This window comes from Microbulbifer sp. A4B17 (genome assembly GCF_003076275.1).
Taxonomy (GTDB): Bacteria; Pseudomonadota; Gammaproteobacteria; order Pseudomonadales; family Cellvibrionaceae; genus Microbulbifer.
On record NZ_CP029064.1, the window covers coordinates 3,113,156 to 3,170,826 of the forward strand.

47 protein-coding genes (2 of these 47 running past the window's edge) are annotated in these 57,671 nt (G+C 52.0%); 16 read left to right on the forward strand and 31 right to left on the reverse strand.

Translation table 11 applies throughout. The features are described 5' to 3' along the window. From sthA to BTJ40_RS13900, 10 genes are all read right to left on the reverse strand, one after another. Positions 1-299, reverse strand: partial view of a Si-specific NAD(P)(+) transhydrogenase gene (gene sthA, locus BTJ40_RS13855; RefSeq protein WP_108733649.1) — the beginning only. The gene continues 1,099 nt to the left of window position 1, outside the view; 299 of the gene's 1,398 nt are visible here — the first part of the coding sequence; its start codon is at positions 297-299; its stop codon lies off the left edge, out of view. 147 nt (positions 300-446) lie between these two features. Beyond that, on the reverse strand, positions 447-689 hold the full coding sequence (gene nqrM / locus BTJ40_RS13860; RefSeq protein ID WP_108733650.1) for a (Na+)-NQR maturation NqrM: 243 nt from the start codon (positions 687-689) through the stop codon (positions 447-449). Continuing rightward, a complete protein-coding gene (locus tag BTJ40_RS13865; RefSeq protein ID WP_108733651.1) occupies positions 686-1,747 on the reverse strand; it encodes an FAD:protein FMN transferase in 1,062 nt (353 codons plus the stop codon). Before BTJ40_RS13865 ends, nqrM begins: the two co-directional genes overlap by 4 nt. 14 nt (positions 1,748-1,761) lie before the next feature. Then, the gene (nqrF, locus tag BTJ40_RS13870) at positions 1,762-2,985 is read right to left on the reverse strand and encodes an NADH:ubiquinone reductase (Na(+)-transporting) subunit F (protein ID WP_108733652.1); all 1,224 of its coding nucleotides are present in this window, start codon (positions 2,983-2,985) and stop codon (positions 1,762-1,764) included. Between the two features lie 17 nt (positions 2,986-3,002). After that, complete coding sequence (gene nqrE / locus BTJ40_RS13875; RefSeq protein ID WP_020413086.1) at positions 3,003-3,611, reverse strand: NADH:ubiquinone reductase (Na(+)-transporting) subunit E; 609 nt, start codon at positions 3,609-3,611, stop codon at positions 3,003-3,005. Between the two features lie 3 nt (positions 3,612-3,614). Then, positions 3,615-4,271 carry an NADH:ubiquinone reductase (Na(+)-transporting) subunit D gene (locus BTJ40_RS13880; protein WP_108733653.1) on the reverse strand — a complete coding sequence of 219 codons (657 nt, stop codon included), beginning with the start codon at positions 4,269-4,271 and terminating at the stop codon, positions 3,615-3,617. Positions 4,272-4,273: 2 nt separating this feature from the next. Further along, positions 4,274-5,056 (reverse strand): Na(+)-translocating NADH-quinone reductase subunit C, encoded by a 783-nt coding sequence (locus BTJ40_RS13885; RefSeq protein ID WP_108733654.1) that lies wholly within the window; start codon positions 5,054-5,056, stop codon positions 4,274-4,276. Next, positions 5,049-6,260, reverse strand: coding sequence for an NADH:ubiquinone reductase (Na(+)-transporting) subunit B (locus BTJ40_RS13890; protein WP_108733655.1), 1,212 nt, complete (start codon positions 6,258-6,260; stop codon positions 5,049-5,051). Before BTJ40_RS13890 ends, BTJ40_RS13885 begins: the two co-directional genes overlap by 8 nt. A 2-nt stretch (positions 6,261-6,262) precedes the next feature. Next, positions 6,263-7,603: a Na(+)-translocating NADH-quinone reductase subunit A gene (locus BTJ40_RS13895; protein WP_108733656.1), complete on the reverse strand. Its 1,341-nt coding sequence runs from the start codon at positions 7,601-7,603 to the stop codon at positions 6,263-6,265. A gap of 374 nt (positions 7,604-7,977) precedes the next feature. Next, positions 7,978-9,453, reverse strand: coding sequence for a glyceraldehyde-3-phosphate dehydrogenase (locus BTJ40_RS13900; protein WP_108733657.1), 1,476 nt, complete (start codon positions 9,451-9,453; stop codon positions 7,978-7,980). 288 nt (positions 9,454-9,741) lie between these two features. Here BTJ40_RS13900 and mfd point away from each other — a divergent pair, with 288 nt between their 5' ends. Together mfd and BTJ40_RS13910 are read left to right on the forward strand one after the other, a co-directional pair. Then, complete coding sequence (mfd, locus tag BTJ40_RS13905) at positions 9,742-13,221, forward strand: transcription-repair coupling factor (RefSeq protein ID WP_108733658.1); 3,480 nt, start codon at positions 9,742-9,744, stop codon at positions 13,219-13,221. 122 nt (positions 13,222-13,343) lie between these two features. After that, positions 13,344-14,339 carry a CsiV family protein gene (locus tag BTJ40_RS13910; RefSeq protein WP_108733659.1) on the forward strand — a complete coding sequence of 332 codons (996 nt, stop codon included), beginning with the start codon at positions 13,344-13,346 and terminating at the stop codon, positions 14,337-14,339. Positions 14,340-14,835: 496 nt separating this feature from the next. On the opposite strand, the gene BTJ40_RS13920 is transcribed toward BTJ40_RS13910, so the two are convergent. From BTJ40_RS13920 to BTJ40_RS13940, 5 genes are all read right to left on the reverse strand, one after another. Beyond that, positions 14,836-15,051 (reverse strand): cold-shock protein, encoded by a 216-nt coding sequence (locus BTJ40_RS13920; RefSeq protein WP_020413094.1) that lies wholly within the window; start codon positions 15,049-15,051, stop codon positions 14,836-14,838. Between the two features lie 299 nt (positions 15,052-15,350). Continuing rightward, the gene (locus BTJ40_RS13925) at positions 15,351-16,439 is read right to left on the reverse strand and encodes a mechanosensitive ion channel family protein (RefSeq protein ID WP_108735274.1); all 1,089 of its coding nucleotides are present in this window, start codon (positions 16,437-16,439) and stop codon (positions 15,351-15,353) included. 101 nt (positions 16,440-16,540) lie between these two features. After that, positions 16,541-17,557, reverse strand: a complete 1,017-nt coding sequence (gene nagZ / locus BTJ40_RS13930; RefSeq protein ID WP_108733661.1) for a beta-N-acetylhexosaminidase — start codon at positions 17,555-17,557, stop codon at positions 16,541-16,543. Between the two features lie 30 nt (positions 17,558-17,587). Continuing rightward, positions 17,588-18,220, reverse strand: coding sequence for a TetR/AcrR family transcriptional regulator (locus BTJ40_RS13935; protein WP_108733662.1), 633 nt, complete (start codon positions 18,218-18,220; stop codon positions 17,588-17,590). Positions 18,221-18,505: 285 nt separating this feature from the next. Beyond that, positions 18,506-19,144, reverse strand: coding sequence for a TIGR00730 family Rossman fold protein (locus tag BTJ40_RS13940; protein ID WP_108733663.1), 639 nt, complete (start codon positions 19,142-19,144; stop codon positions 18,506-18,508). Between the two features lie 160 nt (positions 19,145-19,304). Between BTJ40_RS13940 and lexA the strand changes: the two genes are divergently transcribed. Continuing rightward, positions 19,305-19,910: a transcriptional repressor LexA gene (gene lexA, locus BTJ40_RS13945; protein WP_108733664.1), complete on the forward strand. Its 606-nt coding sequence runs from the start codon at positions 19,305-19,307 to the stop codon at positions 19,908-19,910. Positions 19,911-19,976: 66 nt separating this feature from the next. Here the strand turns inward: lexA and BTJ40_RS13950 are convergent, their stop codons facing one another. The 4 genes from BTJ40_RS13950 to BTJ40_RS13965 all read right to left on the reverse strand — a co-directional run bounded on the left by BTJ40_RS13950 (position 19,977) and on the right by BTJ40_RS13965 (position 24,242). Then, positions 19,977-20,234 carry a hypothetical protein gene (locus tag BTJ40_RS13950; RefSeq protein WP_108733665.1) on the reverse strand — a complete coding sequence of 86 codons (258 nt, stop codon included), beginning with the start codon at positions 20,232-20,234 and terminating at the stop codon, positions 19,977-19,979. 87 nt (positions 20,235-20,321) lie between these two features. Then, the gene (locus BTJ40_RS13955) at positions 20,322-20,813 is read right to left on the reverse strand and encodes a DUF6586 family protein (protein ID WP_108733666.1); all 492 of its coding nucleotides are present in this window, start codon (positions 20,811-20,813) and stop codon (positions 20,322-20,324) included. Positions 20,814-20,816: 3 nt separating this feature from the next. Continuing rightward, complete coding sequence (topA, locus tag BTJ40_RS13960; RefSeq protein ID WP_108733667.1) at positions 20,817-23,504, reverse strand: type I DNA topoisomerase; 2,688 nt, start codon at positions 23,502-23,504, stop codon at positions 20,817-20,819. 207 nt (positions 23,505-23,711) lie between these two features. Beyond that, positions 23,712-24,242, reverse strand: a complete 531-nt coding sequence (locus BTJ40_RS13965) for a hypothetical protein (RefSeq protein WP_108733668.1) — start codon at positions 24,240-24,242, stop codon at positions 23,712-23,714. 145 nt (positions 24,243-24,387) lie between these two features. On the opposite strand from BTJ40_RS13965, the gene BTJ40_RS13970 reads away from it, so the two are divergent. After that, a complete protein-coding gene (locus BTJ40_RS13970; protein ID WP_108733669.1) occupies positions 24,388-24,831 on the forward strand; it encodes a universal stress protein in 444 nt (147 codons plus the stop codon). Between the two features lie 51 nt (positions 24,832-24,882). Here BTJ40_RS13970 and BTJ40_RS13975 read toward each other — a convergent pair whose 3' ends face one another. After that, a complete protein-coding gene (locus BTJ40_RS13975) occupies positions 24,883-26,742 on the reverse strand; it encodes an ATP-binding cassette domain-containing protein (protein WP_108733670.1) in 1,860 nt (619 codons plus the stop codon). 156 nt (positions 26,743-26,898) lie between these two features. Between BTJ40_RS13975 and BTJ40_RS13980 the strand changes: the two genes are divergently transcribed. Further along, positions 26,899-28,905 (forward strand): transglycosylase SLT domain-containing protein, encoded by a 2,007-nt coding sequence (locus BTJ40_RS13980; RefSeq protein WP_108733671.1) that lies wholly within the window; start codon positions 26,899-26,901, stop codon positions 28,903-28,905. Between the two features lies 1 nt (position 28,906). On the opposite strand, the gene BTJ40_RS13985 is transcribed toward BTJ40_RS13980, so the two are convergent. Both BTJ40_RS13985 and BTJ40_RS13990 read right to left on the reverse strand, forming a co-directional pair. Beyond that, positions 28,907-29,152 carry a glutaredoxin family protein gene (locus BTJ40_RS13985; protein WP_108735275.1) on the reverse strand — a complete coding sequence of 82 codons (246 nt, stop codon included), beginning with the start codon at positions 29,150-29,152 and terminating at the stop codon, positions 28,907-28,909. A gap of 5 nt (positions 29,153-29,157) precedes the next feature. Then, complete coding sequence (locus BTJ40_RS13990) at positions 29,158-30,015, reverse strand: FHA domain-containing protein (protein WP_108733672.1); 858 nt, start codon at positions 30,013-30,015, stop codon at positions 29,158-29,160. Between the two features lie 328 nt (positions 30,016-30,343). Here BTJ40_RS13990 and BTJ40_RS13995 point away from each other — a divergent pair, with 328 nt between their 5' ends. Genes BTJ40_RS13995 through rcsF form a run of 3 tightly spaced genes read left to right on the forward strand, consistent with a single transcriptional unit; the run spans position 30,344 to position 34,118 of the window. Continuing rightward, positions 30,344-31,261, forward strand: coding sequence for a PP2C family serine/threonine-protein phosphatase (locus BTJ40_RS13995; RefSeq protein WP_108733673.1), 918 nt, complete (start codon positions 30,344-30,346; stop codon positions 31,259-31,261). Positions 31,262-31,277: 16 nt separating this feature from the next. Continuing rightward, positions 31,278-33,671, forward strand: coding sequence for a bifunctional serine/threonine-protein kinase/formylglycine-generating enzyme family protein (locus BTJ40_RS14000; RefSeq protein WP_108733674.1), 2,394 nt, complete (start codon positions 31,278-31,280; stop codon positions 33,669-33,671). A gap of 30 nt (positions 33,672-33,701) precedes the next feature. Next, positions 33,702-34,118: an Rcs stress response system protein RcsF gene (gene rcsF, locus BTJ40_RS14005; protein WP_108733675.1), complete on the forward strand. Its 417-nt coding sequence runs from the start codon at positions 33,702-33,704 to the stop codon at positions 34,116-34,118. A gap of 93 nt (positions 34,119-34,211) precedes the next feature. On the opposite strand, the gene rlmKL is transcribed toward rcsF, so the two are convergent. Next, positions 34,212-36,410, reverse strand: a complete 2,199-nt coding sequence (gene rlmKL / locus BTJ40_RS14010; protein WP_108733676.1) for a bifunctional 23S rRNA (guanine(2069)-N(7))-methyltransferase RlmK/23S rRNA (guanine(2445)-N(2))-methyltransferase RlmL — start codon at positions 36,408-36,410, stop codon at positions 34,212-34,214. Positions 36,411-36,862: 452 nt separating this feature from the next. On the opposite strand from rlmKL, the gene rmf reads away from it, so the two are divergent. Further along, positions 36,863-37,114: a ribosome modulation factor gene (gene rmf, locus BTJ40_RS14015; protein WP_108733677.1), complete on the forward strand. Its 252-nt coding sequence runs from the start codon at positions 36,863-36,865 to the stop codon at positions 37,112-37,114. A 49-nt stretch (positions 37,115-37,163) separates the two neighbouring features. On the opposite strand, the gene BTJ40_RS14020 is transcribed toward rmf, so the two are convergent. Both BTJ40_RS14020 and BTJ40_RS14025 read right to left on the reverse strand, forming a co-directional pair. After that, positions 37,164-38,213, reverse strand: a complete 1,050-nt coding sequence (locus BTJ40_RS14020) for a quinone-dependent dihydroorotate dehydrogenase (RefSeq protein ID WP_108733678.1) — start codon at positions 38,211-38,213, stop codon at positions 37,164-37,166. A 106-nt stretch (positions 38,214-38,319) separates the two neighbouring features. Then, complete coding sequence (locus BTJ40_RS14025) at positions 38,320-43,209, reverse strand: NAD-glutamate dehydrogenase (RefSeq protein WP_192879423.1); 4,890 nt, start codon at positions 43,207-43,209, stop codon at positions 38,320-38,322. Positions 43,210-43,523: 314 nt separating this feature from the next. Between BTJ40_RS14025 and BTJ40_RS14030 the strand changes: the two genes are divergently transcribed. From BTJ40_RS14030 to BTJ40_RS14055, 6 genes are all read left to right on the forward strand, one after another. Beyond that, complete coding sequence (locus BTJ40_RS14030; RefSeq protein WP_108733680.1) at positions 43,524-44,495, forward strand: MoxR family ATPase; 972 nt, start codon at positions 43,524-43,526, stop codon at positions 44,493-44,495. After that, a complete protein-coding gene (locus tag BTJ40_RS14035; protein WP_108733681.1) occupies positions 44,495-45,469 on the forward strand; it encodes a DUF58 domain-containing protein in 975 nt (324 codons plus the stop codon). The genes BTJ40_RS14030 and BTJ40_RS14035 overlap by 1 nt, the downstream gene beginning before the upstream one ends. Positions 45,470-45,566: 97 nt before the next feature. Beyond that, entirely contained in the window at positions 45,567-46,142 is a 576-nt protein-coding gene (locus BTJ40_RS14040; protein WP_157954074.1) for a DUF4381 domain-containing protein, read from the forward strand. Next, a complete protein-coding gene (locus BTJ40_RS14045) occupies positions 46,135-47,175 on the forward strand; it encodes a VWA domain-containing protein (protein WP_108733683.1) in 1,041 nt (346 codons plus the stop codon). Before BTJ40_RS14040 ends, BTJ40_RS14045 begins: the two co-directional genes overlap by 8 nt. A 2-nt stretch (positions 47,176-47,177) precedes the next feature. Further along, entirely contained in the window at positions 47,178-49,067 is a 1,890-nt protein-coding gene (locus tag BTJ40_RS14050) for a VWA domain-containing protein (protein ID WP_238152218.1), read from the forward strand. A 14-nt stretch (positions 49,068-49,081) separates the two neighbouring features. After that, positions 49,082-50,830, forward strand: coding sequence for a BatD family protein (locus BTJ40_RS14055; protein WP_238152008.1), 1,749 nt, complete (start codon positions 49,082-49,084; stop codon positions 50,828-50,830). A gap of 44 nt (positions 50,831-50,874) precedes the next feature. Here BTJ40_RS14055 and BTJ40_RS14060 read toward each other — a convergent pair whose 3' ends face one another. From BTJ40_RS14060 to BTJ40_RS14085, 6 genes are all read right to left on the reverse strand, one after another. Next, complete coding sequence (locus BTJ40_RS14060) at positions 50,875-51,645, reverse strand: glycosyltransferase family 2 protein (protein ID WP_202862813.1); 771 nt, start codon at positions 51,643-51,645, stop codon at positions 50,875-50,877. An 81-nt stretch (positions 51,646-51,726) separates the two neighbouring features. Further along, positions 51,727-52,683 carry a GDP-L-fucose synthase gene (locus BTJ40_RS14065; RefSeq protein WP_108733685.1) on the reverse strand — a complete coding sequence of 319 codons (957 nt, stop codon included), beginning with the start codon at positions 52,681-52,683 and terminating at the stop codon, positions 51,727-51,729. Positions 52,684-52,686: 3 nt separating this feature from the next. Continuing rightward, entirely contained in the window at positions 52,687-53,802 is a 1,116-nt protein-coding gene (gmd, locus tag BTJ40_RS14070) for a GDP-mannose 4,6-dehydratase (protein ID WP_108733686.1), read from the reverse strand. A gap of 77 nt (positions 53,803-53,879) precedes the next feature. Beyond that, positions 53,880-54,749 (reverse strand): glycosyltransferase family 2 protein, encoded by an 870-nt coding sequence (locus BTJ40_RS14075; protein WP_108733687.1) that lies wholly within the window; start codon positions 54,747-54,749, stop codon positions 53,880-53,882. Positions 54,750-55,106: 357 nt separating this feature from the next. After that, a complete protein-coding gene (locus BTJ40_RS14080) occupies positions 55,107-56,198 on the reverse strand; it encodes a glycosyltransferase family 1 protein (protein ID WP_108733688.1) in 1,092 nt (363 codons plus the stop codon). Next, positions 56,191-57,249, reverse strand: coding sequence for a glycosyltransferase (locus tag BTJ40_RS14085; RefSeq protein ID WP_108733689.1), 1,059 nt, complete (start codon positions 57,247-57,249; stop codon positions 56,191-56,193). Before BTJ40_RS14085 ends, BTJ40_RS14080 begins: the two co-directional genes overlap by 8 nt. 214 nt (positions 57,250-57,463) lie before the next feature. Between BTJ40_RS14085 and BTJ40_RS14090 the strand changes: the two genes are divergently transcribed. Next, positions 57,464-57,671, forward strand: the 5' portion of a protein-coding gene (locus BTJ40_RS14090; protein ID WP_108733690.1) for an ABC transporter permease. It continues 560 nt past the right edge of the window; 208 of the gene's 768 nt are visible here — the first part of the coding sequence; it begins with the start codon at positions 57,464-57,466; its stop codon lies beyond the right edge, outside the window.

The window sequence follows — 57,671 nt, forward strand, 5'->3', positions numbered from 1 at the left end:
TGCATTTCCACCTGATAGGAAATGACTTTATTCACCGTCTGCATTACCTGGGGGAAAGTAAGGCGGCGGGGTTCACCCAATGCGCGAAAAACGCTCTGGGTGTTATAACGCATCAACTGTTTGACAGAGTGGCGCAGCGCCTTGGAGGGAATGGTACCTTTGTGAGTACAATTACCACCAACCACTTGGCGCTTTTCAATAACCGCAACGCGCATGCCCTTTTTTGCTGCACTCATTGCGGCGGCCTCTCCAGCCGGGCCAGAACCAATTACTACCAGGTCAAACTTTTGCTCTGCCATTAAATGCTCTAATTCTATTTTCCAAACGGAGTCCACAGCGCGCTAACGCCATTTACTCAATACTAAATATACGGTTATCGGCACCAGCTGTGCCAATGACATAAAACAACAAGCCCGTTGATCACGGGCTTGTTGGAGAAGGAAAGCTTACTTGCGTTTAGATGCGTCGTAAGCGAGATCTTCGGCAGTCATCTGCTGCTGTTTTTGCCTCTCCTGTTCCTTTTCACACTCATCGTCATCGCCACCGCAGACTGTGCAATCCTGCTTCATGCCGATATTATTGAGCCCACCACAAGTTCCCTTTAACGGTTTGTTCTGAACCATGGCCCCGATCGCCATACCGGCAACAACGAGCAACATGGCCACAAAGGCAAATATGAAAATTGTCACTTCTCAGACCTCTCTACATAAGGTTTAAAGCCAGAGCTAGAACGCTCTTCGAAACCTGAATCAGTTTTCACCACCATAAAGACGGCTAGATTATCTCTTTCTGCCAACGCCATGCCGGCATCAGCACCGAGGACATTGATCGCGGTAGCCAGACCATCGGCTTCAGCACAGGTGTCGGCAATAACGGTTACCGATGCCAATTTGTGCCTGATGGACCGCCCGGAGCGTGGGTCAATGCTATGGGAGTAACGAACACCATCCCTTTCGTAGTAGTTGCGATAGTCTCCACTCGTAGCGACTGCCTTCCCACTCACCGCGATTGGCTCCTGCACCATCTGCCCTGCTGCGCTGGGTACTTCAATGCCAATTACCCAGGTCTTACCCTTTGGATTCACACCCTTAGTTCGCAGTTCACCGCCAATCTCGACCAAGTAGTTACGAATACCCAGGTCTTCCAATAGCTCGGCAACCCGATCAACTCCATGGCCCTTGGCAATCGCTGAAAGATCCACCTCAACCGGGCGGCTCTTGATAACAGTGTCTGGCTTACGGGTCAGGGTTAACGCATCGGAACCGACGACGGTTAGCAGATCGGCAATGTCTTTATCTGAGGGGATATGCTCCGGTTCGGGCTGGGGACCAAAACCCCACAAGTTGACCAGTGGGCCAACCGTCACCTCAAAAGCGCCCTCACTGCGGCGATAAATATCCAGGGACATTTCCAGTACATCTGCCAAGTGCTGGCTAACCGGGATCGCCTGCCCTACCGGGCTTTGGTTAAAGCGCATTAACTCAGAGTCGTCGATATAGGTCGACATCTCCTGGTTGACCTGCTGCAACTCATCGTCGATCAACTGCTGCAACTCACCCTGCTCCAGCCCAGAGGGCACCTGAACGACGGTGATGTGATAGCTGGTTCCCATGGTGCGGCCAGCCAACTGCCAGGACTCCGGCGAAGGAGCACAAGCCGATAAAATTACAGCCGCCCAAAGCAAAAACAGGGCCGTAAAGACGGGCCCTGTTTTTGAGTTTGTCGGGCCTGTGATTGCTTTTAGCAAGCTAAGCCCTCCAATTATCCGCCGAAGTCATCCAGCAGGATATTTTCATCTTCTACACCCAAGTCCTTGAGCATATTGATGACTGCCGCGTTCATCATGGGCGGCCCACACATGTAGTACTCACAATCTTCCGGAGCCGGGTGGTCCTTCAGGTAGTTTTCATATACCACGTTGTGGATGAATCCGGTGTAACCGGTCCAGTTGTCTTCCGGCTGCGGATCGGACAGAGCCACATGCCACTGGAAGTTATCGAACTCGGAAGCCAGACCGTTGTAGTCATCTTCGTAGAACATCTCGCGCAGGGAGCGCGCGCCGTACCAGAAGCTGATCTTACGGGTGGAGTTCAGGCGCTTGAGCTGATCAAAGATGTGTGAACGCATTGGCGCCATACCGGCACCACCGCCGATAAATACCATCTCGTTGTCAGTTTCCTTGGCGAAGAACTCACCGAAGGGACCGTACACCTTAATCTTGTCACCTGCCTTCAGGCTGAAAACGTAGGAAGACATCTGACCCGGCGGAATGCCCTCAGTGCGGGGCGGCGGAGTGGCGATACGGATGTTGAACTTAACGACACCTTTCTCTTCCGGGTAGTTAGCCATGGAGTAAGCGCGAACCACAGGCTCGGTCACTTTGGACTCCAGCTTGAAGAAGCCAAAGTGCTCCCAGTCGCCACGGTACTGCTCTTCGACATCGAAGTCAGCGAACTTAACATGGTGAGCCGGAGCTTCCAGCTGTACGTAACCGCCAGCACGGAAGTCAACGTTTTCACCTTCGGGCAGACGCAGGGTCAGCTCTTTAATAAAGGTGGCTACGTTCGGGTTGGATTCCACAGTGCACTCCCACTGCTTAACACCAAACACCTCTTCCGGCACTTCGATTTCCATGTCTTGCTTAACCGCAACCTGACAGGAAAGACGCTTGCCTTCTTTTGCATCGCGCGGGGTAAAGTGAGCCGCTTCAGTCGGCAGCATATCGCCACCACCGGAATTCACCTTACAGATACACTGCGCACAGCTGCCGCCGCCGCCACAGGCGGAGGCCAGGAACAGGTTGTTGGCAGCCAGGGTTTGCAGCAGCTTGCCGCCAGCCGGTACGGTGAGAGTCTTCTCACCGTTAACCAGGATGTTGACGTTGCCGGTGTTTACCAGGCGCGAGCGGGCCGCAAGGATCACCGCTACCAGCGCCAATACGATGACGGTAAACATCGCTACGCCGAGGATAATTTCAATACTCATTCTATTGTTTTCCCCGCTTAGATATCGATGCCGCCGAAGGACATGAAGCCCAGGGACATCAGACCAACAGTTACGAAGGTGATACCCAGGCCTTTCAGGCCATCCGGAACGTCACTGTACTTCAGCTTTTCACGAATACCGGCCAGAGCGGTAATCGCCAGTGCCCAGCCGAGGCCGGCACCGAAGCCGTAGGCAACACTCTCGCCAAACGCGTACTCGCGCTCAACCATGAACAAGGAGGCACCCATGATGGCGCAGTTCACGGTAATCAGCGGCAGGAATACACCCAGCGCGTTGTAGAGAGCCGGTACATATTTATCCAGGAACATCTCCAGGATCTGTACCAGTGCCGCAATTACGCCGATGTATGACAGCAGGCCGAGGAAGCTCAGGTCCACGTCGGGGTAACCGGCCCAGGCCAGTGCACCGTCTTTCAACAGGTAGGTGTAGATCAGGTTGTTCACCGGCACTGTCAGAGTCAGCACCACGATAACCGCAACACCCAGGCCAATAGCGGCCTCGATCTTCTTCGATACCGCCAGGAAGGTACACATACCGAGGAAGAAGGCCAGCGCCATGTTTTCAACGAAAACCGCGCGGATAATCAAAGAAATATAATGTTCCACGGATCAGGCCTCCTGCGCTGCGGAATTAGGCGCAATCTTGAACTCATCTTCTTCCACCTGCGCCGGTTTCCAGGCACGGATCGCCCAGATAAACAGGCCGATCAGGAAGAATGCACTCGGCGGCAACAGCAGCAGGCCGTTGGGGATATACCAACCGCCGTTGCTCACGGTAGTCAGGATATCTACACCGAACAGTTTGCCGGCACCGAAGAGTTCACGTACCACCGCCAGGCCGATCAGGATCACGCTGTATCCCAGACCGTTACCAAGACCGTCAAAGAAGCTGGGCAGCGGCGGGTTCTTCATAGCGAAGGCTTCCGCACGACCCATTACGATACAGTTGGTAATGATCAGACCAACGAATACAGACAACTGCTTGGAGATGTCATAAGCCAGGGCCTTGATCAGCTGGTCTACCAGAATTACCAGAGAGGCAATCACGGTCATCTGTACAATGATACGAATGCTGTTCGGGATCTGCTTGCGGATCAGGGATACCGCAACGTTGGAACAGGCCACAACCGAGGTCAGTGCGATACACATTACCAGGGTAACCTGCAGCGAGCTGGTAACAGCCAGTGCAGAACAAATGCCCAGGATCTGCAGCGCGATCGGGTTGTTGTTAAAAATCGGCTCTAGCAGAGTATCTTTAATTTTCATGCTTATGCCTCCCCTGCTTTCAGGTTTTTCAGGAAGGGACCATAACCCTGGTTACCCAACCAGAAGTTCACCAGGTTGCTAACGCCCTTACTGGTCAGAGTTGCACCAGACAGGCCATCTACTTCGTGAATCGCATTCGGGCTGTTGGGGTTAACCTGGCCTTTGATCACTGCAATATCCACGTCGCCTTGCTTGTTGAAGACTTGCTTACCAATCCACTGGGCTTTCCAGTTGGGATTGTCCACTTCGCCACCCAGTCCGGGAGTTTCCTTGTGCTCGTAGAAGCCGAGGCCCGCGACGGTGTCGAGGTTGCTCTCCAGAGCGAGGAAGCCGTACAGGGTGCCCCACAGGCCATAGCCGCGAATCGGCAGAATGATCTTGTCCAGCTTGCCGTCTTTCTCTACCAGGTATACCTCTTTGGTATTTTCCCGGCGGATAATTTTGGCAGTGTCCTCGTCAGCCGGCAGTTTTTCACTGTCAGACGGGATCTTGGCAGCAGCGCGACCACTGCCACCAGCCGGAGCCTGATCGGTAAACTTGCCGGTATTCAGGTCAACGTATTTGATCTTTACGTCGGCGAAGGCCTTTTCGACTTCCGCTTTATTAGCGTGAGAGTCTTTCAGCAGGCCGCCAGCCATCAGTACGTTGCGCTTCATGTCCAGCTCGGCATTCGCCTGCTGGGCAGGCTTCAGCATTACCGCAGCGGTGGATACCACTACGGAGCACACCAGGCACATTACCAGCGCGACAATCAGAGTACCGGTTACGGAATCTTTATTAGCCACGTGCCAACCTCCGTTTGATATTGGACTGCACCACAAAGTGGTCAAACAGCGGAGCGAACAGGTTGGCGAACAGGATCGCCAGCATCATGCCTTCCGGGAAGGCCGGGTTCACCACACGAATCAGGACAACCATCACCCCGATCAGGATGCCGTACCACCAGCGACCGGTGTTGGTCATCGCAGCAGATACAGGGTCCGTAGTCATAAAGATCAGACCGAAGGCAAAACCGCCCACTACCAGGTGCCAGTACCAGGGTACCTGGAACATCGGGTTGGTCTCGGAACCAATCATGTTAAACATGAAAGAGGTGGCCATCATGCCCAGCAGAGTGCCGGCTACGATGCGCCAGCTGGCGATCTTCATGCCCATCAGGATTACGCCGGCAATCAGGATAGCCAGGGTAGAAGTTTCACCAATGGAACCATGGATCTGACCGAAGAAAGCGTCGAACCAGGTTACCTGGCCAACAGCAGCATTGACGATACCGTTCTGGATACCTTCGCTGGCCATAACAGACAGCGCAGTAGCACCGGTATAACCGTCAACCGCAGTCCAAACCGCATCTCCAGACATTGCTGCCGGATAGGCAAAGAATACGAAGGCACGGCCGGTAAGAGCCGGGTTGAGGAAGTTCTTGCCGGTACCACCGAATACTTCCTTACCGATAACCACACCGAAGCTGATGCCCATAGCCACCATCCACAGAGGCAGATCCGGCGGACAGGTCAAGGCGAACAGGATGGAGGTTACAAAGAAGCCTTCGTTGACTTCGTGACCGCGCACCGCAGCAAACAGGACTTCCCAGATACCGCCCACAATAAAAGTGACCGCATAAATAGGCAGGAAGTACATAGCGCCGTAGACAAAGTTGTCCCACAGGCTAGCTGGGTTGTAGGAAGTCAGAGCGCCGATAATGGCGTGACGCCAGCCGGACAGATCCGGGTTGGTCATACCTTCCAGAATGGTGTTGGACTGGAAACCGATATTCCACATACCGTAGAACGCCGGGATCATGGCACAAGCCCAAACGGTGATCATAATACGCTTCAGGTCGATACCGTCGCGCACGTGAGCAGTGGTTTTGGTCTTGTCTGCCGGCTGGAACAGACCGGTGTCAATCGCTTCAAACAGGGCGTAGAACTTTTCGAACTTACCGCCTTTGTGAAACTTGGGTTCGATCGAATCGAGGAATTTACGCAACATACTTACCCCTCCTTCTCAATACGGGTCAGGTTGTCCCGCAAAATGGGGCCGTACTCGTACTTGCCCGGACACACAAAGGTGCACAACGCCAGATCTTCTTCGTCCAGCTCCAGTGCGCCCAGCTTCTGCGCCATCGCAGTATCGCCAACGATCAGGGAGCGCAGTAACTGAGTGGGCAGCACATCCAGGGGCATGACTTTCTCATAACTACCGACGGGTACCATGGCACGCTCAGAACCGTTGGTGCTGGTGGTGAAATTGAACAGCTTGTTCTTCACCAGGCGCGACAGGTAAATCGGGAATACAGAGAAACGTTTATTACCAGCACGCAGATAGTGCAGGAACGGACGCTCATCGCCCTCTTCCAGTACAGAAATCTGGTTGTGGTAGCGACCCAGGTAAGCCATCGGGCCAGCCGCGGTGCGGCCACCGAATACAGAGCCGGAGATGATGCGATCGTTATCGCCTTTCAGCTCATTAGAAGTCAGGGTTTCCAGACTGGCACCGAGGCGGGTGCGCAGCAGACGCGGCTGCTTGACCTGAGGGCCTGCCAGGGAAACGACGCGATCGGTAAACAGCTTACCGGTGGTAAACAGTTTGCCTACGGCGATCACATCCTGGTAATTAATGGTAAATACACTGCGGTTGCCAGAAACTGGCTTCAGGTAGTGGATGTGGGTACCGGACAGGCCTGCGGGATGGGGACCGGCAAAGGTTTCGCGGCGAATATTCGCTGCGCTCGGTACTGGAATATCCGCATCTGGAGCAGTACAGACGTAAGTGGTTTCTGCCAGCTTGGAAAGAATCTCAACGCCCTGAGAGAAGGCTTTGGGATTCTCAGCAATCACTACTTCTGGATTGGCTGCCAGAGGGTTGGTGTCCATCGCATTGATAAACACCGCTACCGGCTCAGCATCCAGGGCGGGAACGCGGCTGAACGGGCGGGTGCGCAGTGCGGTCCACATACCGGACTCAACCAGGTTTTCAACGACCTGTTCGCGAGTCAGACCAGACAGTTTATCTGCGCTGTAGCTTTGGAACTGTTCCGCTGCATCGCCGTCTATGCCAATCACGACGGATTGCAGAACACGACGAGCGCCACGGTTAATCGCAACAACACGACCGGCAGCAGGCGCTGTGTAGCGCACGCCTTCAGTTTTTTTGTCGCTAAACAACAGCTGACCAAGATTGACGCGATCCCCTACAGCCACTGCCATTGTCGGCTTCATCCCGTGATAATCGGGGCCGAGAACAGCAACGGTCTTGATCGCAGGTCCTTTTTGAATGACCTGCTCGGGCGCGCCGGATATGGGTAAGTCCAATCCCCGACGGATCTTTCTCATACGCCTATGCCTAAGTTTCTAGTTTAAAAAAATTGCAATAGGACCCACCGTCCCATGCCTGGGATGACGGGTCCTATTGTGGAATTCCGTGCTGCGAGGGCTTATGCCGTATCACCCGTGAACCGGGAGGAAGGAAGCTAACTAAAAAGGATGTGCGCGCTAACTTCTCGGCGCACGGCCGCCCCGCAAAATCGCGCGCATTATAAAGATGGGCCAGAGTCATTACCAGTCTGGAAAGTCTTTAAGTAGCACTAAGATTGGAAATTTCTGTTGAAAAAACAGGGATTTGGGGAGATATGGTGCGGCGACTGGAACAGTCGCCGAAACCCCGCAGTCGGCTCTGGGTACCGACTGCGGTGAGGAAGCGTGACGCCTTAGTCCTCTTTCGGGAACAGCTTGTAACGAACGCCAGCCATATCTTCCAGGCAGCGAACTACCTGGCAGCTATAACCGAACTCGTTGTCGTACCAGCAGTAGAGCACAGCGTTTTTACCATCCACGATAGTCGCAGTGGAATCGAATACGCAGGCAACACGAGAGCCAACAAAATCGCTGGACACCACTTCCGGAGAGTTGGTGAAATCGATCTGCTGACGCAGCGGCGAGTGCAGCGCCACATCGCGCATATATTCGTTCAGCTCTTCCTTGGTGGTCTCCTTACCCAGATTCAGGTTCAGGATCGCCATGGAAACATTTGGAGTCGGGACACGAATTGCATTGCCGGTGAGCTTACCTTTCAGCTCAGGCAGCGCTTTGGCAACCGCCTTGGCAGCACCGGTTTCGGTTAGAACCATGTTCAGCGCAGCTGCGCGACCGCGACGTTCACCTTTGTGGTAGTTGTCGATCAGGTTCTGGTCGTTGGTGTAAGCGTGTACAGTTTCTACGTGACCGTGCTCAACACCGTAGCCGTCCATCATCGCCTTCAGGACCGGCACGATGGCGTTAGTGGTGCAGGAAGCTGCGGACAGCACCTTGTCTTCCGGCTTAATATCGCTACTGTTGATACCGTAAACGATATTCTTGATATCGCCCTTGCCCGGAGCCGTCAGAAGCACCTTGGAGGCGCCTGGGCTCTGCAAGTGCTGGCTCAGGCCTTCTTCATCACGCCATACACCGGTGCTGTCAACGATAATCGCATCGTTGATACCGTGCTGGGTGTAATCCACTTCCTGCGGGGAGTTGGCGTAGATGATCTTGATTTCGTTACCGTTACAGATCAGGGAGTTAGTCTCCTCGTCCACACGGATAGTACCCTGGAAAGCGCCGTGTACGGAGTCGCGACGCAACAGAGAAGCACGCTTCACCAAATCGTTGGGCGCCTTGCCCTTGCGCAGTACGATAGCGCGCAGACGCAGAACGTCACCACTACCGGCCTTGTCGATCAACAGGCGGGCAACCAGACGGCCGATACGACCAAAACCGTAGATAACAACATCTTTGGATTCGGGCAGAGGCTTGCCGGCACCCGCTGCGTCGGACAGCTCTTCACGTACAAACTCGTCCACAGACAAGCCGCGATCGTCGCGCATGTACTTGTTAGTCATGGTTCCCAGGTCGATATGTACGGGACCCAGCTCCATCTTGCAGATGGCTTCCAACACAGGGAAAGTTTCAAACTCGGAGAGTTCATTTTCCTCAACCTGACGCACGAAACGGTGCGCTTTCATAATGCTCAGAACTGAGCGATTAACCAGGTTGCGGCCGTACATATAAATACCGACGTTGCTCTCACGGTTGAGCTTTCCAATCATCGGGATCATGGATTCAGCCAGCGCTTCACGCTGCTTCCAGTCCTTGAAAAAGTCCGCGGGCTTCGGTCGCTTCTGAGTCACTATCGGACACCTCTGCATTGTATTTAGTAGGCAAGAAATACAGTTCTGAAACCACTCAGAACCGCATGGCTGCGCATTATAGTGTTCGCTTTACACTGCGCAACTGAGCAAAAAAGAGCCAAAAAAATGTAGTAAAACTACCTTTTTGTAGCCCGCCCCGGCAGTAGTGCGCAATCCCCAAAAAGCGTAGTTGTTCCCGATTGGAAACACAGGCAGGGTTAAGATTCCCTGCAGCCAAAACCGTTCGCGGCTACAATAGCCGGCCTCGAAGACATCTCGAATGAATGCGCGGATATATAAGGAAAGATGACAGAAATACAGCCCCTGACCCCACCGAAGTTTCGCTCCTCCAGTGACCGTCAATTTTGGGGACAACTGCATGGCGCAGCTGCCGCGCTCGCCATCCTCAATACGGCACGCAATAACAAAGCGCCCACCCTGTTAATCACAAAGGACAGTCTCGAAGCGCACCGTTTAGAGGTGCAATTGAAATTTTTTAACAAAGCGCGGCGAGATAAGGGTGAAAACAGGGAGCTGGAAATCTTCCATTTTCCCGATTGGGAAATCCTCCCCTACGATACCTTCTCACCCCATCAGGATATTATCTCGGACCGCCTCGCCACCCTTTACCAGCTACCGAAGATGGGGGCGGGGATCGTCATTATCCCAGTCAGCACCCTGATGCACCGGCTACCGCCCTGCAACTATATTGCCGGCAATGCGCTGATATTGGAGGAAGGGCAGCAGTTTGATATCGATATCCAGCGGAGACTGCTGGAGCAGGCCGGCTACCACTGTGTAGACACCGTCTACGAGCATGGTGAATTCGCCGTGCGCGGTTCATTGATGGATATTTTCCCAATGGGCAGCCCCCTTCCCTACCGCATCGACCTGTTCGACGATGAAATCGAATCCCTGCGCACCTTTGACCCGGAAACCCAGCGCACTATCGACAAGGTAAAAACCATACACCTTTTACCTGCGCGGGAATTCCCTTTGCACAAGGCCGCTCTGTCAGGGTTCCTGCAAAACTGGCACGGCGAATTCGACAGCGATCCCAGCCAGGTACCAATTTACCAGGATATCAGTGCAGGAATTGCCCCGGCGGGTATCGAGTACTACCTACCACTGTTTTTCGATGGCAACTGCTCCAGTCTGTTCGATTACCTGCCCGAGGGCAGCCAAGCATTTCTGCAGGGGGATATTCAACAACCGCTGGATAACTTCTGGCGCGAAGTCAGCAACCGCTATGAAAGCCGTCGCGGCGACCTGACCCGCCCCATATTGCCACCGCGCCAGATATTACTGGAAATTGATGAGCTCAATGGTGCTCTGAAATCCATGCCCAGGGTAATCTTCTCCACAGAAAGCCTGCCAGAAGCCCAGGGAAATTTTAATTTTGCCACTGCCGCACCGCCCAAGCTGCCGGTAGACGGCAAGGCCGAACAACCTCTGGCCGCACTGGAAAGCTACCTGATGGAATATTCCGGCCGACTGCTCTTCTGCGCTGAAAGTAGCGGGCGGCGTGAAGCACTGTTGGAGCTTCTAAAGGGAATCCGCCTTACCCCACCCAGTTTTAAAAGCTGGCAGGACTTCCTCGCCGCAGAGGACTCTATCGGCATTACCGTCGCGCCGATAGACCAGGGGCTGTTGCTAAAGGACCCACAGATCAATCTAATTGCGGAACCACAGCTATTTGGCGAGAGAGTACTGCAGCAGCGACGCCGCAAAAAAGCTAAAGACGAAGCGGACAATGCAGTTAAAAACCTGGCTGAATTGCGTACCGGCACCCCCGTAGTCCATATTGATCACGGCGTGGGTCGCTACCGCGGGTTGCAGCACCTGGAAATTGATGGGCAACCGGCAGAGTTCCTGACCCTGGAATATGCCGACGAAGCCAAGCTCTACGTGCCGGTTGCCAGCCTGCATCTGATCAGCCGCTACTCCGGTGCCGATGAAGCCCTGGCCCCGCTACACAAAATGGGTAGCGAGCAGTGGCAAAAAGCCAAGCGCAAAGCTGCCGAGAAGGTGCGCGATGCCGCCGCAGAGCTACTGGATATCTACGCCCGCCGCGAAGCTCGCATTGGCCATGCGTTCGACAATCCGCAACTGGCCTATCGGGAATTCTCCGCAGGCTTCCCCTTCGAAGAAACCCCAGACCAACAGCAGGCTATTGAGGCAGTTTTGGGGGATATGCTCTCAAGCAAGCCCATGGACAGACTGGTGTGTGGCGATGTGGGCTTCGGTAAGACTGAGGTCGCCATGCGTGCTGCCTTTGTCGCCGCCCATGCGGGCAAGCAGGTTGCCATGCTGGTGCCGACTACCCTGCTGGCACAGCAACACTATCAATCTTTCCAGGATCGCTTTGCCGATTGGCCGATTAATATTGAAGTAATCTCCCGCTTCCGCTCCGGCAAGGAAGTGGACAGCGTGAAAGAGAAGGTGGCCAACGGCAAGGTGGATATCCTGGTCGGCACACACAAGCTGCTGCAAAGCGATCTGGACTTTAAAAATCTCGGTCTGCTGATTATCGACGAAGAACACCGCTTTGGCGTCCGACAGAAGGAGCGCCTCAAGAGCCTACGCTCCGAGGTGGATATCCTCAACCTTACCGCCACCCCCATTCCCCGCACCCTGAATATGGCCATGGCCGGTATTCGCGATCTATCGGTGATCGCCACCCCTCCGGCACGGCGTCTCTCTGTGAAAACCTTCGTGCGAGAGCGCGATGAAGCCTTGGTCAAAGAAGCTATCCTGCGGGAAATCCTGCGCGGTGGTCAGGTGTATTTCCTGCACAACGAAGTCAAAAGCATTGAGCGAATCGCGCGGGAATTACAGGAGATGATTCCCGAGGCCCGCATCGGCATAGGCCACGGCCAGATGCGCGAACGGGAGCTGGAACAGGTGATGAGCGACTTCTATCACAAGCGCTTCAATGTCCTGGTCTGTACCACCATTATCGAAACCGGTATCGACGTCCCCACTGCCAACACAATTTTGATCGAGCGCGCCGACAAGTTCGGCCTGGCTCAGCTTCACCAGTTACGCGGTCGCGTGGGTCGCTCGCACCACCAGGCCTATGCCTACCTGCTGACTCCCAACAAGCGCTCCATGACCAGTGATGCGGTGAAGCGCTTGGAAGCGATTAGCGAGGCCCAGGACTTAGGTGCAGGCTTTACCCTGGCAACTCACGACCTGGAAATTCGCGGCGCGGGCGAACTGCTGGGCGAAGAGCAAAGCGGGCAAATCCAGAGTGTAGGCTTCAACCTGTATATGGAAATGCTCGACAAAGCGGTGAAGGCCATTCGTGAGGGCCGGACACCAAATATTGACGACCCCCTCGAATCCCCAGCGATAGATGTCAATCTGCGGGTTGCTGCACTGATTCCCGAAGATTACCTGCCCGATGTCCACGGCCGCCTGATCATGTACAAGCGCATCGCCAATGCTCCCGACAAGCAGCAATTGAAGGAGCTTCAGGTGGAGATGATCGACCGCTTCGGCCTGCTACCGGAGCCGGTAAAACACCTTTTCCGTACTACTGAGATAAAGCTGACGGCTGAAAGCATGGGCATCCGTAAACTAGAGGCCTCAGCTGCGAGAGGGCGTATCGAGTTTGCGGAGAATACCCGTGTAGATCCGCTCACATTGGTTAAGATGGTGCAGACCCAGCCGGGACGCTACCAACTGGCCGGCGCCAACCAACTGAATTTCAGTCTTGATGAGGAAGGTACTGACCGCAAGCTCCAGGAAATTAACGAAGTTCTGGAAAAGCTTGCACAGTGATACCATCCGGCAGGCAGCGGCGGGAGTTGACGACAAAACTAATCAGTCTCCTACTCCTGCTGAACGGCCTATCGGCGATAACACCCTTGGCACCCAAATAGAATTGTTTAAGTGGTAAACCCATGAAAAGGATAATTAGCCTCTGCTCAACCCTGGCGCTCACGCTGGCAGCTACCAGTGCCCAGGCCGTCAACTACGCTGGCAATACTTTCGAAATAGAAATGATCGTATTCGAGCGCCCTCAGGGAATGGAAAAAACCGCAGAGACCTGGCCGACGACACCCCGCCTTCAGTATCCATCACAGTGGATCGACTTTGAAACTTTGCACACCCTACTCCCAAATGCTGAAGAGGAGGTGTTATCGCTTGATGAAATCATATCCTCACATGAAACGAGCAGCCCATCTGCTCCCGAATCAACCGACCTTGGAGAAGGCACTGGCGAAACCTTGCAAGTTGCTGAACCCGCCGCACCAAACCTACTATTAAGGCCAGTACCCAGGTTACTGGACAACAAAGCTGCGGCAATTACCCGCGCCGGGGACAGGGTGCTGTTTCACAAGGCCTGGCGACAGGTTTTAAAAACCAAGAGAAACTCCCCGGCCATTCTGATTGATGGCGGCAGCCAGCTCAGTGGACACAGCCAGCTTGAAGGATCTATCACTCTGAGCGTTGCCCGCTATTTACATATCAGTACTAATCTATGGCTAAATGACTTTTACACACAGCCCGGGGAGCAAAGTATTCTCCTTCCCCAGCGTCCGCAAAATAAAGTGGAAAAACCTCTGCAAATTATAACGGGCAACTACAGTGATATTGAAAGTTCGTATCCACAAAATAGCGGGCTTGATATCGAAAATAGTCAAGACGCAATTAATACCAAAGAACCACTCACATTGGGCGAGCCAGAATTTAAAAAAGAAGAACCTTTATATGTTGCCCACGTCGCGAGATTGCAACACGAGCGACGTTTACGCAGTGGCCAACTGCATTATATCGACCACCCAGCATTCGGTATTCTTATTGAAGTGCGAACTGTAGCCAAGCCCAAGGAAGGATTAAAAGATATAGAAATGCCTGAGAACAACCAAGTAAAAGACAAACAGTCGGAAAGTTAATTTATTTAAATAATTAACTTTCATTAATAGTCCCCGCAAAATTTGTGGGGATTATTATTTTCAACAATCCCCAAACCTTTAAACCCCAAACGAATTAATTTCACCAGTCGCGCAAACACACTGCACCCAACTCTATTTTTAATTGATTTATCTCCAATTAAAATACGGCCACCCAACAAGTAAATACCGCCAACCTCCAATAGCGAAAAAAGGCCATCAATAAGACTCGATCTCAAAACCATTGAAGCGACAAATTGCACAGCAATATTGGGCGCAATAAATATCAGAAAGGTACACACAGTTTTCGGAAAAGCAGGATATGACTAAATTCGCCAACTGGGACACAAACCCGCTTTTAAAAAACTGCCGCTATTGCAAAGCAGATAACAAAAAAGCGGATCATAAAGATCCGCTTTTCAGAGGCGCTGACAGGGCCGGCGTCAATGAGCCGCAGGACCCTACACGACAACAGTTCTTTCAACGAGTGATCTATAAATCACTCACAGGGAACAACATCTTCCGCCAGCAGTCCTTTGTCACCTTGTTGCATTTCGAACTCTACCGCCTGCCCCTCATTAAGGGTTTTGTAGCCCTCGCCGCGAATGCTGCGATAGTGAACGAAAATATCTTCAGTTCCTTCTCCACAGGTGATGAAGCCATAACCCCGTGCGTTATTAAACCACTTCACTGTACCTGTAACGCGATCACTCATTGAGAAAACCTCATTATTGTTATTGCGCCTACCTCTTTTACCTCACTGCTCAATTCGGCAAGAGGGGCAAACGCCACCCCATTGTTAACAAACTGCTCCATGCAGAATGCTATCTTGCTTAATCCGATGAGCATATACTCAAAGGACGTACCCTGATTCTTAGATAAAACAGCGCCAGTGTCTAGTTTTCTATGTGAAATAAATACTACGTTTTTCCCAATATGCGTAATTAACCGTCAAAATCTCCAAAGGCGCTCAATTATAAACTAATCATTTGTACCTTATTGCACTCCCATTCCTCAACTGTCTAACGCGGCCTCTCTCGTAAATGAAGGGATATCGGCGATATGTAATGTTGAAGTTGGGAATGCACAGGATGCTCCATATCCTTCGATTATCTTAAGAATCGTTAGCAGAACATCTTGTTTTACCTCGTGATAACGTACCCAGTCAGTAGTTCGCGTAAAGGTATATACAAAGAAGTCCAAAGATGAGGAAGCAAAACTATTAAAATTAACAATTAGCGTACGATTAGAATCGATTTCAGGATGTTCCTGTAACATATTTTTAACATCTGCCACTATTGCCGCCATATGATGGGCGTCTTCATATCGAATACCAATAGTTTCGAAAATTCTCCGGTTTAACATACGGGAAGGATTTTCTACTGCTATTTGGGTGAAGATCCCATTGGGGACATAAACCGGACGCATATCAAAAGTGCGGATTCTAGTCAGCCTCCAACCGATATCCTCAACGGTCCCTTCAATTTCCTTATCGGGGGAGCGAATCCAATCACCCACCGCAAAAGGCCGATCGAGGTAGATCATCAGGCCGCCGAAGAAATTTGCCAGCAGATCCTTGGCAGCAAAGCCCACAGCCAATCCGCCGATACCACCAAACGCCAAAACACCGCTGACGCTATAACCCAGGAATTGCATGACCACGATTCCCGCTGTGATCACAATTGAGGCCCGAACCAGCTTGCCGATGGCCCTGACCGTCGTGGCATCCATCGGCTTGCCCATATAGCGAGGGTCACACAAGTTGTGCTCCACGCTGTGGGAGAACCGCCAGGCGAACCACGCCATCACCAGAATCAGGCCAATTTCCCGTGCCGGTGCAGCCAAAGAGAATATCTCTGCTCCCGTTGCATCCCCGGCACGCTGTGCAGCAACGGTCAAACCCAGCAACCAGATTAAAACCTGCCCCGGGGGGGAGAGCGCTCCCACTAATGCATCATCCCAGGGGTTCACTGTCTTTTCGGCACGAACTGCCATTCGCTGCACAAACCGGCTAAAAAGCCAGGCTGCCAAGCCAGAGGCAAGCACGATTAGGAAAACTGAAACTATCCAGACCCGATTCTCACCGAGCCAGGACAACAGCATGCTCTCAACGGATTCCACTCGAACCCCTCCGTTTTAACCAACAGTCCGCAATATCCGCATGAAACACCTATGCCACAGGGAACGGATTACAGCAATTTATCTCAGCGCATTATTGAAGCTAACCAGTCCCGGGTTCTGTGCCAACGCGCACTCTTTTCAAGTTCCTCCCAGGAGCCAATCACCGGCCTGCCACTCATCGCCGACAACCGATGAGTAGATTCAGGCCTAGGCACAAAGGTATCCAGTGCCGCCAGAGCCTCAAATGTGCCTATCCGATTGTTACATACGATGCCCATATCGCAACCGGCCTCCAGAGCGGCGCGAATCCTATCGCCATAACCTCCGGCCGCCCCTGCCCCTTCCATCGACAGATCATCGCTGAAAATCACCCCGGCAAACCCCAGTTGTCGCCGCAATACATCCTGCAACCAATAGCGGGAAAAACCGACCGGTTGGCTATCGATATTGACGAACCGAATATGAGCCGGCATCACAGCAGTCAGTTCCTGGGTGCCGATGCAGTCAATAAAGGGGAGTGCATCAGTTTCCAAAACCTGCTCTAAAGAGCGCTTATCCTCTGGCAACTCAACATGGCTGTCTTCCAGTACATGGCCATGACCTGGAAAGTGCTTGCCAGTAGTAGCCATCCCTGCTTCGCGCATCCCCTGAATAAACGGGCGGGCCAGAGCGGTTAACCTGGCCGGATCGGGGCTAAAACTACGATCACCAATCACCCGGCTGTGACTGTCATCCGCATCCAGAACCGGGGCAAAACTAAAGTCCACCCCCACTGCAAGCAACTCCGACGCCAGCAGCCAGCCCACATCCTGCAATTGCTCACCACTGGCCACAGAGCCTAGGGCCTGCATGGATGGTATCCGCGTAAAATCATCGCGAAACCGCTGAACCCTGCCACCCTCCTGATCCGCAGCCAACAGGATTTCCGGGCGCACAGCACGGATCGACTTCACCAGTTGAATGAGCTGCTGGCGGTCACGGTAGTTGCGGGCAAAGAAGATAAGCCCTCCCACCAGCGGGTGCCTGAGCAGCTCGCAGTCTTCATCGGTAAGTTCAAGCCCCTCGATATCCACCATTACGGGTCCGAGTGGTAGAGACATATAAAATTCCTTATCGCTTTATGAGCACACTCAATGATTTTCCACCTTCAGCATGGCTGAAGCCGCCGGCACCAATCGCTCAAGGGTCTGGCTGAGCGTACTGTCGGCGCCAAAATCTTCCTGCAGGATAGCCTCAATGGCATCGTGGCTCGACAGTGTAAAAATGGTCGCACCCAGCATAAAATAAAGGCGCCAGTAGAAAGTTTCCGGGTCTAAGCCCGGCAGAGCTTCGGCCAGTAGTCCGGCAAATCGGCGATAGGTATCGCCATATCGGGATACGATGAATCGGCGCAGGTGCCCTTGAAACTGGGTATATGCTAACCCCAAGAGGCGCATAAATCGCTGCGGATCCTTCCCCTCCAGCCCCAGGCTTCCGAGCCCAACCCGATAGAGACATTCAATCAGCTCCTCCACCCCCAAGGGCTGCCCCAGGGCAAGGCGACGATCAAGCTCTGCTTCCAACGCACAGGTAAAAGGTGTTAAAAAGCGCTCAAATACCGCCTGTATCAATTCCTTTTTAGAACCGAAGTGATAGTTAACCGCTGCCAGATTGACGCCGGCTGTGCTGGTGATTGTTCTCAATGAGGTCTCAGTAAAACCCCGTTCAGCAAACAGCACTTCCGCTGCGTCGAGTATCCGGCTGACCGTATCTGCTTGGCTCATAAGTCTCAAACTACCATTTAAAACATACGTTTAATCGACGCCAGAGTAGCACATTCTCACCGTCGCAGAGTCAGCTCGGCAAGAGTCCAACAGACGAGACTCAAGAGCAAAAATAACAGGGAAAAGTATGAGTGGCGGTAAGATCAGTACCCAGGGAATTGATCTCCCGCCAACTTAGACAGGCATCCTACTCCCACCAGCCGTCTCAACCCTCTGCAGTGAAAGCGGCGCAAACAAGCATCATTCTGAAAAAATCTTTAGTACTTTAATTTTCTCCTGGAGCAATTAATCTTTCACCTGCATATATTTCATTATCAAAGCCGCAGCCTCATCTACACTATCAACAACATGAAAGAGATCGAGATCGCCGGCATCGATACAGTCGCGTTCCAAAACGGTATTCACCAACCAATCGTAAAGCCCGCTCCAGTAGTGCTTACCCACCAGCACAATAGGAAAACGCCGCACTTTCTGTGTTTGCACCAGGGTAAGCGCTTCAAACAGCTCATCCAGGGTGCCATATCCCCCGGGAAGCCCGACGAATCCGAGCGCGTGTTTTACAAACATAAATTTCCGCACAAAAAAGTAACGGAAATTCAAACTGATATCCTGATATGGATTTGCCGCCTGCTCAAAAGGCAGCTCTATATTTAATCCAATCGATGTGCCCGGCTGCCCAAAGGCCCCTCGGTTACAGGCCTCCATCAGTCCCGGCCCACCACCGGTGATCACGGGAATACCTTCCGCTGCAAGAAGCTCCCCCAGTTTAACGCCCTGCTTATACTCGGCGCTGTCTTCTGTGAACCTAGCCCCTCCAAATACTGTCACAGCGCCACCCAAGGCTATCAGTCGCTCAATTCCATCAACCAGTTCAGACTGAATACGAAGCACTCTCCAGGCTTCCTGCATTTTTGCATCCAACATTATTTTTCCCTCATTGTCAGTTCCTTCAACGTTTTCTTGTCTCCTTACTTTCTCCCTCAATGTAGCAGCTCACAAAGGCTAAAACCTGAGGATTGCACGAACAATAAATCTGTATATAATTCCAGCAACTGTATATAAATACAGAAAACTAGGTAAATCTATGACCAATCTCACCGCTCGTCAGTCCCAGGTTCTCGACCTGATCAAGTCCTACCTGGATGAAACAGGCTACCCACCAACACGGGCAGAAATTGCCCAGGAGCTCGGCTTCCGCTCGCCCAATGCCGCCGAGGAACACCTGAAAGCGCTCGCCAGAAAAGGCGCCATTGAGATGGTTGCCGGCGCCTCCCGAGGCATACGAATACCCGATCACCAATCCGGCCTGCCAATTGTAGGAAGGGTTGCTGCGGGGAACCCGATCCTCGCCAATGAACATATTGAAGATTATTGCGACTTGCCCGCGAGCTTCTTCCATCCACCCGCAGACTACTTGCTTAGAGTGCACGGCATGAGTATGCGAGATGCAGGTATTCTCGACGGAGATTTACTGGCGGTACAAAAGACCGAACAGGTGCGTAACGGCCAAATCGTAGTTGCCCGTATCGATGACGAAGTCACCGTGAAACGCTTTCGTCGCAAAGGGAACCAGGCAACCGTTCAGCTGCTTCCTGAAAATGATGACTTTGAATTAATTCAAGTCGATATGAGAGATAAGAACTTTGTTATTGAGGGATTGGCGGTAGGGGTGATCCGCCAGACACCTTGAGCATATCCTCAAAACAATAACAGCGGCCATTGGCCGCTGTTATTAAAACCCGTGGTAATGCTGGTATTAGTGGATAGTATGATTTACCGGCATCAACTCGTCTTCTTCTTCGAAGTAACCTGCTTCAAGATCGTCCAGATTTTGTACAGCTTCAATACCCGCTTCCAACATGGCTCGGGCCACAGCAACCTTATTCTTTCGCAGAAACTGAAGACTTTCTGCAGAAAAAGAAATGCTCACCAAAGGGTCCTCCTTATGGCCAGCACGACGCAAGGCTACATCGCCATTAGCCAGCTCGATAATTTCAAAAGTTTCGGAGGACATTCGCTTTTCCTTCACGGCACAACAGTTTGCGCCCAGTGTACCACAGGCTCGCGAAAAGTTTCATTCGCTCGTTTTATGGGGGGTTCTTCAGCACTCATCCAAATGAGCGCGCTGCCTCACCACCAACTCGTTCAAGCAGCGATGCCATTCGAACAGCAGCTCTTTGGACAAGGGTGCAAATTCCGGCTTGGCAACATCACTGTACAACGGGATTAAATTTGCCTGCTGTTTTTTATCACCCGCAACCACAGATATTTTCTGCTGTTCTTTCCAGGCGTGGAGCATATGAAACAGCCAGCTTTGTGGGTCGCTAACCAAGCCAGATAACTCATTAGCCTCCGCGCTGGCCCTTCCCTGCCCCCTTAGCGCATCAATAATTAACTGCGGGGACTCCGGCTCAAATTCGAGCTGAAGCTGAGTCGCCTGTTCCGCAAGAAAGGCCCGGTAGGCTTTGCACAGCTGCATCAAGGCAGCCTCCTCCAGCGCATCGCGCTGAAGGGGCATATCCCATGGCTGCTGCAGCAACAGCTGGCTCTTGCGCAGAGCCGAAGTGACATGAATCGTATAAGGGTTAGTCATTATCTACTTCTTTGCCGCCGTTTTTTTAGCCGCAGGCTTCTTGCGCTTGGCGGCAGTGCTCTTGGTAGAAGCCTCTACTTTCCAACCACCATCGCGATAAAAAGCACGCCAACCAGTAGCCTTGCCCTCTTCCTCAGACTGAACATATTGCTCCTGAGTTTTGCGACTGAAACGAACCACGGTATCCCGCCCGCTGTCATCCTGTGTCGGTGCAGAAAACAGGAAGCTGTACTTTGGATCTATCTCGCTCTGATGAGGAAGCAATTCTTTGACCAAGGGAGCACGAGTCTCACGGTTTTTCGGGAACTGACTGGCAGCCAGGAATAGGCCAGAGGCACCATCGCGCAGGATATAGTGATCCTCCACTTTGATACATGCCAGTTCAGGCATGGGAACCGGATCCATTTTTGGTGGCGCCGGCTGCCCATTTTTCAATAACTTACGGGTGTTTTTACAGTCTTCGTTAGTACAACCAAAGTACTTGCCGAAGCGGCCCGACTTCAACTGCATATCACTGCCACACTTATCGCACTCGATGATAGGGCCGTCATAGCCTTTGATTTTAAAAGTGCCCTGCTCTATCTCGTAGCCGTTGCAATCCGGGTTATTGCCACAAATATGCAATTTGCGCTGTTCATCCAGCAGGTAGCTATCCATGGCTGTGCCGCACTTGCCGCAGCGGCGCTTCTCCCGCAGCAATCTGGATTCAGCTTCCTCATCTTTATCCGCATCGACCGCTTCATCGCCTGAAACCAGATTCATGGTATTGGTACAGCGCTCTTTAGGCGGCAGCGCGTATCCGGAACAACCCAGGAATACCCCAGTGGAGCCGGTGCGGATCTGCATGTGGCGGCCACACTTGGTGCACTCGATATCGGTATCTGTCGGCGTATTGCGACGCATTCCCGCGTCAGCAGATTGCGCTTTTTCCAGGCGCCCGGAAAAGTCCAGGTAAAACTCATCGAGCAGTTGCTTCCAACCTTTATCACCGTCGGCAACCGCATCCAGGGATTCCTCCAGGTTTGCGGTAAATCCGTAATCCATCAGGTTCTTGAAGCTTTCACTGAGGCGGTCGGTAACAATATCTCCCATTTTCTCTGCATAAAAACGGCGGTTCTCCAGCCGCACATAACCACGATCCTGAATCGTGGAAATAATGGAAGCGTAGGTGGATGGGCGACCGATGCCGCGCTTCTCCAATTCCTTAACCAGAGCCGCTTCACTAAACCGCGCCGGCGGCTTGGTAAAGTGCTGTTTGGGGTCAAGTTGCTGTAGGGACAGCTTGTCGCCAACCTTCACATCTGGAAGCACCAGGTCTTCATCTTTCTTACCGCTGGGTGGCGCTACTTTCAGAAAGCCATCGAAGCGAATCACACGGCCCCGCGCACGCAGCTCAAAGTCACCGGCGCTGACCACAATGGAAGAAGAAGTGAACTGGGCGGGGGTCATCTGGCAGGCGACGAATTGCTGCCAAATCAGGTTGTACAATCTCTCTGCGTCCCGCTCAACACCGGACAACATATTCGGGGCGATACGCACATCGGACGGGCGGATAGCTTCGTGCGCTTCTTGAGCACCCTCTTTGCTGCTATAGCTATTAGGGCTTTCCGGCAAATACTTATCGCCGTAATTCTCGGCGATATAGTCCCGCACCGATTCCACAGCCTCTTTACTGAGGTTGGTAGAGTCGGTACGCATATAGGTGATATGGCCAGCTTCATATAAACGCTGGGCCAGGGTCATGGTTTTCTTCACACTGAAGCCGAGACGATTACTGGCCGCCTGCTGCAGGGTGGAGGTAATAAATGGTGCGCTGGGTTTGGAGCTGGTTGGCTTGTCGTCACGGGCGGAAACAACAAACTCACTGGACTGAAGCTGCTTGGCAGCACTCATCGCCAGCTCTTCGTTGGTAGGACGGAAGGCCTCACCAGCCTGCTTCTTCACCTCGAGGCGCAGCTTGGCAGCCTTTGCCGTCGCAGTATCGGCAAACAGAGTCCAGTACTCTTCCGGGATAAACGCGCGAATTTCCCGCTCCCGCTCAACCACTAGGCGAACCGCGACGGACTGTACACGCCCCGCTGACAAGCCCCTGGCAACTTTCTCCCACAGGAGCGGGGATACCATGTAGCCCACGATCCGATCGAGGAAGCGGCGCGCTTGCTGGGCGTTTACGCGATTAATATTCAATCGGCCGGGATCTTTAAAGGCCTCCTGAATCGCAGACTTAGTAATCTCGTTAAACACCACACGGCGATAGCGATCGTTATCGCCGCCAATTGCCTCGCGCAAATGCCAGGCAATCGCCTCTCCCTCGCGATCCAAGTCCGTTGCGAGATAGATATGGTCGGCGCCTTCGGCGAGCTTTTGCAATTCGCTCACCACTTTCTCTTTACCCGGCAAAATCTCGTAGTGGGCCTGCCACTCGTGATCCGGGTCGATCCCCATGCGTTTAATCAGCTGATCGCGGTTTTTCTTCCGCTTGTAAGCCTCTTTCGCCTCGGGGGAAAGCTTGCGTGTTTCCGCCGCACGACGCGCGCGCTCTTTTGCGTCAACCGGTTGTTTATTGCCCCCACCAGTGGGCAAATCGCGAATATGGCCGACACTGGACTTCACAACAAAGTCCTTGCCGAGATATTTATTGATGGTTTTCGCTTTGGCCGGTGATTCGACGATGACCAGTGATTTACCCATAAGCCTTTGATTTCAAATGAAAATTTACTACTGTTGCAGGTCTTTCAAGCCCTCTTATCGGGCTTGTGCTGCGCGAATATATAAGCCTCACTTCAAGCGCGGTCAAGCAAAGCTGACAATTTTCCACTCTCAGTCATCAAAATTAGCACTGGTCAGTCTGCCGAAATGCGACTTAGTAGACGCTCTTTTACACCACTATTGGAGTGCTCAGGACAGCTCCTCACTCGCCGGATGGGAGCTGACTTTTCGAATGGCTTCCTCTATTAAAGGAGTGTACTCATCCAGTGACTTCATAAGTTTCTGGAAGGCCTGATTACCACCGGACTCCGGCCATTGAATCCCGAGACCTACCGGGGTTGCAGTTATGGCACAGGCATCCCGCGGCAATGTTTCCAACATCTGGCGCAAATACTTCCACGCCTCTTGCGGCGCTGGCTGACCATCTGCCCAATCCCAAACACCAGAAAAATTCAGTTCGTGGTCAATTCTTTGCTTGTCCAGAACCCAGCCTACTCTCAGATCTTTGCGGTTCTGCCAGCGTTGATAGTAGACAGCTGCAGTACCATCACCCAAAGCCGCAGGCAGTGCTTGGATTTGTACAGTAATGCCAGCCTGGGCCGCCCGACTGCGCAGGTCCGCAAGACGGCTGTCACGCGCATTGGGTTTTAGCCACATCACCGGACCCAACACCAGCGCGATGGCAAACCCGATGATAATCACCGGCAACCAATCAGACATAACCACACCTCATCAGTGGAAAAAAGTGACTATTGTGCGGTGTTCCGCGTGATCTATGTCAATCGGTTTTTTTTACGGTAGACTCAAAATAGGTGTCACAAGGGTGTTTTTCACATTCAATAAAAGGGATAGGAGCAGGTTAACTATGGCGAAATACCAACACATCCTCGTGGGCTTGGACCTCTCAAAAGAGTCTTCCCAGGTGCTCGAAAGAGCTGCAGAAATGGCCGAGGCGTTTGGTGCGGAGTTGAGCTTACTGCATGCCATTGAGCCCCTGACTTTTGCCTACGGCGGCGATATCCCGATGGACCTTTCCGAGGTACAGGAGCAGCTGCAGTCCCAGGCCAAGGAACAACTTCAGAGAGCAGCCGACCAGCTAAATATCCCCTCCGATCGCCAGCATGTAATCCTCGGCCAGCCATCTACTGAGATTCACCGAATGGCCAAAGATATTGAGGCAGATCTGATAATTATCGGCAGCCACGGTCGACACGGCCTGGCGCTACTACTCGGCTCTACCGCAAATGGCGTCCTCCATGGAGCCAAATGCGATGTTCTGGCAATTCGAGTGCATATGGACGACGAATAACCCGGCTGAGATAGAGGGGAAGAGGCGTTAATTGCAACTTCCCCCAGTCTCTTACTCGTCACCTCCCTCCAGTTCTGACCAGCGCTCAAATGCCTCTTCAAGCTGAGCTTGTTTTTCCGTAAGGGTATTCAGTTTGGACTGCACCAGCTGCTGTTCCTGCTGATAAAAACCGGGGTCAGCAACCTCTTGCTCTATATCCCCAATCTCTTCTTCCAGAGTCTCAATTAAGATGGGAAGGCTATCCAGCTCTCTCTGCAGCTTATAGCTCAGTTTCTTTTTCTTCGCCGGAGCCTCCTCCTGAAGCTTCTCTTTCGGTTTACTGGCCGCAGGCTTTGCTTCTTTCAGCTCTGCAACAAAGCTGCCCCCTTGGCGTACAAAATCACCATAGCCACCAACGTATTCGCGAATGCGACCATCACCTTCAAATGCGAGACATGATCCCACCACATTATCCAGGAAGGCGCGGTCGTGACTCACCAGCAAAACAGTGCCGCCGAAGTCGAGCAGTAACTGCTCAAGCAGTTCCAGAGTTTCTACATCCAGATCATTGGTGGGTTCATCGAGCACTAAAATATTGGCGGGCTGGCTAAACAATTTTGCCAGCAAGGCGCGATTTCTCTCTCCACCACTCAAGGCACTGACCTTTGTGCGAGCTTTGACGCCACTAAAAAGAAAATCTGCCAGATAAGACATTACATGGCGACTCTTTCCGCCAATAGTCACGGAGTCGCGACCTTCAGCGACATTATCGAGCACGGTTAAATCGGGATTCAGCTGGTCCCGGCGCTGATCGAAATAAGCCACTTGCTGCTTGGTCCCCAGGCGAACATTTCCCTCCTGGGACTTTAACTCTCCCAGCAGCAACTTGATCAAAGTGCTTTTACCGACACCGTTGGGGCCGATTAAACCGACCCGATCTCCGCGCATCAGCGTGAATGACAAATCTCTAATCAGCGGCTGTTCATCGGGATAGGCGAAAGTGACCCCCTTCAACTCAGCGACCAGCTTGCCGGACATCTCACCACTATCCAGGGCCATCTTGGCAATCCCCTGCTGGGTCCGGCGCGCCTCCCTCTGGCGCCGCAGCGCTTGAAGCGCTCTTACCCGCCCTTCATTGCGAGTCCGGCGCGCCTTGATCCCCTGGCGAATCCAGGTTTCCTCCTGCGCCAACTTCTTATCAAACAGGGCCTCATTTTTTGCCTCTTCTTCGAGAAGCTTCTCCTTTTCTTCCTGGTAACGATCAAATTTACAGCGAAAGGTCCGCAAGTATCCGCGATCCAGGTCCCAGACACTGGTGGCCAGGCGTTGCGCCAGAGCACGATCATGACTCACAAACAAAAGGGCGCCGCGATAGCTGGCAAGGAAATTCTCCAGCCACTCTACCGCAGTAATATCCAAGTGGTTGGTGGGTTCATCGAGAATCAGCAGATCCGGCTCCACCACCAGTGCACGAGCCAGAGCCGCACGACGCTGCCAACCACCGGAGAGGTCGGCAACTCTTTCGTCCGCATTGAGCCCCAAACGATCCAAAACACTGTCTACTTTTGGCAACAATTCCCAACCGTGAGCCAATTCGATTCTGGCCTGAAGATCCGCTGTTGGGGACTCCCGGTACGCCGACAAAACAGCGCCGATGTCACCCAACCCCTTCGCCACATATGCGTAGACAGAGTCGGTACAATCGGCGGGCAATTCCTGCTCCAATACCGCCTGAACCATACCGCTGGCACGAACAATCTCGCCGCTATCTGCGTCAATTTGCCCGGCAATAAGGCGCAACAGGCTGGATTTTCCCTCCCCATTCCGCCCCACCAGGCATATACGATCTCCACGCTCAACTTTTGCGCTGACATTATCTGCCAGTACCTGGGTCCCGTAACGAAGACTGACCCCATCCAATAGAAGCAACATAAATAGGCACTACAATTATCAAACCCGAACCTCATTCCCGCTGATGAAAGAAGCGAAGTTGGCTCTTTCGGGTTCTGTGAAAAATCAGCTATTTTACGCGTTTTTACCGTATAGTCAGTCATAGCTGGAAACACATGTCCAACTGAGGTAATTGAGATGTCAGCTGACGCAAAAGGAATCGCGCTTCTTTCCGCCCTAATCATCGCCTATCTCTTTGGAGCTCTGCCCGTATATGGACAACCAGTTCAGGCAACCCTTAAGGCACCGGAGGTGTCCGAAAGTGATCGTGCAGCACAGAGACAAAAGTTGCACCAGTCCCGGCAGGCGATCAAAAACAAGGACCGACGGCACCTGCGGACGCTCAAAGCTGAACTGAAAGATTATCCACTTGCCGCTTATATTGACTATTGGGAGCTCAGTGAAAAACTGCACCAATTACCTTTAGAAGAAATTGATCAATTTTTAGAAAACAATAGAGGCACAGCCATCGGCGATTGGATGATGGTCAGGTTGCTGCGTCAACTCGGCAGCCAGAAGAAATATGCGACTTTCCTGCGCTATTACCAACCTGAACAGTACAGTCGCGCCTCTCTCCGCTGCTACTACGCCGATGCCCTATCGCGACGGGACGGTTTCCAGGGAGAAACTCAGAAGCTGATATCAGAACTCTGGCTTGTCGGGCGATCCCAAGTTGAGGAGTGTGATCCGGTTTTTGCCCGGTGGATGAAGAGCGGAGGCCTGACCCAAGAACTCGCCTGGAAGCGACACCTGCTGGCAGTCGAGGAGGGCAACCTCGATTTGGCACGTTATATCGCCAAAAAAATGACTCCAGCCCTAGCACAGAAAGCCAAACTTTTGCGATCGATTCATCGCAACCCACAGAATCTCCTCACCCACTCCCAGTTCGCCTACAACCCACTGGAGTATCGCGATATTGTGTTGCACGGCCTACACCAGCTGGCAAAAAAGGACGCCGTCAAAGCTGAAACTGCCTGGCATCGCTATCAGGCCAGTTATCTTTTTTCCGATGCCCAGCAGGAAGCCATGTTCAAGCATTTGGCGCGACAATTTGCCCGCCAGGATAATATGCAGCGACTGCAGCAACTGGTTGAACATCACACAGTGACAGACGGCCGCACCATCGAGTGGCTCGCCAGGCAATCCCTGCGCGAGTTAAATTGGCAGCAGGTCGCCTTCTGGATTGACCGTTTGCCGGAAGACAAGCAGCAACTCGACCGCTGGATCTACTGGAAGGCCCGCTGTCTGGAGGAGCTGTACGGCAAAGGAAGCTCGGAAGCTTCTTCTCACCTCTATCGCAAAGCCGCTCGCAACCGCAGTTACTACGGCTTCCTCGCAGCGGACACTTTAGGGCAGCAATACAGTTTTGAGCACCGGCCAGCGCCAATCACCCCAATCCAGGTGCAGGATATGGCCAAGCGTCCCGAATTGCAGAGAGCTCGCGAATTACAGGCGATAGGGGAACTTTTCCACGCTCGCAGGGAATGGAGTTATGCCACGCGGACCATGGACCACCAGGAATTGCTGGCAGCCGGAAAGGTCGCCAGCGCCTGGGGCTGGTACCATAAATCAATTCAATCGGTGCTTGCGGCTGACTACCTTGACGACCTGGAACTGCGCTTCCCTCTCGCATTTTCCGATATTGTTCAAGATGTCAGTAAACAGGTCGGCGCTCAGAGTTCCGCACTGGAACCTTACTTAATTTACGCCGTGGCACGCCAGGAGAGCCACTTCAGCCACGATGCAAAATCGAGCTCCGGCGCCCTGGGATTAATGCAACTTCTTCCATCCACAGCAAAAGCTACAGCGCGTAGAGCAGGCGTACGCTACCGTCGCAGCTGGGATCTGTTGAGCCCCAGTACCAATATCGCACTGGGCAGTTTCTACTTAAGCACTTTGCTCAACCGCTTTGACAACAACCGCTTTCTAGCGGCCGCCGCCTATAATGCTGGACCAACCCGCGTGGCGAGGTGGCTAAAAGAGACTCGCAAGCAGCTGCCATATGATGTGTGGATTGAAACTATCCCGTTTAGCGAGACTCGTAACTATGTGCAAAATGTACTCGCCTACTCGGTAATTTACGCCTACCGAAGTGGTACAAAACTACAAATGCTGCGGGAGAGCGAGGCTGCGAGCCGGCTGTGAGTTAAAGCCGCGCTTCCAGCCAGTCTTGCAACTGCTCCCGGTCAAACGGCCAGGAGCAGACATCCTCAGGGTCTCCCAGGCCAATCACCGGTATACGGATCGAAAAGCGCTCCATCAGTGCTTCGTCCTCAGCGATATCCACCTCGCGAAGGCGCAGATTAAATTTTTCCAATACGGGCCAAATTTCAATTTTGGCTTTTTCGCACAACCCGCAACCTAAAGTAGTGTAGAGTAAAAGCTCTCTCATATTGCTCACCCAATAAAACCCTGATTAGTGCCCCAGAGGTACCCGGCAGCGCCCAACACTAAAACAGTGACCAACAACCAGACTTTGCCTTTGGCCTTTGGCTTATCTTCCACCTCTTCCTCTGGCAAACTGCTGGGTTGTATTGCGTGAGGAACTGTAACCGCTTCCCCTGGAAGGGATGGTGCACTGCGCATCTCGAACTCCGGTAAAGCCGGGCGTACGGCCGTACGGTTATTATCATCAGCCGGACCTACAATCGAAAAACTTAAAGTATCGAATCGAAGCTCATCCCCTCTGCGCACCCGGCTCTCGCTCACTTTTCTATTATTGACAAAAGTCCCATTTGCCGAACCCAGGTCAATAACAAACAGCAGACCCTCTCTTACCTCAAGACGGGCATGACGGCGAGAAAGGTGAGAAAGGGAAAAAGTAATGTCGCACTCATCAGAACGCCCTACTACTGCGCTTTCCTTCACTGGGAATACCTTTCCCGCAATAGCCCGGTGATTGGCCCGCAGCGCCCAGGCAATACCTTTGCTGGATGTTGCCCTGGGGGAATCAGATTTAAGCTTAGTAACCTTGGGATCGATCACCTGAAGTAAACGGCTGCCCACTTTGATCTGATCGTTTATTTTTAATTGGCAGGGAGTACCAGTTGACTTGCCGTTTAGCAGTATACGGGCCGCACCCGATAAATTGTGCAGAGTAAGAGTATCGCCATCAACTGCGATTTTCAGATGCGACTTCGCAATGGAATCATCCGCGATACACAAGTCGCTACTCTGTGCCCGCCCCACAGTTACTCCCGGAGATACCAGCCAGACGCTCTGACCGAGATCATTTACATCACAAAGTTTGAGCATCGAAGCCGCTCCTAAAGCCATAAAGGACGTGTAAAAATTGTCCGATTATTGAAGACAGTGAGCTTAACTAATGTTAAAAAGCAGCCGAAACGCTCACTTTTACTGGTAAAGTTGAGTTTATCATGGGCAATATCATTAGCGTGTGATTCGGTTTGCAGCTTAAAATGCCCCAAAGGTCTAGTATTTAACACATTGAGTTCAGCGATGACCTAACTTAAGCGATCGGCAACCCGAGTAAGCCGAAAGCGCAGCAGGGAAGAGGCGTGTGATTACCGGAGGGTTGTCACCGTTAGAAAGATCAAAATAAATTACAGGTAGTTGCACGCCAGTGAGTGAAGCCAAAGTACGCGAAGTATCACGGCACAGCGGGACAGTTCAGAATAGCAAAGATGCTACACGCAGTGCCGGCGCCACCCATACCGGCTATAGACGTGAACAGAACGAAGATGCCTATTGGGCTGCTGAAGACAAAGGCATCTGGGTTGTCGCCGATGGCCTGGGCGGTCACCATGCTGGTGAACTCGCCAGCAAAACTGTTGTTGAAGAAATCCAAAAATCGGCGGAAACTGACAGGCACTATGAGCGCGCCCTGCAAAAAGCGCATGCTTTATTACTGGGTGACGAGCAAACTGCAGCCAATATGGGCTCCACTGCAGTCGTTGTTGCCGAAGAAGGCGACTATTTCCATATCTACTGGGTAGGCGACAGCCGCGCTTATCTGTGGGCTCCAGGAGGGGGTAAAGGAAAACTCACCCAACTTACCAGTGACCACTCCTACGTACAGATGTTGATGGACTCGGGCGCTATCAACTCTGAGGAGGCCGCCATCCACCCCAACCGACACGTCATTACTCGATGTATCGGCGGTAGTACCAATCCCAAGCTTGAGGTAGACCGGGTATCCTATCGCTGGGCTGCAGGGCAGAGGCTACTTATCTGCAGCGACGGACTTAGCTCTGAAGTACCAGCTGATTTAATCACTCAGATATTGGCAGAAAACAGTGATATCCACAGGGCCACAGAACTTCTAATTGCAGCAGCGCTTGATGCGGGAGGAAAGGACAACGTCACCGTTCAGGTCATAGATGCTCCGGCTGCGGCACAACTCTCCCCCACCACTTCCCTTGATTCAATTAGAGAGCCCAACCCACCCGGCTCCACAACCAGAAAATATCGCCCCCTCATTCTCCTACTTGCAGTCGCTCTAGCCAGCGCAGCTGCCTACGGACTTTCATTCCTGCTTTGAAATAGGGAAAGCACAAATGGAAGTCGTCAATAGCGGTACCTCCTCACTGCAAATACCGGGCTACCGCATCCTTAAGAAGATCAATCAGGGCGGGATGTCTTCGGTTTACCTAGCTGTGCAGCGCAGTGTAGGCCGGCAGGTTGCACTCAAGGTTATGTCACCAGTATTGAATGCTGATCCTATTTTTAGCGAACGATTCCAGCGGGAAGCGAATATCGTCGGACAGCTTTCACACCCCAACATCGTCGGTATTCACGACATTGGCCGCTATCGTAGCCTGAACTATATCGCAATGGACTATATGCCCGGGGGCTCGGTCTCTGAGCGGCTGGGTAAGGGTGGACTGGAGCCGCTGGAAGCGCTCAATGTGGTACGCCAGGTCGCCATGGCCCTGGACCATTCCCACAGCAAAGGCTATGTACATCGAGACCTGAAACCGGAAAATATCCTGTTTCGTGAAGATGGATCGGCCGTGCTCAGCGATTTTGGAGTGGCCCGAGCTATTGCTAGAACCACCCGCATGACAAATAGTGGCATGGTTGTGGGCACCCCACACTACATGAGCCCGGAACAAGCGCGTGGAGCAGCGGTTGACGGTCGTGCCGACCTCTACAGCCTCGGGGTTGTTTTCTATGAAATGCTCACAGGGGCCGTGCCCTACCAGGCAGATGAAGCCGTCGCCATAGCGATTAAACACCTGACCGACCCAATACCAAGACTACCAGCCCGCCACGCACTCTATCAGCCTCTGCTCGATCGATTTCTGGCCAAGGATCCGGATAAACGTTTCCAGCGTGGCCTGGATATCGCCGATGCCGCAGATGACTTGGTCGCAGCACTCGCCGGGAAGCCCGCAAATCAAATTAGCCAGCTCAACAATTCATCCTTAAACAGCGCCAGCCTGGCAAAAGCATTGATATTGACAATCTATGGCAGTGTGACAGGCCGGCTCGGAAACATTGCAGCCAGATGGAAAGGAACAGCAACATCAGAGCGGCCAGAACGCAAAGAGCAAGACACAGTAGTGCGCCTGCGACAGTTCCTCGCCGAGCCAACAAAGCACAAGCGCTCCTGGCTTACGAGTACATTAATTGCTCTCTGCCTCACCACAACCTGGGGCCTGTACAGCGTTATTGATTACAAGGCGGGTTGGCTGCTGGGAATACCAGTGCTGGACAGCGCTGCCGAATTTACCGCAACCTCGCTTCTTGACAGTGAAAAGACGGAGGCAGTCTCTGAAACCTCTCATGGAACAGAAAAATCCAAACCAATAAAGCCGCAGGATTCCAACCCAGATAAACAGGAAAAAATTGCGCAAGAAGAGCCGCTCCTTGCACCAGGCCTACAACCCCTGACACCCACCACCAGTAACAAAGCACCCATTGAAAGTGACAATAGAAAGCCCTCAGAAGAGACCGCACTTCAGCCCAAAAAGCCAGAAATCGAGAGCCAAGACCAGCTGTACAGCCTGACCATCAACACGCAACCCCTTGACGCCCGTGTACGGGTTATGAATATAACTCCGCGATACCAGCCAGGCATTGCACTAAAGCCTGGCAGGTACGATATCGAAGTGAGTAAGCCGGGCTTCAGCAAAGCTCGCCAATGGGTCCTACTAGAGGAAAAGAACCTGGAAATAGAGGTTAAGTTGGAGCGTGCCTACTTTATTGGCAAGAGGTTTCAGTCTGAACTCTCTTCCGGTGGCCTGGGACCCAAAATGGTCGCCGTGGGAGCCGGCAGCTTTACTATGGGCAGTAACCAGCGGCGATTGGCCAGCCCCGCACACAGAGTGCAGGTCAAGCAGGACTTTGCCATCTCTATTTATGAAGTCACTTTTGCCGAGTACGATCGCTTTGCCGAGGCTACTGGCAGCGCCAAGCCAAGCGATGCCGGCTGGGGACGCGGCGACAGACCTGTCATCAATGTGACCTGGCGGGATGCTCAAAGGTATGTGAAATGGTTGTCGAAGGAATCTGGCAAGCATTACCGACTGGCCAGTGAAGCTGAGTGGGAATACGCTGCCAAGGGAGGCAACTCACATCCATATTGGTGGGCTTCCAATGATGCAAGGGGAAAAGCCAATTGTCGCCGAGGTTGCTCCAGCGAGTTCACGAAACTGTTCAGCATCAGTACAGCCCCCGTGGGACATTATCAAGCAAATCCATTTGGCCTTTTTGATACGGCGGGGAATGTCGCTGAGTGGGTGGAGGACTGCTACCAGGCAGGCTACGACCCCACAAAAACCATTGCTACGGCGGTAAAGATTAACGGCTGCCAGCTTCACACAGTGAAAGGCGGTTCAATGCGCGACACCTCTAGCAAAATATCTTCTGACTATCGAAAAGGCCTAAATGAAACAGCACGCTCTAAGGATGTCGGAATACGTGTTGTGATGGAACTTGATCAATAAGACCTAACTAAAATAATAGAAGGAACTTCAATGCAACGATTGATATTCGCTATCTCTTTATTTTTACTTACCGGCTGTAGCGGTATAGAACTCCGAACAAACGCAGATCAATACATCTCCGGTAAAGTAAAGTCCACTCTGATAAAAGAATACTCTTTCGCAGAGGTTCATCGAAGTAATGGGACTCTACTGGGTAGAGTATCTGCAAGCAGCTGCCAAGCCTCATCCTCTGATGAAAAACCCAGGCCAGAAAACATTAAAAAATTACTAAAAATCAAAACCCACAACCTTGGCGGGAACGCCATAGTTGTCGAAGGTTGCTCTGCACAAGTTTCTGCGGGTTGCTTAGAATTTATTGAGTGCAGTGGCACGGCTTATGCAATTCCAGAACACAATGAACATCAGGAAGCTCGTGGCCGGCCAAACACACCATATCAAGCATTTTAACTATAAAGTAAGGGGCCGACTGATCTAAAAACGAAGCCGGCTCTATGCCTACTTACCAAAACTCCCTCTAAAGGCCGCCCCCCTTTTGCAAGTTTACTTTGCCTGCAGCTCCCAAACATTATGAATTTTAGGGTTGCGCTGAAAATCCTTATCCAGAAGACTCAGTTTTTTCACTGAAAATTCGCTAGAAATTTCTTCATCCATCTTAAAGCTGCGCAAGTTGTTGGAGAATACCAGGCGCCCCTGGGGTGACAACAGGGACATACACTGACGAATCAACTTGCCGTGATCCCGCTGGACATCCAATACACCGCTCATCTTGGCGGAATTGGAAAAACTCGGGGGGTCCAGGAAAATCAAATCATAATGGCCTTTCCTGTTCTGCTGGGCAGACTCAAGCCACTGCAGGCAATCGGCCTCAACCAACTGATGGCGATAAGGGTCCATACCATTAGCACGGAAATTTTGTGCCGCCCAGTTTTGATAGGTTCGCGACATATCGACGCTAGTGCTCTGCTTACAACCACCCAGAGCCGCTTGGACCGTCGCACTGGCGGTATAACAGAAAAGGTTCAGGAATGTTTTACCGGCAGAAATTTCTCGCAGGTATTTGCGCACCGGGCGATGATCCAGGAAAAGCCCTGTATCCAGGTAGCTCCACAGATCCACAGCCAGCTCAGCGCCATACTCCCCAACCCAGAGCTCCTTTCTCGATTCAGTCTGCTTCTGGTACTGACTCCCGCCCTTACCCCCGCCCTTATGGCTATGGCGACGGCGCTCTTTGATACTGATATTGGCGCGGGGCAATTCGAGTACGGACTGGAGGGCCCTTAATAAGTCCCGCAGACGTCCCCGAGCTTTCTCTTCTTCAATAGTGGCCGGTGGGCGATATTCCTGCAGGTGCGCATAAACACCCCCATCCAGGGTTTTATAGACATCGATTGCTGCCGCGTACTCCGGTAGGTCAGCATCGTAGAGACGATAGCAATCCACACCACTTCTCGCCGCCCATTTGCCCGTTGTGCGCAGGTTTTTTCGCAGGCGATTGGCTACCATTTCCGCCTGGGGTGAAAGCTTCGGCCCAGTGTCTTCACTCACGACCGCCCCACCTTGAGCCCGAACCTCAAACATCAGTAATTGGCTGGGAATGCTGCCATTGTAGAGCTGGTACTGCTTGTGGGAGCGCAAGCCAGTGGCATAACCGAGTTCCGGGTTGCCGGTAAATACACCGACCAACCAGCCCGGAAATTCAGCTTTTAATTGCCGCCCCAGCTCAAAATAGGTCTCTCGCAGGGCCTCCTGCTCACCCAAGCGCTCTCCGTAAGGTGGGTTTGTCAAAACCAATCCCGCCTTGACCTCCCTATGACTCGGCACTCTAAACCCTGCTACCGGGCGGCAACTCACCCGTACCTGGCGTTCCAGTCCAGCCCGGGCAATATTAGCCTCGGCCGCAAACAGCACTTTCGCATCGGCATCGTAACCGCGAATCTCTGGCAGTTCACGAGCCAGGCCAATGCCTTGACGCTGCAACGCCTCCTCGCGAAGCTCATTCCAGATGTCGCTCTGATGGTTCAACCAGCGCTCAAAACCAAAACTATCCCGCATCAGCCCTGGTGCTATGTCGGCAGCCATCATCGCGGCCTCAACCAGAATAGTGCCCGAACCACACATCGGATCGAGCAGGGCCCCACCTTCTTCAGCAATTTTTGCCCAACCGGCGCGCAGCAGCAGGGCTGCAGCCAAGTTCTCTTTTAGTGGCGCCGCGCCAATATGGGTTCGGTATCCACGACGGTGCAGGCTATCGCCGCTCAGATCGATCGCGATATCCAACTTATCCCGGTGCAAGCGCAGGGCTACTGTCAAATCCGGGTGGTGCTTTTCAATACTGGGACGAGCTCCCAACTGTTGGCGAAGGCGATCGACAATGGCGTCTTTTGCTTTTTGAGCACCAAACTGGCTATTGCGAATGGCTCGGTTTGTTCCAGAAAACTGCAACCAGAGTTTGCCCGAAGGGCGAATATGCAGCTCCCAGGCTTGCTCAGCAACCGCCCGGTACAGGTCTTCCGCAGTGGATATATGCACCTGCGCCAGGCGCAACAGAATACGGTTGGCCAAGCGACTCCACAGACAGCAGCGGTATGCCAGCTTGAGGGTACCGGAAAAATACACTGCCGCCGGCTGCTCCCGCACGGACTCCGCACCCAGTTCACGTAATTCATTGGCGAGTAGCCCCTCTATTCCCTTGGGGCAGGTAGCTGTAAACTCAAGTTCTTCAGTTTGTAAATCTGTCAAAATACTTACTCATTAATTTCCTCCTTTGGAGGAATTTTGTGCATCGCCAAAGACCTCTTGCCTAAAGGTGCCAGCAAAAAGTCTGCGCCATCATCTCGCACAAATAAAATCCGGAGGCAAAGACTTCTCATTCCCTTACCCAGGGAAATTGAGCACTAGAGCTTTGCCCTAAAAGAGGACGATTATCCCACTTTGTGGCAGAAGAGAACACGCCCTGCCGTCAAATACTACTTGCCCCATGAGTCACCCCGGCACGATGGGTACAGAACTGTAATGGCATATTCCGATCCCCGCTCAACCACTTTACTCTTTTTACTGAGGTGGACCGTGCAGGTCCGTTCAGAGGTGCATTTAATTCACTAAAATTAATTGGGAGACACCCAAAAATAGAACCGTTTGCGAACCTGCCGATAATCTGTCCACAGATAGACAAAGTAGAGGTGCCTTATACGATGAAACGCCAAAAACGAAATCACGCCGACAGGGCATTTTACAAGGGCTATTTGGCAGCCCTGAACAACAAGTCTATGGATAGTTGCCCATTTGTCGAAGAAGATCCTCATCAGGAGTGGATCAACGGTTGGCGTGAGGGGCGGGAAGACTACTGGAATGGCTTTGACAGAGTGACAAAGGCGCAAAAACTGGAGATCTATGGCGCCGTTTCAACCGACATTCAATACCCCGACGGATGGAGCACCATCTAATGATGGCATGGGGGCTTGTCGCCTAAGCCCCCACTCCAAAAATCACCAATTAATCAGCAACCTGCTCTTGAATTGTTCGACGGCGCTCCAACGCGATGGCTTCTGCCGCTTCACGAATTAATTCAGGCCCCCGATAGATAAACCCGGTGTAAATCTGCACAGCGGTGGCCCCGGCACGAATTTTCTCTGCGGCACTGTCGCCGTCAAAAATACCGCCAACCCCAATAATCGGGATTTGCTTACTCAGCCCTTTCGACAGCAGCTCAATGACCTTAGTGGATTGACTCCGCAGGGGTTTGCCGCTCAAACCTCCCTCTTCGTCACCATGGGGCAGTTTGGCAACAGAGGACTTATCAATCGTCGAATTGGTTGCGATTACACCATCGATATCGTACTCGCACAGTGCCTCGGCTATCTGCGCCACTGCATCGCCTTCCATATCCGGGGCAATCTTGACAGCCACAGGTACGTAGCGATCACTTTTCTGTGCCAGCTCCATTTGCTTGTCTTTAATGCTGCCGAGCAAGCGGTTAAGACCATCACCGAACTGCAGGTCACGAAGCCCCTTGGTATTAGGAGAGGAAACATTGGCGGTGATGTAGTCGGCGTAACCGTAGACCTTGTCCATGCACAGACAGTAATCATCGGCGGCCTTTCCCACCGGAGTATCGAAGTTCTTGCCCACATTGATACCTAAAACGCCACTGTAGCGACGCTTTTTCACCCGCTGAATCAGGGAATCAACACCGAGGTTGTTAAAGCCCATGCGATTGATAATTGCATCGGCCTCTTCCACCCGAAACAGCCTCGGCAGTGGATTGCCGGGTTGGGGGCGCGGTGTCACAGTGCCCACTTCAACAAACCCAAAGCCCAGGGCCCCGAAACCATTAAAGGCCTGCGCGTTCTTGTCCAGACCAGCGGCCAAGCCGACCGGGTTGGGCAAGGTGAGCCCCATCAGCTCAACCGGATCATCCGGGACCGACTTTTTGTACAGAGACAGCAAGCCAAGGCGCTCTGCCGCGCCAATGGCATCAATCGACAAATGGTGGGCCCGCTCAGGGTCAAGCGCAAACAGGGCTTTACGCAGTGTTGAATACATACCTTTCCTTACGTGGGGAGACGAACCCTTCAAAGTGAACAGGGGGGCTCTCTATTGTGGTGACCGTTCTGCAGGGGCCTCTGAGCGGCCCCTGGACTCTATTACGCTACTGTTCTGCCAGGGTTTCCCGGTCCGCAGTGGCATTTGCGAGATACATAAGCTCACGCAAAGCTACAGTGAACATGGCGAAGTCGCCGACAGAAGCAGACTTCAGTTCAGCAATCATATTGTGCCAGCGTTGAATTGCGGGCGCCATGATAGCGCTCCAGCGGGACATTGCACCCTCTACATCAAGATTTTCAGCCTTGCCCAAACGGAGAATGTTCACCGCCAGCGTCGACAACTGACTATCCAGGTCATCCATACTGGTTTCCCGAGCCTGGGCCTGCCAGAAGCTGTCCACCGGCAAGTCCACGATCAGGTTCCCAAACCAGTGCAGGTTCAGCTCATCCGAAAGCCTGAAGTAAACCGTGGCAACTTCCTCTACCGGAGTATCGCTGGCTCTCGCCGATTCAGAGATACCTAGCGCTGAATAGAGGTAGGTGGGGGACGCCGATAGCAGAGCCAGGGCCTCTGGCACTCCCGCTTCCAGAAGTTTCTGGTAACGCTGCTCCCACTCATTCAGAGGCTCACCACTCAAGACCTGCGGCAGCGCTTTAATAACCCGCTGTACTGGCTCCTGGAACAGCTCACAATTGTTAGCCGGCTCCAATTCATTACGGCGGTTGCGCAGGAACCAACGGGTTGCCCGGCGCACCCGACCAATCATGGCGTTCAGAAGCTCCGTTTGCAGCTCCGCTGGCACCTTGTAGTCCAGGGCTGCAAGCTGCTCCTGAAAGTCGTACATTTTGTACACATCGCGGGCGCTGACATAAGCGGCCGTCACATCGTTGACATCGGCACCGGTAGCAGTACTGATCCGGTTGTAGAAAGTGATACCCATACTGTTAACCATCTCGTTGGCAACCTGGGTAGCCACAATCTGGCGCAACAGCGGATGGTCATAGACCTGGTCGCGATAGCGCTCTACCAACTTTTGCGGGAATGCGGACTCAACCGCAAAACGCACCCGCTCGTTGTCGGTAATTTGCGCATTTTGCAGTTCTTCTTTCAATTTGACTTTCACGTATGAAATCAACACTGACAACTCAGGGCGAGTCAACGACTGCCCCTTGTGTTCGCGCTCTGAAATCTGCTCATTGTCCGGGATAAACTCCAATGCGCGGTTCAGTCGGCCGTCGTCTTCCAAGGTGTTGATGGTTCTACGGTACTCATCCAGGCGCTTGGCAACCTGATACTCCGCCACACTGAGGGCAAAAGTCTGCTCGTAATTGTTGTGCAGCACCAATTCACCGACTGCATCGGTCATACCGTTCAGCAATTCATTACGCTGCTTCTCCGTCAAATCACCTTGCGCAACCACCTTATCAAGAAGGATCTTGATATTTACTTCATGGTCAGAACAATCCACGCCCGCGGCATTATCGATAAAGTCGGTGTTGCAGCGCCCACCATTAAGGGCAAATTCAATACGTCCACGCTGGGTCATACCCAGGTTGCCGCCCTCACCAAAGACCTTGGCGCGCAACTCTCGACCATCAACGCGCAGATGATCGTTGGACTTATCCCCGACTTCCGTATCAGTCTCGGTGGTGGCTTTAACATAGGTGCCAATACCGCCGTTCCAGATCAAATCCACCGGCGCTCTCAGCAAGGCGCTGATGAGTTCATTAGGATTCAGTTGGTCCTGCTTTATATCAAACGCTTCCTTCATCTCGGGCGTAATAGCAATGGCCTTGGCCCGACGCTCGAAGATGCCGCCGCCCTTGGAGATTAATTTGCGCTCATAATCTCTCCAGCTTGATCGGGGCAACTCGAACAAACGCTGACGCTCTTTGAAACTGGACTCTGCATCCGGATTCGGATCGATAAAAATATGCAAATGGTTAAAGGCTGCTTTCAGGCAGATATGCTCTGACAACAACATGCCGTTACCAAAAACATCACCGCCCATATCGCCAATACCGACAACAGAGAAGTTCTCTTTCTGCACATCGACCCCCATCTCACGGAAGTGTCGCTGCACCGATACCCATGCTCCGCGGGCTGTAATACCCATTTTCTTATGGTCGTAACCCTGGCTGCCACCGGAGGCAAACGCATCGCCCAGCCAGAAGCCATATTCACCGGCAATGCCATTGGCTATATCGGAGAAAGTCGCCGTCCCTTTATCCGCTGCTACTACCAGGTAGGGGTCATCCTCATCCCGACGGACAACATACTTGGGCGGTACAACTTCGCCATCTTTCAGGTTGTCAGTGATATCCAAAAGACCGCGGATAAAGGTTTTGTAGCAGGAAATCCCCTCTTCCATCATGGCTTCGCGGCTGCTGTCGGTAGGTGGGCGGCGTACGACAAACCCGCCTTTGGCACCACTGGGCACAATGACCGCATTTTTCACCGCCTGAGCTTTTACAAGGCCCAGTACTTCTGTACGAAAATCCTCCAGACGGTCAGACCAACGCAGGCCTCCACGAGCGACTTTGCTGCCGCGCAAGTGCACACCTTCCACCCGCGGAGAGTAAACAAAAATCTCAAACTCCGGGCGGGGTTCTGGAATGCCGGGAATATCGCGAGGACTGAATTTTATCGAGATGTAGTCCTTGGGCTGCCCTTCACCGTCCACCTGGAAGAAATTAGTGCGCAGGGTCGCCAGGATTAATTCCAAATAACGGCGCAGAACCAAATCTTCATTCAGGTTATCAACCGTATCCAAACCATCGTGAATTTTAGCGATCAAGCGCTCGACACGGGGCTGCTCCTGCTTGCCGGTGCTTAAACGAGGATCGAACATCGCCCTAAACAGAGCTACCAGATTGCGGGTGATATCGACATGGTTTGCCAGGGTAGCGGCAATATAGCTCTGACTGGCACCAGACTTGGTTTGCTTCAAGTAGCGCGCGTAGGCGCGAAGCATGGACACCTCTCGCCAGTTAAGACGGGCTGCCAGCACCAGGCGATTAAAGGCATCACTCTCCGCCGTATGATTCCAGATTGCCGCAAACGCATCCTGGAAAAGTCCACGGGATGCCTGTGCATCAATTTTGGTAGGCAGGCCAAATTCCAGATGAAACTCGTGCATCCAGACATCGGTATAGCCACGGGGTCGAATGGTATAAGGGAATTCACCAATAACCCGCAAGCCCAAATTTTCCAACACTGGAATCACATCGGACAGAGTCAGTCCGCTGCCCCTGTTAAATACTTTAAAGCGCAGGCTGCCCTGAGCTGCTCCCACCGGTTGGTAAAAACTCATTGCCACCCGGTTTTCTTCACTCAGGCTCTGAACGGCTGCAACATCCTGCACGGCAATGCGAGGTTCAAAATCCTCTCGGTAACCGGCTGGGAAAGCTCGTCCAAAAGTGCGATAGAGTCGGCTGCCCTCTTCTTCCCCGCTATTTTCAATCAGTGATCTTTGGAAAACATCTTCCCAGGAGCGGGTAATATCCACAATTTGCGCCTCCAGCAGCGCGACATCTAAATCGACAGGCTCATCGGGGGATACGCGGAAAACAAAATGCACCCGCGCGAGGATGGACTCGGAGAAGAAAGTGGTGAAATCCGAATCTTTCGCATTGATCGCTTTGGCAATATGCGCACAAATAACCTCGCGCACATCACTGTTAAACAGTTCCCGGGGAACGTATACCGTGGCAGTAACGAATTTACCGAAGGGGTCACGGCGCATAAACAGGCGAAGGTGCGCGCGCTCATTTAATTGCAGCACCCCCATTACCACGTCAAACAACTCTTTGGTGCTGCCTTGGAAAAGCTCATCCCGTGGAAAAGTATCGAGGATCCGGCGCAGGGCTTTACCATCGTGCCCCTGCCCAGAGAATCCGCTGGATTCAATAATCGATGCCATCTTACGGCGAATAATCGGAATTTTCGCCGGGCTCTCAGTATAAACCGGCGAGGTATAAAGCCCCATAAATGCCGCTTCACCGATCACCTCACCATCAGTGTTGTAGCGCTTGATCATGACGTAGTCGGAGTAAGCCGTGCGATGTACCCGCGACTTTACCGAAGACTTGGCAAATGTCAGATAATTCGGCCCCTGATAGAAACGCTGTTTGCCCTCACTGAAAGAAGTTTCCAGCATAGGCGCGGCCTCTTCCAGCTTTTTGAAAATACCGAGCCTGCGATCCTCTACTTCATTGAGAATTTTTTTATCCCCAACAACACTGAATTCGTATTCGCGATATCCCAGGAAAGTAAAGTTACCGTCACGCATCCACTGCAAAAATGCACTGGCTTCCAATAGATTGGTATCTTCCTCCGGAAGGCCCGCCTGCAACTGCCCCTCCATCGCACTGCATGTCTCCAGCATGGGGACATAGTCGTCTACGACCAGTTCAACATCGCCGAGCACGTCTTTCAGGCCCGTCATCAGACTCGAAGCAAACTCCGATGAAGTGTCGTGATTAATCTCGACATAAATCATCGCCTCATTAGAGATGCTCTTGCCTTTTGGCTGCGGCTTTTCACCCAGCAATTCTTCCTCTGGCGGCAACAGGCGCGTCAGTTTTCCCTTGGCATCCCTTTGGACGCGAACCACGGTACTCTTTATCGAATGAGTTACCGTATTTCGCCGATTGATCTCCATACGAATGGAGTCCACCAGAAAAGGCATATCACGCTGAAGTACACCAATCACTGTGTGAGAGCACTGCCATCCATCGTCCTCGAGACGGGGATTAAAAACCTTTACTTTGGGAAGGCCACCCGGACGCTGCTGAATAAAGTTCCACCAGGTGTATATGCAGCCATAGACGTCAACAAGACGACGACCGGCCAGATCCTCCAAGGGGTACTGGTTGAGGAAATGTTGGGCAAAAGCCACAACGGGTTCGGCCTCGCTGGTCAGCTTGTCACGAATCAGCTCGCATACCTGCGCAACCAATTCTTCACGGCTGTCGGTAATAACCGTCGCCATATTCACGGGGAACCTCCCAATCTCATTTTTGTCACATCGAATCCAAACACTGTAAATCCGAAAAGATCATCATCTCAGCCCATACGCAGCTGCAGGGTCGAGTCCTAAAAATTACACTTCAGTCAGACATTGAGGAGAAGTCCATTCCACCTCAGAATCCAGTCGGCTCACCAGAGGCCATTGGCTCAAGAGTTGCCTCTCCATTTGGTGCCGCTAAAATCAACAGTCGCCACCTTCTGGGCGGCGACTATATATAGATGGTAGAAAGCCAGCCAGGTCCGTGCGGCGGCTAAATTCTCAGAAGAAGAGATACTATGGAAGCGAACCAGACTATTAGGGATCATATCGCCGCATTGGGCGATTGGTTGGAAAAGCAGATTATCGGTCAAGAAAGATTGGTTAACCGATTGCTGATCGCCATGCTGGCCGATGGCCACCTTTTGGTGGAGGGAGCGCCAGGCCTGGCCAAAACCAAGGCCATTAAAACACTGGGCGAAGCTATTGAGGGTGACTTCCATCGCGTTCAATTTACGCCAGATCTGCTTCCGGCGGATATTACCGGCACCGACATTTACCGGCCGGAAACCGGAGAGTTCCATTTTCAGCCAGGTCCAGTGTTTCACAACCTGATCCTGGCCGATGAGATTAACCGCGCGCCAGCCAAAGTTCAGTCGGCGCTGCTCGAAGCTATGGCAGAGCGGCAGATCAGTGTCGGCCGAAAAACTTATCCCCTTCCCCAGTTATTTTTGGTAATGGCTACCCAAAACCCTATTGAGCAGGAAGGGACTTATCCTCTGCCAGAGGCGCAATTAGATAGATTTCTAATGCAGGTAAATCTTGCCTATCCCGATGCGGAGGCGGAAGCAAAAATCCTGCGCCTGGCCAGATCCGAGGCTAGCCTTGGCGAAAATCGCCCCACTGAAATTATCAGCCAGGAGACCATTCTCCAGGCCCGCAACCAAATTCTGGAAATGCAGATGGTTGAGGCCGTGGAAACCTATACTGTCCAACTTGTCATTGCTACTCGCGAGCCGGCGAAGTATGACAGCGAGCTGGCATCATGGCTAGATTTTGGTGCAAGTCCGAGAGCAACAATTGCACTGGATCGCTGCGCGCGAGCTCATGCCTGGCTCGCAGGGCGCGACTACGTCACTCCAGATGATGTGATGAATGTCGCCCCGGATATTTTACGCCATCGCCTCCTGTTAAGTTTTGAAGCAGAAGCCGCAGGAATTACTACCGACCAGGTAATTGAACGTTTACTTCAACAGGTTCCAGCGATCTGATGGCCGCTGAAGCACCCCCTACTGAACTCGACCTGCGCGGTGCCTACCCCGAGGTAACACCCCTGGTACAAATGCGCTACGCCGCACGGCAGTTGCAATTATTTAAGCCGCGCCTGGCCCGCAGTGATCAGGCCGGCAGCCTGCTCACTCGCTATCGCGGTCGCGGTATGAATTTTGAGGAAGTGCGGGACTACCAGGCTGGAGATGACGTACGCTCAATTGATTGGCGCGTAACAGCTCGGACCGGCCAAACCCATACCAAGCTATATCAAGAGGAGCGGGAGCGTCCGGTGGTTATCCTGCTGGATTTACGCTCCCCTATGTTTTTTGGCAGCCAAAGGGCGTTTAAATCGGTAACTGCCAGCGGCATCGCGGCAGCACTGGGCTGGGCTGGTTTACAACACAGTGATCGAATCGGAGCACTGCTTTTTTCCGACCAGGAAATAGACACAGTGCGCCCGCGGCGCAGCCACCACGCCGTGCTTTCGATGATTCACAATACAGTTGCGCGTGCAGCGGAACTGAGCAGCCCCATCCCCGAAAAGGGCAGCCAATCACTAAAAACTCTACTCGAGGAAGCGCGAAGAATCGCGCGCCCCGGTAGCGCACTCTTCTTAATCAGTGATTGTCACGATCTCGACGATACCTGCTCACAGCCACTCTACCTTTTATCACGGCACGCTGACCTCCAGGTACTGAGGATATCGGACCCCCTGGAGCAACATCTGCCCGGCCAATCCCTCACCATATCTGACGGCCGCCAGCGCACATTCCTTCATTCCGGCAATCGGCCGGTACATGAACATTTTGCCGAAAAGCAGGCCCGCGCCCGAGCCGATGTTGAGCAGTTATGCCAGCGTTATCGACTGCCGCTGCTGGACTTTGATAATACCCAGCCGCTTATCCCGGCACTGATGTCCGTCTATGGCTCGCGGCAAAGAAACGGCTGGCAAAATACGAGAAGGCCCAAGTAGTAATGATTCTGAAAGTGCAGATAAAGCTGACCGCCATTATTCAGGCGAGCGAAGGAGCGAAGGCAAAACGCACTGGCAATTTAATTGAGGGTCAGTCGTGATAAGAGGAAGCCTTCTGCCAAAACAAATGCAATCTCCGGCTCCACAAGCGCCTTCACCAGAGGCCCAGGAGTTGTTATCGCAACTCCGAGATATACAGGAGCCCACTGCGGTTAATTGGTGGCCGCCCGCTCCGGGCTGGTGGATATTGGCCGTATTAATTCTGGCCTGCCTGGTCGCAGCCACCCTGTGGTGGCGGCAGCGACGCAAAAAAGCTGAGCGCAATCGCTACCGTTTAGAAGCGGCCTCACTGCTCGCCACAGTAGATGTTGAACAGGTGGGCGCGGTGCCAGAGATTAATGAAATACTTAAGCGAGTGGCAGTTACTACCTATAGCCGTACAGAGTGCGGCAACCTTATCAGCACAGCATGGATAGAGTTCCTGAAAAAGTCAGCCCCGCTTGAGTTTCCTATCGATGCACAGCAAGCGCTTCTTGAAAACCTCTATCGCGGCAGCTGTGACCCGGACAAAAACCGAGCGCTACAGGAATATGCCATTTTATGGGTGAAACAACACGGACAACCCACCAAAAACCGCCCACAACACCAGGGCGGGGAGGCAGCGCATGTTTGAATTCGCCTGGCCATGGGTTTTCTTTTTAGCCCCACTCCCACTGCTCGCCCGCTGGCTGCTACCCCGCTCCAAACCAATGAGCAGTGCCCTGAAGGTGCCATTTTATTCGGAACTATCCCAACGCGGCGGCGGTGAACAAAGCAATCTGCTCAATCTCTTTTTGCTAATTCTGATCTGGCTGCTTCTGATCAGTGCTGCAGCACGTCCCCGATGGTATGGGGAGCCGGTATCTCAACCCAGCAGCGCAAGAGACCTCCTTATTGCCGTAGATATTTCAGGCAGTATGGAAACACCCGATATGGTAATTAATGGGCGACCGGCGATGCGTATCAATGCAGTAAAACAGGTGGTTGGTGACTTTGTTGAACGGCGCAAAGGTGACCGTTTGGGGCTGGTACTGTTTGGTACTCGCGCCTACCTGCAAGCCCCACTCACCTATGACAGAGAAACTGTAGAAACTCTACTAAAAGAGGCACAGATCGGCTTCGCTGGACAGGGAACTGCCATTGGGGATGCTATTGGTCTATCGGTCAAACGCCTGACCCAGCGCCCCGCAGACCAACGCGTACTGATACTGCTCACCGACGGTGCCAACACTGCGGGAGAAGTCTCCCCACTCAAAGCCGCCGAACTGGCACAGCAAGCGGGAATTACTGTCTATACCATCGGTGTTGGTGCCGATGAGATGGTCCAACCCGGACTTCTGGGGAGTCGTTTTGGTAGCCGCAGGATTAACCCATCGCGAGACCTGGACAGCAAGACACTACAGGAGATTGCCGACAAAACCGGTGGTCGCTACTTCCGCGCACACAACCCCCAAGAGCTGGCAGAAATCTATGCCGAACTCGATAAGCTGGAACCTGTCGAACAAGAGGCGGAGAGTTACCGGCCGATGAAGTCCCTATTTACCTGGCCCCTCAGCATCGCCCTGTTACTTGCAGGCATTTGGGCTTTGGTTCCCCTGGTAAGCAACCTGCAACTACCCGCTAAGCGTGAAGAAGATAGTCGTACTAACGGAGGTCAGGCCCAGTGAGTATGCTCGACCTACTCCAGTCCTTTCACTTCCTGCGCCCAGGCGTTCTGTGGCTGCTGCTCCCCGCAGCGCTCCTATGCTGGGGACTGGCAAAAATGGTGCTTAACAGCGCCCAACTGCAAAAGGTGATCGACCCGGACTTGCTCCCCCACCTTTTACTGCGCGGTGGAAGCAAAAGGCCCTGGCTATTTGCGTTAATCTTTGCACTGCTGGCCGCAATGATCATCGCACTGGCGGGCCCCACTTGGCGCAAGCTGCCGACTCCGGTATATAGCAACCAGGATGCCCTGGTAATACTGCTGGACCTGTCGCCGTCCATGATGGCGACAGACCTCTCCCCCAACCGGCTGACCCGCGCCCGCCTAAAGGTTTTGGATATCCTGCGACAGAGAAAGGACGGCCTCACCGCACTCGTTGCCTATGCCGGAGAAGCCCATGTCGTCACCCCTCTTACCGAGGATACGGCCACCATCGCCAACCTTGTTCCAGCGCTATCGCCCTCAATTATGCCGGTCCCAGGAAGCAATATTGAAATGGCTGTCAACACAGGAATTAGACTGTTAAAAGACGGAGCTGCCGGGCAAGGACAGCTGCTCGCCGTTACCGATGGAATAGACCCTATGGCCGCCGATGAAGTGGCCAAGGCACTGTCCAGTGCAAAAGTCGAAATGAGCATACTAGCCGTGGGTAGTGGAGAGGGCAGCCCAATCCCTCGAGGAAATACCGGCGGATTTGTGACCGATAGCAAAGGCGCCATCGTCATCTCCAACTTCGATACCGGTGAACTTCGTCAGCTTGCCCAGTCCAGCGGGGGACGCTTTGCCAAGATCACAGTAAGTGACAGCGATATCGACTACCTGCTGCCAGAAGCTGGCAGCCCCCAACAAGCGCAATTGACGGAAAGGGAGTTCGACCAATGGCGGGATGAGGGGCCGCTATTGCTCCTGTTAATACTACCTTTCGCGGCCCTACTCTTCCGCCGGGGAGCCCTGGCATGCACCCTGCCCGTACTGCTGCTAACTGGAGTTCCAAATGAAAGCCAGGCTATTGAATGGCAGGATTTATGGCAACGCAAAGACCAGCAAGGCCAGCGCCTATTGGAAGAAGGACAACCAGCAGAGGCCGCACAAGAGTTTCACAATCCCGAATGGAAAGGCACTGCCAACTATCGCGCGGGCAACTACGCAGAAGCCCAGGAAAATTTCGCCCAAAGCGGTAACTCCCAGAGTTTGTACAACCTTGGGAACAGCCTGGTACAGCAAGGTGACTACGACAAAGCTATCGAAGCTTACGATGAAGCCCTGCAAAAGCAGCCCCAGTTTGCCGATGCCGAACACAATCGGGAGATTGCTGAAAAGCTGAAAGAGCTGCAAGAAAAACAGCAGCAATCCCAGCAGCAATCCGGCGAACAACAGCAGAGCGAGCAGGAACAGAACCAGCAAGGCCAGCAAGGCCAGCAGCAAAGTCAGGAACAACAGCAAAACCAGGAACAGCAAGCGGAGAACAACGAGCAACAGTCCAGTGAACAACAGCAACAGGGCAACAATCAACAGCCCTCTGTTTCACCGGAATCCTCAGAGCAACAGCCCCAAGGTGAAGAGCAGCAGGGCCCTCAAGAAAAGGGCCAGGAAGAGCAGGAAAGCGAGCAACAACAAGGTAAGAAACAAGGTGAAGAACAACCGCCGGAAGGGGAATCGCAACCTACAAGCGCAGAGGAAAGCCCACTCGACCAGGAAACCCAGCAAGCTCTGGACCAATGGCTCCGTCAAATTCCCGATGATCCAGCCGGCCTGATGCGCGAGAAGTTCAAATACGAGAGCCTGCAAAGACGCCGCGCCTATCGCAGCGGGGAATGGGAGCCACCAGAAAACGGGGCAACACAGAGATGGTAGAGAGCAGCAGAGCAATGTCGCTGGATTCAAGGACACTGATTTCAAAACAGACTATGGACGCATTCACCAACAACCGAATAAAACTTTGGGGCCTCCCGCTCAGCCATGTCTTCGCTATGCTGCTTCTTGCAATAGCGCTTTGTGTGTCGACATCGGTTTTAGCAAGCGACCTCAGCGCAACGGTAGATAGAGATAAGATTGGAATTGATGAGACAGTCAATTTACGCGTGCGTTATTCAGGGGATAAAAGTGGCGGGCAACCGGACTTTTCACTACTGGAACAGGATTTCGATATTCTCTCTCGCCAGCAGTCCAACCAATACCGCGTGATTAATGGACGTGCGGAAAGCTTTGTCGAGTGGGTACTGGCCCTAGCCCCCAAACGGGAAGGAAAATTGTTTATCCCTTCTTTTAACTTCCAGGGGGAGGTTTCCGATGCGGTTCCCGTTACAGTCACCGAGGCCCAAAGCGGGCCCAACGGCGGTGAAAAACAAGCATTCCTGGAGGTGACGCTCGACAAGGAGGAGGTCTATGTCCAGGAGCAACTGCTGGTGAAAATTCGCCTTTTCACCACTATCGGCTTACACGATATCGCGACGGAACCCCTTAAGATCGCCGGTGCCCATGCAGAAAAAGTGGATGAGCAGCGATATGAACGCAAGCTCAATGGCGTCAGCCATGCAGTCTATGAAGTCACTTATGCGGTTTTTCCAGACAGTTCAGGCAAACTAAGTATCCCCGCACTGACCTATGTCGCCATCGCTGGACGCAGGGATCCCTTCTCACTGTTTAATCGCAACAGCCAGCGACTTCGGCTCCGCTCCCAGGAAAAATCTATTGAAGTACTACCAAAGCCTACCAATTACTCGGGTAGCCAATGGCTACCGGCAGCCAGTCTCGGTATAGTTCAAAGCTGGAGCCAGGACCCTGATACTTTCGCCGTGGGTGAGCCAATTACGCGAATCCTTACCGTACGCGCTGAAGGGCTTAGAGCCGCTCAGCTACCCCCACTGCCTAAACTCAATGTAGATGGCCTTAAAACTTATCCAGACCAACCGCAACAGGAGGACCAGGTTGGCCCCAATGGCGTAACAGGAAGTCGTATAGAGACTACTGCGATAGTGGCTACACAACCCGGGGACTACGAGCTACCCCCGATCACAGTGACCTGGTGGGACACCAAAGCCCAACGACAACGTACCACTCAACTACCGTCATTCCGCTTCTCTGTTTCCGGCACTGCAGCACCTATAGCCAGTGATAACGAAACCACCGCTGGGGCCCCTCAGGTAGCCCCCCCCCCTGAACAAGTCAGCACTGTGAGTCGCTTCTGGCGCAACCTGGCCATTATCGCAATTGCCTCTCACTTACTGTGGGTGCTGTACTTTTTCTTTCAGAGGCGCAAATTAAACCAACAAATAACAAACAACAATATACAAGCCCCTGATTTGCACCGTGAAACCAGCGCACTTAAGAGAGCATTGGACAGTGAGGACCCGAGCCACATCCAGCAAGCCTCACTCAAGTGGCTTTACGCAAAATGGCCAAAACTGGAGGGGAAGAGTTTAACTGAGGCCACAAGGCTGCTGCACATTCCAGAATTGGGGCAACTCCAATCTGCACTGGATGCCTCTATCTACCAATCACCGGCCAGCCCTTTGGATATTCAAAAAGTGAGAAGTATTGTTAATTCGCTACTTAAGGCTAAACCTGAAAGCGAATCTAGTGAGCCAAGTGGCGCCCTGCCCTCCCTATTCTCTTGAGGGAGCCCTCCAAAAAATCAAATGGGGAATAACGGAGTTGGCCTTCACCGTCTCTGGGTAAGGCCAATTCCAGTATATTCGAGCAGCTTAAGAGGTACTTTGAATAGAATCAGGAAAAAGTTTGTGTAGATATGATTTTCTTTGCAAGCTCGGACAATTTCCAGGTTTTGATGAATGCGCCCCCAAACACCTTGAGAACTAACGCCCCCTTCACGCATTTTTACAATGCATTTTGGTAGGCGCCTGAAGCTAATTTTATCCCGATAAAGAAAGCGAGCTAGCAATTCAAAGTCTGCCGCAACCCGGTAGTTGGTTTTATATAAGCCTAGCTTTTTATAACAATCTCGCCGCACAAAAAATGTAGGATGGGGCGGCATCCAGCCCCAGCGAAATCTAGAAACCCTAAATTTACTGGAGCCATAAAAACGTACTCTTTGACTTAAGTTATTGCGAGCCACAATCTCCAAGTCTGCATAGACAGATTGGGCCCCCGAAACTAAAAACTCATTAACAACATTTGAAATCACACGATTATCAGAATAGATATCATCGGAGTTAATTGTGCCGACTATATCGCCAGACGCCAAGCGTATGCCTTTATTCATCGCATCATAAATGCCCGAGTCTTTTTCAGACACAACTACCGCAACTTGGTCTTTAAACTCAGATATTATCTCTAGTGTTCCATCAGTGGAGCCACCATCAATAATTACATGCTCAATATTTGCATAATCTTGAGCCAACACGGATAGAATTGTGTCGCGAATGGTGTCAGCACTATTTAGACAAACCGTTATCAGGCTTATTTTTATCACAAAAAGTCTCAAGTTGTCGTTTCGTGAAAAGTAAAACCCCTCTTGAGAACTTTAGTACAAATTACAATATCTGACATTCGATCAACACAAAATACTTCTATACCAATCGTATGTTTTCTTTAACCCTACCCCCAAGGAAGTCTGGGAATCCCACCCCAACTTCGATAGCTTTGAGGTGTCTAGCAACTTCCGCGACACACCATCAGGCATTGACCTGTCAAATGTAATATTTCCCTCAAACCCAATGATCTCGGCGATTAAATAAGCCAACTCCTTGACAGTGCAATCCACCCCAGTACCCACATTTAGGTGGGAGCACATAGGCTCTGTCACGGATCGATATACTCGATCTTCCAAATCCATTACAAACACCAACGCATCAACCATATCCTCTACATAAAGAAATTCTCGTCGAACATCACCACTCCCCCAAATCCTGACATTCTGCAGCCCTTCATTTTTGGCCTTATGGAAACGATATATTAATGCAGGGATAACGTGTGAATTTGCAGAGTCAAAGTTGTCATGTGGTCCATACAGGTTTGTCGGCATAACACTACGATAGTTACGCCCATACTGCCTTGAGTAGGATTCGCACAACTTAATTCCGGCAATCTTGGCAATAGCGTAAGGCTCGTTAGTCGACTCCAACCTACCACCAAGCAGGTCCTGCTCCCGTATCGGCTGGGGGGAATTCCTTGGATAAATACAAGACGACCCAATAAACAGCAAATTTTGGATATCAGCCTTATGAGCCTGATGGATTACATTGCCCTGAATCATCAGATTCTGGTAAATAAAATCAGCTGGGAGCTTGCTATTCGCCAATATGCCCCCCACTTTTGCCGCAGCCAAATAAACAGTATCAATCGACTCCGAATTAAAAAAATCAGAAACAGCATCAACATCTGTCAAGTCCAGTGAATCTCGTGGGCAAGTAATGACTTCACAGTTTTTTACCGGTCTCAGCCTCTGAATTAATGCCGAACCAACCATACCCCGATGACCTGCGACAAAAACTCTTTGGGAATATTTCACTAATTACTCCTCAAAAATAGGCTCAGTGCGATAACCATTCCCAGCCAACAACAAATTCCGCTTCGCTTCCCTCAAATCATACTTAACCATTTCCCCAATCAAATCTTTCAAGGTTGTTTTAGGTGTCCACCCCAGCTCTTGTCGAGCCAATGAGGCATCACCTACTAGTGACGCCACTTCTGTCGGGCGAAAATAACGAGAGTCCACTTTAACAATTATGTCTCCACACTTAATTGCTGGAGCATCTTCCCCCACAATTGAAGCAACAACACCTACCTCTTTCTGCCCCTCCCCATGAAACTCTACCGCTATCCCCAACTCTTGAGCACAATTACGAACAAAATCCCGAACGGAATATTGAAGCCCTGTAGAGATAATAAAATCCTTAGGACTTTCTTGCTGCAACATCAACCATTGCATTTCAACATAGTCTTTAGCATGCCCCCAGTCCCTCAGCGCATTCAGCTCCCCCAAATACAGGCACTGCTCTAAACCCTGGGCGATATTGGCCAAACCCCGAGTTATTTTTCGGGTAACAAAAGTTTCACCACGACGTGATGACTCGTGATTAAATAAGATTCCGTTACAAGCATATAGGCCATAGGCCTCGCGGAAGTTGACCACAGTCCAATAGGCAAACAATTTTGCAATTGAGTATGGCGAGCGAGGGTAAAAAGGAGTGCTTTCATTCTGAGGGGAAGTTTTGGCAGCGCCATAAAGCTCCGACGTTGAGGCTTGGTAAAATCTGGTTTTATCCAACCCCAGAAGACGCATCCCCTCTAGTATTCTGAGGGTTCCAAGCCCGTTCACATTTGCAGTATATTCAGGGCACTCAAAACTGACCGCAACATGTGACTGGGCACCCAAATTATAGATTTCATCAGGCCGCACCTCCTGAAGAATTCGGGTCAAATTACTCGTATCAGTAAGGTCTCCATAGTGAAGAAAAAACCTTCTACTATCATCTTGCGGCCCTTGATACAAGTGATCTATGCGGCTCGTATTAAATGAAGAGGACCTTCTTTTAACCCCATGAACCTCGTACCCATTCGCCAATAAAAATTCAGCTAAATAAGAGCCATCCTGGCCTGTTACACCTGTTATTAGTGCTTTTTTCATTTCTCAGCCTGTTAAAATTATTGGTACACAAGCGCACTACCTCTCCACAACCAATACCTTCCGAACATTTACAACGATCAATGTCGCTCAGGTTTCGCCCCTAACATCAGGCGAGCCATTTCCCAGATCTCAACCCCCCACAACCTCAACTGAACGAAAATTGCCAACAATCTATAACCAATATAAACTTCCCTTTTCCTCCAAAAAAATATAACCGATCTTACCGGTGGAAGAAGGGTATATAGAATCAACTGAAACCTCCCCACCCCTCGAGAGACAAAAAACTGCCCTCCCTTTATCCGCTTTGCTTTTGCAGCAACAGATCGCCAAGAGCATCTAACTCGATGATGGACAAAAGCAGATTTCAAAAATAAAATTTGATAGCCCCTCACCCTCAATCTTCTACAAAATTCAAAATCACCACTTGAAAAGGAATTCTCACTAAATCCACCAAACTTCAAAAACAAAAACCGATCCACAACCATATTTGCTGTAGCTGCAACTCCTGCAGATACGTAAACTTCTTGTGGTATCCCTCTCATAAAATCATAGACTTCATAGATATTAGAGAACCCATGCTGCTTCTGACTTCTCACATCACCTGCAAATAACTTTACACCTCCTACCGAACACCTAATCGCCCTATCAATTCCAGCTATCCACTTTGGATCCGGCAAGCAATCAGCATCCGTAAATATAAGCCAATCTCCATCAGCTAACTCTGCCCCTCTATTTCTTGCCGCATAAGACCCAGGCTTTTTGCACTCTCCAGTCTTAATCTGAAAACTTTCTCCTCCCAATAAAGATGGAGACCTACCATCATTTGATATCAGTACAAGCTCAAAAAGGTCTTTTGAAATTACCTGAGACTCCATGCAACGAACCAAGTCCTCAATGAAGTGCCACTGCTGATAAACCGGAACAATCACGGAAAATTTAACCTGCATAGCAGCACCAATCGCAGATGTTGTCAGACATTTGAATCATCACCACTGACTAAACGATTAGCACAACGCCCGGAATTAGCAACCCACAACTTTAGCTGACAAATAGGATGGGCGGGGGTTTCAACAACTAGATCAGGAGAGAGATAGATGGGAATTTCGGCAGCAGCCAGAGCAATTAGAGATTGACAACCTTAAGAGAACGCCGAAATAATCACTGGAGAAATAAATTCGAATAAACCTTATAGCCCCCAAACTTGAAACTGCAGAACACAAATATACAGCAGAGATTAGCAAGAGACTGAACTAAACGGGGGGGGCGCAAAAGCTAGCTCTATAACAAAGATGAACCGAAGTCAGCTAGCCGTTAATAGCAGCCTGCTCCAACACCTTTAAGGTGGCTTCCGCTGCTCGATCCCAAGAAAACTCATGCGCCCTAGCACCTGCAGACTCCTGAAGGCTATGGACCAAATCCAAATCTGAATGCAGCTGATGGATACCATCAGCCATGCTAGAAACCGAAAGAGGATCGACTAAAATAGCCCCATTTCCAGCCACCTCGCGCATAGCGCCAACATTAGAGGTCAAAACCGGAGTATTCTGTGAAAACGCCTCAACAATAGGCAACCCAAAACCCTCGTAAATCGAGGGCATAAGCAGAGCTCTAGCATTGCGATACAAGCCACTCAACTCGTGGTCAGGCACATAACCCTGCACCTGTACCATTTCCCCTAAACTCAACCCCTCAATAATCTCACTTAATCGAGGTAACCCCCAGCCTTGCCCACCGCAAATATAAAGCGGCAATGCTTCTGGTGAAGCTGCATCCAAATAAGCTCGATATGCAGCTAACAAACGCTCCAAATTTTTACGGGGCTCTAGAGTACCCACAAAAAGGAAGTACTCTCCATCAACTCGGTCAGTGGCATCTTTTAAGAAAGGCGCTTCGGGAATAACAACAGTCTTACCCACAGATTTCGGCATTAACTCTTTCAGCTCATCGGCAGTAAACGCAGATACCGCAATAACCGCTTGCGCCGAACTCACAGAAGGGGGCATCAACCCCCTTTCAAGGTATTTACCAAATACAGACATAGTTTCAGGAAAGCGCGCCCAAACCATGTCGTGAATCGTCACAACCCGACTTATCGAAGAAGGCATCATCAGTGGCAAATGATGCCTGGGGGACCAGAATACCTGCAAGTCATCATGCCTAGCCCAGGATGGGAAGCGGGCTTGGGCAAAAAGAGTACCCAACGATTTACGCCCAACCCTCCCTGTCCGCACGACCACATTAGCAACCTCACAGAACTTCTCAGGGAGTGGCGCATCACTATAAAGGAACCATTCATGCCCGCTTTTTACCATACGCTCAATAAGAGCTTCCGTATAACGGCCAATTCCTGTAGTGACAACTGACAATGGCCTGGCATCAACACCAATCCTAAGCACAGGAGCTCCGATCAGAGTCAATCACTTCACCGCCAACGCCACAACCTAGAACCTCCCGATAAAGCTCTTGATATGATGTTCGCATCTTCTCGCCCGTGAATAGAGCTTCATAACGCTGGCGGGCTGCAGACCCCATTATCTTGGCTTTTTCAGGGTTAGAATTGAGATCATTCATGGCATCCCGGAGCGCAACGCTATCCCCTGAAGGTACCACATGACCGGTTACCCCATCTTCGTTCACAAAGCTGGTGCCCGTCCCTATCTCACAACTTATCAGCGGCTTGCCCGCCATAAGCCCCTCAACCAAGGTGACTCCAAAGGCTTCAGAGCGCAGGTGGGAAGGAAAAACTACAGCACCACAAAGTCGATACAATGCAGCTTTCTCCTCATCAGACACAAACCCCAGGAACTCCACATTCTCTAGCCCCAATTCAGAGACAAGAGAGCGCATACGCCCCTCTTCCGGCCCAGCCCCGGCAATTAGAATGCGACAGCCCGCTCCCTCAGCAGCACGAATCAGGTATTCAAGGCCTTTGTAGTAACGAAGAACACCAACAAAAAGCATAAAGCCCTGGCCATAGGTGCCCTCAATACGCTTCAAGTCGTCTTCACGCGGGAGCGGCAAGGTATCCTCATCAACCCCCAAGGGAATCACAGAGACCTTATGCTTCCAGCGCTGCAAAACAGGGCTTGTTGCCACATACTGCTCAGAAGTAGCGACGATACGATCCGCTTTGGCAAAAAAACGATTCATAAGAGGGGTATAAAGCTTCAGGAGCCACCTCTGCCTCACCACATCAGAATGGTAAGTCACAACCAATGGGCGCCGCTTGCCTGCGAACAGGTAGGCAAGATCGCCAAAAGGCCAAGGAAAATGCAAGTGCAACACTTTCGCCTTACTGCGCCATACATCCAGTAACAAACCGGGTCCAAAACACATGGACTTAAAAGAAAACCATCGGCGACTTGTTCGAACTTGCAGGCCCGACTCAATCTCATAGGAGCCAGGCCTGGAAGAGAGTGCTAACACCTCTCCTCCCGATCGGGCCATCTGAAATATGGCCTGTTCCAGCCCTCCGTGAGTTTCAGGAAGGAACGTCCTATAACAATGAGCTGCGGTTACTTTTTGTACCAAAATATGCGGCCTTTACAAATTTAACGTACTAGTTTACAGCATGTAAGCTGTTGTTTCTAAAGCTTTTCCTGTATATTTGGCGCTGTTGTGCCTTTATAATGCCACCTCTATTTGTAACCGTAACACCTGGATGCTTAAGAATCACTTCAATATTGTTTGGCTCAGGGGCGTAAACGCCTTAAAAGCAGACATGGAAAATACCTACCTGGGGACTGTCTGGTGGGTAATGGAACCGCTTCTTCTCACAGGGCTCCTCTATTTCGCATTCGCATCTGGATTCCGTGGCAACCAAGCTGGGGCAGAATTCTTAGCATTCTTACTATGTGGCATGCTCCCAT

Excerpts from the sequence above, each read along its gene's own strand:
- BTJ40_RS14085 (WP_108733689.1), bottom strand. The coding sequence starts at position 57,249 with ATGGCCCGATCGGGAGGAGAGGTGTTAGCACTCTCTTCCAGGCCTGGC.
- mfd (WP_108733658.1), top strand. The coding sequence starts at position 9,742 with ATGACAGAAATACAGCCCCTGACCCCACCGAAGTTTCGCTCCTCCAGT.
- BTJ40_RS13935 (WP_108733662.1), bottom strand. The coding sequence starts at position 18,220 with ATGAGCCAAGCAGATACGGTCAGCCGGATACTCGACGCAGCGGAAGTG.
- lexA (WP_108733664.1), top strand. The coding sequence starts at position 19,305 with ATGACCAATCTCACCGCTCGTCAGTCCCAGGTTCTCGACCTGATCAAG.
- BTJ40_RS13965 (WP_108733668.1), bottom strand. The coding sequence starts at position 24,242 with ATGTCTGATTGGTTGCCGGTGATTATCATCGGGTTTGCCATCGCGCTG.
- BTJ40_RS14050 (WP_238152218.1), top strand. The coding sequence starts at position 47,178 with ATGCTCGACCTACTCCAGTCCTTTCACTTCCTGCGCCCAGGCGTTCTG.
- BTJ40_RS14020 (WP_108733678.1), bottom strand. The coding sequence starts at position 38,213 with ATGTATTCAACACTGCGTAAAGCCCTGTTTGCGCTTGACCCTGAGCGG.
- BTJ40_RS13940 (WP_108733663.1), bottom strand. The coding sequence starts at position 19,144 with ATGTTGGATGCAAAAATGCAGGAAGCCTGGAGAGTGCTTCGTATTCAG.
- BTJ40_RS13970 (WP_108733669.1), top strand. The coding sequence starts at position 24,388 with ATGGCGAAATACCAACACATCCTCGTGGGCTTGGACCTCTCAAAAGAG.
- BTJ40_RS13990 (WP_108733672.1), bottom strand. The coding sequence starts at position 30,015 with ATGCTCAAACTTTGTGATGTAAATGATCTCGGTCAGAGCGTCTGGCTG.
- BTJ40_RS13910 (WP_108733659.1), top strand. The coding sequence starts at position 13,344 with ATGAAAAGGATAATTAGCCTCTGCTCAACCCTGGCGCTCACGCTGGCA.
- BTJ40_RS14045 (WP_108733683.1), top strand. The coding sequence starts at position 46,135 with ATGTTTGAATTCGCCTGGCCATGGGTTTTCTTTTTAGCCCCACTCCCA.
- BTJ40_RS13880 (WP_108733653.1), bottom strand. The coding sequence starts at position 4,271 with ATGAAAATTAAAGATACTCTGCTAGAGCCGATTTTTAACAACAACCCG.
- BTJ40_RS13900 (WP_108733657.1), bottom strand. The coding sequence starts at position 9,453 with ATGCAGAGGTGTCCGATAGTGACTCAGAAGCGACCGAAGCCCGCGGAC.
- BTJ40_RS14075 (WP_108733687.1), bottom strand. The coding sequence starts at position 54,749 with ATGCAGGTTAAATTTTCCGTGATTGTTCCGGTTTATCAGCAGTGGCAC.
- BTJ40_RS14055 (WP_238152008.1), top strand. The coding sequence starts at position 49,082 with ATGTCGCTGGATTCAAGGACACTGATTTCAAAACAGACTATGGACGCA.
- BTJ40_RS14035 (WP_108733681.1), top strand. The coding sequence starts at position 44,495 with ATGGCCGCTGAAGCACCCCCTACTGAACTCGACCTGCGCGGTGCCTAC.
- BTJ40_RS14030 (WP_108733680.1), top strand. The coding sequence starts at position 43,524 with ATGGAAGCGAACCAGACTATTAGGGATCATATCGCCGCATTGGGCGAT.
- rcsF (WP_108733675.1), top strand. The coding sequence starts at position 33,702 with ATGCAACGATTGATATTCGCTATCTCTTTATTTTTACTTACCGGCTGT.
- BTJ40_RS13980 (WP_108733671.1), top strand. The coding sequence starts at position 26,899 with ATGTCAGCTGACGCAAAAGGAATCGCGCTTCTTTCCGCCCTAATCATC.
- BTJ40_RS13950 (WP_108733665.1), bottom strand. The coding sequence starts at position 20,234 with ATGTCCTCCGAAACTTTTGAAATTATCGAGCTGGCTAATGGCGATGTA.
- BTJ40_RS13895 (WP_108733656.1), bottom strand. The coding sequence starts at position 7,603 with ATGAGAAAGATCCGTCGGGGATTGGACTTACCCATATCCGGCGCGCCC.
- BTJ40_RS13985 (WP_108735275.1), bottom strand. The coding sequence starts at position 29,152 with ATGAGAGAGCTTTTACTCTACACTACTTTAGGTTGCGGGTTGTGCGAA.
- BTJ40_RS13975 (WP_108733670.1), bottom strand. The coding sequence starts at position 26,742 with ATGTTGCTTCTATTGGATGGGGTCAGTCTTCGTTACGGGACCCAGGTA.
- gmd (WP_108733686.1), bottom strand. The coding sequence starts at position 53,802 with ATGAAAAAAGCACTAATAACAGGTGTAACAGGCCAGGATGGCTCTTAT.
- BTJ40_RS13925 (WP_108735274.1), bottom strand. The coding sequence starts at position 16,439 with ATGCTGTTGTCCTGGCTCGGTGAGAATCGGGTCTGGATAGTTTCAGTT.
- BTJ40_RS13890 (WP_108733655.1), bottom strand. The coding sequence starts at position 6,260 with ATGTTGCGTAAATTCCTCGATTCGATCGAACCCAAGTTTCACAAAGGC.
- BTJ40_RS14025 (WP_192879423.1), bottom strand. The coding sequence starts at position 43,209 with ATGGCGACGGTTATTACCGACAGCCGTGAAGAATTGGTTGCGCAGGTA.
- nagZ (WP_108733661.1), bottom strand. The coding sequence starts at position 17,557 with ATGTCTCTACCACTCGGACCCGTAATGGTGGATATCGAGGGGCTTGAA.
- topA (WP_108733667.1), bottom strand. The coding sequence starts at position 23,504 with ATGGGTAAATCACTGGTCATCGTCGAATCACCGGCCAAAGCGAAAACC.
- nqrF (WP_108733652.1), bottom strand. The coding sequence starts at position 2,985 with ATGAGTATTGAAATTATCCTCGGCGTAGCGATGTTTACCGTCATCGTA.
- rmf (WP_108733677.1), top strand. The coding sequence starts at position 36,863 with ATGAAACGCCAAAAACGAAATCACGCCGACAGGGCATTTTACAAGGGC.
- BTJ40_RS13955 (WP_108733666.1), bottom strand. The coding sequence starts at position 20,813 with ATGACTAACCCTTATACGATTCATGTCACTTCGGCTCTGCGCAAGAGC.
- BTJ40_RS14000 (WP_108733674.1), top strand. The coding sequence starts at position 31,278 with ATGGAAGTCGTCAATAGCGGTACCTCCTCACTGCAAATACCGGGCTAC.
- BTJ40_RS13920 (WP_020413094.1), bottom strand. The coding sequence starts at position 15,051 with ATGAGTGATCGCGTTACAGGTACAGTGAAGTGGTTTAATAACGCACGG.